General features: G+C 69.5%; 49 protein-coding genes (1 of these 49 running past the window's edge). 26 read left to right on the forward strand and 23 right to left on the reverse strand.

Annotated features, from left to right (window positions below):
* The first annotated feature begins 171 nt into the window (after nt 1-171).
* From ACWEBX_RS18505 to ACWEBX_RS18540, 8 genes are all read left to right on the forward strand, one after another.
* Nucleotides 172-6,603: an RHS repeat-associated core domain-containing protein gene (locus ACWEBX_RS18505; RefSeq protein ID WP_451885894.1), complete on the forward strand. Its 6,432-nt coding sequence runs from the start codon at nt 172-174 to the stop codon at nt 6,601-6,603.
* Nucleotides 6,600-7,007: a hypothetical protein gene (locus ACWEBX_RS18510; RefSeq protein WP_451885895.1), complete on the forward strand. Its 408-nt coding sequence runs from the start codon at nt 6,600-6,602 to the stop codon at nt 7,005-7,007. The genes ACWEBX_RS18505 and ACWEBX_RS18510 overlap by 4 nt, the downstream gene beginning before the upstream one ends.
* A gap of 321 nt (nt 7,008-7,328) precedes the next feature.
* Nucleotides 7,329-8,171, forward strand: a complete 843-nt coding sequence (locus ACWEBX_RS18515) for a M24 family metallopeptidase (protein ID WP_451885896.1) — start codon at nt 7,329-7,331, stop codon at nt 8,169-8,171.
* A complete protein-coding gene (locus ACWEBX_RS18520; RefSeq protein WP_451885897.1) occupies nt 8,168-9,937 on the forward strand; it encodes an SDR family oxidoreductase in 1,770 nt (589 codons plus the stop codon). Before ACWEBX_RS18515 ends, ACWEBX_RS18520 begins: the two co-directional genes overlap by 4 nt.
* Before the next feature lie 82 nt (nt 9,938-10,019).
* Nucleotides 10,020-10,964, forward strand: a complete 945-nt coding sequence (locus ACWEBX_RS18525) for a MerR family transcriptional regulator (protein WP_451885898.1) — start codon at nt 10,020-10,022, stop codon at nt 10,962-10,964.
* A 177-nt stretch (nt 10,965-11,141) separates the two neighbouring features.
* Nucleotides 11,142-11,690, forward strand: coding sequence for an RNA 2'-phosphotransferase (locus tag ACWEBX_RS18530; RefSeq protein ID WP_451885899.1), 549 nt, complete (start codon nt 11,142-11,144; stop codon nt 11,688-11,690).
* 161 nt (nt 11,691-11,851) lie between these two features.
* Complete coding sequence (locus ACWEBX_RS18535; RefSeq protein ID WP_451885900.1) at nt 11,852-12,754, forward strand: LLM class flavin-dependent oxidoreductase; 903 nt, start codon at nt 11,852-11,854, stop codon at nt 12,752-12,754.
* 144 nt (nt 12,755-12,898) lie between these two features.
* Nucleotides 12,899-13,786 carry a Cof-type HAD-IIB family hydrolase gene (locus tag ACWEBX_RS18540; protein WP_451885901.1) on the forward strand — a complete coding sequence of 296 codons (888 nt, stop codon included), beginning with the start codon at nt 12,899-12,901 and terminating at the stop codon, nt 13,784-13,786.
* Between the two features lie 150 nt (nt 13,787-13,936).
* Here ACWEBX_RS18540 and ACWEBX_RS18545 read toward each other — a convergent pair whose 3' ends face one another.
* From ACWEBX_RS18545 to hisC, 6 genes are all read right to left on the reverse strand, one after another.
* On the reverse strand, nt 13,937-14,980 hold the full coding sequence (locus ACWEBX_RS18545) for a peptidoglycan DD-metalloendopeptidase family protein (protein ID WP_451885902.1): 1,044 nt from the start codon (nt 14,978-14,980) through the stop codon (nt 13,937-13,939).
* 169 nt (nt 14,981-15,149) lie between these two features.
* Entirely contained in the window at nt 15,150-16,868 is a 1,719-nt protein-coding gene (locus ACWEBX_RS18550) for a GAF domain-containing sensor histidine kinase (protein ID WP_451885903.1), read from the reverse strand.
* Between the two features lie 135 nt (nt 16,869-17,003).
* On the reverse strand, nt 17,004-20,525 hold the full coding sequence (cydD, locus tag ACWEBX_RS18555) for a thiol reductant ABC exporter subunit CydD (RefSeq protein ID WP_451885904.1): 3,522 nt from the start codon (nt 20,523-20,525) through the stop codon (nt 17,004-17,006).
* A gap of 60 nt (nt 20,526-20,585) precedes the next feature.
* A complete protein-coding gene (gene cydB, locus ACWEBX_RS18560; protein ID WP_451885905.1) occupies nt 20,586-21,593 on the reverse strand; it encodes a cytochrome d ubiquinol oxidase subunit II in 1,008 nt (335 codons plus the stop codon).
* Nucleotides 21,594-21,613: 20 nt separating this feature from the next.
* Nucleotides 21,614-23,122: a cytochrome ubiquinol oxidase subunit I gene (locus tag ACWEBX_RS18565; RefSeq protein ID WP_451885906.1), complete on the reverse strand. Its 1,509-nt coding sequence runs from the start codon at nt 23,120-23,122 to the stop codon at nt 21,614-21,616.
* Between the two features lie 227 nt (nt 23,123-23,349).
* Nucleotides 23,350-24,429: a histidinol-phosphate transaminase gene (hisC, locus tag ACWEBX_RS18570; protein ID WP_451885907.1), complete on the reverse strand. Its 1,080-nt coding sequence runs from the start codon at nt 24,427-24,429 to the stop codon at nt 23,350-23,352.
* Nucleotides 24,430-24,906: 477 nt separating this feature from the next.
* On the opposite strand from hisC, the gene ACWEBX_RS18575 reads away from it, so the two are divergent.
* The 3 genes from ACWEBX_RS18575 to ACWEBX_RS18585 all read left to right on the forward strand — a co-directional run bounded on the left by ACWEBX_RS18575 (nt 24,907) and on the right by ACWEBX_RS18585 (nt 28,402).
* The gene (locus ACWEBX_RS18575; RefSeq protein ID WP_451885908.1) at nt 24,907-26,019 is read left to right on the forward strand and encodes a LacI family DNA-binding transcriptional regulator; all 1,113 of its coding nucleotides are present in this window, start codon (nt 24,907-24,909) and stop codon (nt 26,017-26,019) included.
* A 202-nt stretch (nt 26,020-26,221) separates the two neighbouring features.
* Complete coding sequence (locus tag ACWEBX_RS18580) at nt 26,222-27,358, forward strand: metallophosphoesterase (RefSeq protein ID WP_451885909.1); 1,137 nt, start codon at nt 26,222-26,224, stop codon at nt 27,356-27,358.
* Between the two features lie 180 nt (nt 27,359-27,538).
* The gene (locus ACWEBX_RS18585; RefSeq protein ID WP_451885910.1) at nt 27,539-28,402 is read left to right on the forward strand and encodes a hypothetical protein; all 864 of its coding nucleotides are present in this window, start codon (nt 27,539-27,541) and stop codon (nt 28,400-28,402) included.
* A gap of 174 nt (nt 28,403-28,576) precedes the next feature.
* Here ACWEBX_RS18585 and ACWEBX_RS18590 read toward each other — a convergent pair whose 3' ends face one another.
* Nucleotides 28,577-30,133: a VWA domain-containing protein gene (locus ACWEBX_RS18590; RefSeq protein ID WP_451885911.1), complete on the reverse strand. Its 1,557-nt coding sequence runs from the start codon at nt 30,131-30,133 to the stop codon at nt 28,577-28,579.
* Nucleotides 30,130-31,074 carry a LysR family transcriptional regulator gene (locus tag ACWEBX_RS18595; RefSeq protein ID WP_451885912.1) on the reverse strand — a complete coding sequence of 315 codons (945 nt, stop codon included), beginning with the start codon at nt 31,072-31,074 and terminating at the stop codon, nt 30,130-30,132. Before ACWEBX_RS18595 ends, ACWEBX_RS18590 begins: the two co-directional genes overlap by 4 nt.
* A 207-nt stretch (nt 31,075-31,281) precedes the next feature.
* On the opposite strand from ACWEBX_RS18595, the gene ACWEBX_RS18600 reads away from it, so the two are divergent.
* Nucleotides 31,282-31,644 carry a DUF1801 domain-containing protein gene (locus ACWEBX_RS18600; protein ID WP_451885913.1) on the forward strand — a complete coding sequence of 121 codons (363 nt, stop codon included), beginning with the start codon at nt 31,282-31,284 and terminating at the stop codon, nt 31,642-31,644.
* On the forward strand, nt 31,641-32,036 hold the full coding sequence (locus ACWEBX_RS18605; RefSeq protein WP_451885914.1) for a VOC family protein: 396 nt from the start codon (nt 31,641-31,643) through the stop codon (nt 32,034-32,036). The genes ACWEBX_RS18600 and ACWEBX_RS18605 overlap by 4 nt, the downstream gene beginning before the upstream one ends.
* Before the next feature lie 57 nt (nt 32,037-32,093).
* On the opposite strand, the gene thiC is transcribed toward ACWEBX_RS18605, so the two are convergent.
* Nucleotides 32,094-33,914, reverse strand: a complete 1,821-nt coding sequence (gene thiC, locus ACWEBX_RS18610) for a phosphomethylpyrimidine synthase ThiC (protein ID WP_451885915.1) — start codon at nt 33,912-33,914, stop codon at nt 32,094-32,096.
* A gap of 220 nt (nt 33,915-34,134) precedes the next feature.
* Here thiC and ACWEBX_RS18615 point away from each other — a divergent pair, with 220 nt between their 5' ends.
* Nucleotides 34,135-35,640, forward strand: coding sequence for a YibE/F family protein (locus ACWEBX_RS18615; RefSeq protein ID WP_451885916.1), 1,506 nt, complete (start codon nt 34,135-34,137; stop codon nt 35,638-35,640).
* 82 nt (nt 35,641-35,722) lie between these two features.
* On the opposite strand, the gene ACWEBX_RS18620 is transcribed toward ACWEBX_RS18615, so the two are convergent.
* From ACWEBX_RS18620 to ACWEBX_RS18635, 4 genes are all read right to left on the reverse strand, one after another.
* Nucleotides 35,723-36,160 (reverse strand): SsgA family sporulation/cell division regulator, encoded by a 438-nt coding sequence (locus tag ACWEBX_RS18620; protein WP_451885917.1) that lies wholly within the window; start codon nt 36,158-36,160, stop codon nt 35,723-35,725.
* 101 nt (nt 36,161-36,261) lie between these two features.
* Nucleotides 36,262-36,999 carry an IclR family transcriptional regulator gene (locus tag ACWEBX_RS18625; protein ID WP_451885918.1) on the reverse strand — a complete coding sequence of 246 codons (738 nt, stop codon included), beginning with the start codon at nt 36,997-36,999 and terminating at the stop codon, nt 36,262-36,264.
* A 454-nt stretch (nt 37,000-37,453) separates the two neighbouring features.
* The gene (locus ACWEBX_RS18630; RefSeq protein ID WP_382783201.1) at nt 37,454-37,666 is read right to left on the reverse strand and encodes a DUF5326 family protein; all 213 of its coding nucleotides are present in this window, start codon (nt 37,664-37,666) and stop codon (nt 37,454-37,456) included.
* A gap of 165 nt (nt 37,667-37,831) precedes the next feature.
* Entirely contained in the window at nt 37,832-38,149 is a 318-nt protein-coding gene (locus ACWEBX_RS18635; RefSeq protein ID WP_355760287.1) for a cupin domain-containing protein, read from the reverse strand.
* A gap of 81 nt (nt 38,150-38,230) precedes the next feature.
* Here ACWEBX_RS18635 and ACWEBX_RS18640 point away from each other — a divergent pair, with 81 nt between their 5' ends.
* From ACWEBX_RS18640 to ACWEBX_RS18660, 5 genes are all read left to right on the forward strand, one after another.
* On the forward strand, nt 38,231-38,608 hold the full coding sequence (locus ACWEBX_RS18640) for a phage holin family protein (RefSeq protein WP_451885919.1): 378 nt from the start codon (nt 38,231-38,233) through the stop codon (nt 38,606-38,608).
* An 18-nt stretch (nt 38,609-38,626) separates the two neighbouring features.
* The gene (locus ACWEBX_RS18645) at nt 38,627-39,118 is read left to right on the forward strand and encodes a low molecular weight protein-tyrosine-phosphatase (RefSeq protein ID WP_451885920.1); all 492 of its coding nucleotides are present in this window, start codon (nt 38,627-38,629) and stop codon (nt 39,116-39,118) included.
* A complete protein-coding gene (locus ACWEBX_RS18650) occupies nt 39,115-40,314 on the forward strand; it encodes a cystathionine gamma-lyase (RefSeq protein WP_451885921.1) in 1,200 nt (399 codons plus the stop codon). Before ACWEBX_RS18645 ends, ACWEBX_RS18650 begins: the two co-directional genes overlap by 4 nt.
* Nucleotides 40,315-40,529: 215 nt before the next feature.
* On the forward strand, nt 40,530-41,435 hold the full coding sequence (locus ACWEBX_RS18655; protein WP_451885922.1) for a LysR family transcriptional regulator: 906 nt from the start codon (nt 40,530-40,532) through the stop codon (nt 41,433-41,435).
* Between the two features lie 226 nt (nt 41,436-41,661).
* Nucleotides 41,662-42,144 (forward strand): NUDIX domain-containing protein, encoded by a 483-nt coding sequence (locus ACWEBX_RS18660; protein WP_451885923.1) that lies wholly within the window; start codon nt 41,662-41,664, stop codon nt 42,142-42,144.
* 37 nt (nt 42,145-42,181) lie between these two features.
* Here the strand turns inward: ACWEBX_RS18660 and ACWEBX_RS18665 are convergent, their stop codons facing one another.
* On the reverse strand, nt 42,182-42,814 hold the full coding sequence (locus tag ACWEBX_RS18665; RefSeq protein WP_451885924.1) for an HAD family hydrolase: 633 nt from the start codon (nt 42,812-42,814) through the stop codon (nt 42,182-42,184).
* A gap of 158 nt (nt 42,815-42,972) precedes the next feature.
* Here ACWEBX_RS18665 and ACWEBX_RS18670 point away from each other — a divergent pair, with 158 nt between their 5' ends.
* Nucleotides 42,973-43,839 carry a GNAT family N-acetyltransferase gene (locus ACWEBX_RS18670; protein WP_451885925.1) on the forward strand — a complete coding sequence of 289 codons (867 nt, stop codon included), beginning with the start codon at nt 42,973-42,975 and terminating at the stop codon, nt 43,837-43,839.
* Between the two features lie 134 nt (nt 43,840-43,973).
* Here ACWEBX_RS18670 and ACWEBX_RS18675 read toward each other — a convergent pair whose 3' ends face one another.
* Both ACWEBX_RS18675 and ACWEBX_RS18680 read right to left on the reverse strand, forming a co-directional pair.
* Nucleotides 43,974-44,396 (reverse strand): GlcG/HbpS family heme-binding protein, encoded by a 423-nt coding sequence (locus tag ACWEBX_RS18675; protein ID WP_451885926.1) that lies wholly within the window; start codon nt 44,394-44,396, stop codon nt 43,974-43,976.
* A 101-nt stretch (nt 44,397-44,497) separates the two neighbouring features.
* Complete coding sequence (locus ACWEBX_RS18680) at nt 44,498-45,706, reverse strand: MFS transporter (RefSeq protein WP_451885927.1); 1,209 nt, start codon at nt 45,704-45,706, stop codon at nt 44,498-44,500.
* Between the two features lie 139 nt (nt 45,707-45,845).
* Between ACWEBX_RS18680 and ACWEBX_RS18685 the strand changes: the two genes are divergently transcribed.
* Complete coding sequence (locus ACWEBX_RS18685) at nt 45,846-46,334, forward strand: MarR family winged helix-turn-helix transcriptional regulator (protein ID WP_451885928.1); 489 nt, start codon at nt 45,846-45,848, stop codon at nt 46,332-46,334.
* A 9-nt stretch (nt 46,335-46,343) separates the two neighbouring features.
* On the forward strand, nt 46,344-46,796 hold the full coding sequence (locus ACWEBX_RS18690) for an N-acetyltransferase family protein (protein ID WP_451885929.1): 453 nt from the start codon (nt 46,344-46,346) through the stop codon (nt 46,794-46,796).
* A 72-nt stretch (nt 46,797-46,868) separates the two neighbouring features.
* Here the strand turns inward: ACWEBX_RS18690 and ACWEBX_RS18695 are convergent, their stop codons facing one another.
* Both ACWEBX_RS18695 and dnaB read right to left on the reverse strand, forming a co-directional pair.
* Nucleotides 46,869-48,254, reverse strand: a complete 1,386-nt coding sequence (locus ACWEBX_RS18695) for a serine hydrolase domain-containing protein (protein ID WP_451885930.1) — start codon at nt 48,252-48,254, stop codon at nt 46,869-46,871.
* Nucleotides 48,255-48,325: 71 nt separating this feature from the next.
* Nucleotides 48,326-49,795 carry a replicative DNA helicase gene (gene dnaB, locus ACWEBX_RS18700; protein ID WP_361682930.1) on the reverse strand — a complete coding sequence of 490 codons (1,470 nt, stop codon included), beginning with the start codon at nt 49,793-49,795 and terminating at the stop codon, nt 48,326-48,328.
* A 459-nt stretch (nt 49,796-50,254) separates the two neighbouring features.
* On the opposite strand from dnaB, the gene ACWEBX_RS18705 reads away from it, so the two are divergent.
* A complete protein-coding gene (locus ACWEBX_RS18705) occupies nt 50,255-51,592 on the forward strand; it encodes an MATE family efflux transporter (protein ID WP_451885931.1) in 1,338 nt (445 codons plus the stop codon).
* Nucleotides 51,593-51,822: 230 nt separating this feature from the next.
* Here the strand turns inward: ACWEBX_RS18705 and rplI are convergent, their stop codons facing one another.
* The 4 genes from rplI to rpsF all read right to left on the reverse strand — a co-directional run bounded on the left by rplI (nt 51,823) and on the right by rpsF (nt 53,555).
* Nucleotides 51,823-52,269 carry a 50S ribosomal protein L9 gene (rplI, locus tag ACWEBX_RS18710; RefSeq protein WP_328450525.1) on the reverse strand — a complete coding sequence of 149 codons (447 nt, stop codon included), beginning with the start codon at nt 52,267-52,269 and terminating at the stop codon, nt 51,823-51,825.
* An 18-nt stretch (nt 52,270-52,287) separates the two neighbouring features.
* Nucleotides 52,288-52,524, reverse strand: coding sequence for a 30S ribosomal protein S18 (gene rpsR / locus ACWEBX_RS18715; RefSeq protein ID WP_003949403.1), 237 nt, complete (start codon nt 52,522-52,524; stop codon nt 52,288-52,290).
* Between the two features lie 57 nt (nt 52,525-52,581).
* Nucleotides 52,582-53,190: a single-stranded DNA-binding protein gene (locus tag ACWEBX_RS18720; RefSeq protein WP_451885932.1), complete on the reverse strand. Its 609-nt coding sequence runs from the start codon at nt 53,188-53,190 to the stop codon at nt 52,582-52,584.
* Between the two features lie 74 nt (nt 53,191-53,264).
* Nucleotides 53,265-53,555, reverse strand: a complete 291-nt coding sequence (gene rpsF / locus ACWEBX_RS18725) for a 30S ribosomal protein S6 (protein ID WP_037615007.1) — start codon at nt 53,553-53,555, stop codon at nt 53,265-53,267.
* Nucleotides 53,556-53,844: 289 nt separating this feature from the next.
* Between rpsF and ACWEBX_RS18730 the strand changes: the two genes are divergently transcribed.
* The 3 genes from ACWEBX_RS18730 to ACWEBX_RS18740 all read left to right on the forward strand — a co-directional run bounded on the left by ACWEBX_RS18730 (nt 53,845) and on the right by ACWEBX_RS18740 (nt 56,632).
* On the forward strand, nt 53,845-54,156 hold the full coding sequence (locus tag ACWEBX_RS18730) for a hypothetical protein (RefSeq protein WP_451885933.1): 312 nt from the start codon (nt 53,845-53,847) through the stop codon (nt 54,154-54,156).
* 163 nt (nt 54,157-54,319) lie between these two features.
* A complete protein-coding gene (locus tag ACWEBX_RS18735; RefSeq protein WP_451885934.1) occupies nt 54,320-55,441 on the forward strand; it encodes a lipid II:glycine glycyltransferase FemX in 1,122 nt (373 codons plus the stop codon).
* Between the two features lie 159 nt (nt 55,442-55,600).
* On the forward strand, nt 55,601-56,632 hold the full coding sequence (locus tag ACWEBX_RS18740; protein WP_355760338.1) for an alanine racemase: 1,032 nt from the start codon (nt 55,601-55,603) through the stop codon (nt 56,630-56,632).
* Nucleotides 56,633-56,720: 88 nt separating this feature from the next.
* On the opposite strand, the gene ACWEBX_RS18745 is transcribed toward ACWEBX_RS18740, so the two are convergent.
* A protein-coding gene (locus tag ACWEBX_RS18745) for a glycosyltransferase family 87 protein (protein WP_451885935.1) crosses the window boundary here: on the reverse strand, nt 56,721-57,671 show its 3' portion. Its footprint extends 555 nt past the window's final position; 951 of the gene's 1,506 nt are visible here — the last part of the coding sequence; its start codon lies off the right edge, out of view; the stop codon is at nt 56,721-56,723.

Consider the following 57,671-nt stretch of genomic DNA (forward strand, 5'->3'; position numbering starts at 1 on the left):
CTCCTGCTCGTCGACGCGGACGACTCGGTCACGAACGGCGGCACGGTCACGAACGGCGGCCTCGGGCCGGCCGCCGTACGCGGCCGGCCCGATCCGGTCCGACCACTGCACTCCGCCGTGAGCGGTCCCTCGCTGCCCGCACGGCACTCAACGGAAGGAAGACGGAGCAGAATGAAAACCAGAGCACGTCTGAGAACGGGCAGACCATGGCACCGGGTGGCCCTGGTCACGGCCGCCGCGCTGACCGCGACGCTGTTACAGACATCGGGAGTACCCGCCGTCGCCGGGGGCTGGCACAAGCCCGCGCTGCCGCGGGCGGAGTCACCGACCGCCGTTGTCCCGGCGGGCAAGATACGCCCTCGGAAGGTGACGAAGGGGCCTCGCACGCCCGCGAAGGCACCGGCCACCACGTGGCCGAAGGCGGCTGCGGCGGCGGTCACGCTGCGGCAGGAGACGACCCGGGTCAAAGGGCTGCCGCTCACCGTGGACACGCGGGTCAAGCGGTCCGCGGACGCGGCCGGCGGCACCTACACCGTCGGCATGCTGTCCCGCGGAGCGGCACGGAAGGCGGGGGTCGACGGGCCGCTCTTCACGCTGACTCCCCGCCAGGGCGTCGCGCCGCACGGCGGCAGGATACGCGCCGGCCTGGACTACTCCTCGTTCGCGGGCCTGTACGGCGGCGGTTACGCGTCCCGGCTGACCCTGGTCCGGCTACCTGCGTGTTCGCTGACGACACCGGAGAAGAAGCAGTGCCGTGCGACCCAGCCGGTGAAGACCGTCAACGACACCGAGAAGCAGACGCTGACCGCTTCGTCGGTAGCGATCAGCGCGAGCTCGGCGACCGTACTGGCGGCCACCACTTCGGCCGGCGGCGCGAATGGCGACTACAAGGCCACGTCCCTGGCCGCCTCCTCGACCTGGAGCACGGACCAGAGCAGCGGCTCGTTCGCCTGGTCGTACGACATGCCGGTGCCGCAGGTGCCTGGAGGGCTCGGCCCACAGGTCGGGCTGTCGTACTCCTCCGGTGGTGTCGACGGCCGGACGGGAAACACCAACAACCAGGCGTCGTGGGTCGGTGACGGCTTCGATCTGTCGCCCGGATTCATCGAGCGCAGCTACAAGCCGTGCTCGGACGACGGCGCCACCAACGCGGACGGGAACAAGCCCGGCGACCAGTGCTGGGCGTACGACAACGCCACCCTGTCGCTGAACGGTTCGGGCGGCGAGCTGGTGCCCAACGGCACCAACTCGTGGAAGCTGCAGAACGACGACGGCACGAAGATCGACCGGATCTACGGCTCCTCGTCCGACGTGCGCTCCAACGGCGCCCGCAACGACGAGTACTGGCGGGTGACGACCCCCGACGGCACGCAGTACTTCTTCGGCTACAACCGGCTGCCGAGCTGGGCGAGCGGCAACGAGACCACCGATTCGACGTGGACGGAGCCGGTCTTCGGCAACAACTCCGGTGAGCCCTGCAATGCCTCGACCTTCGCCGCGTCCTGGTGCCAGCAGGGCTGGCGCTGGAACCTGGACTACGTCGTGAACCCGCGAGGCAACGCGGTCGCGTACTACTACGACAAAGAGAACAACTCCTACGGCCGCAACCTCACCGCCGCCGACGACACCCCGTACGTGCGCGGCGGGACGCTGGACCGGATCGAGTACGGGCTGAAGTCCACGGCCATGTACTCGGCCAAGGCCCTGGCCAAGGTCAACTTCACCAACAGCGAACGGTGCATTCCCGACAGCCAGACCACCTGCTCGTCCATCTCCACGGACTCCCAGTACTGGTACGACACCCCCTGGGACCTGAACTGCGACGCGGGCACCGACTGCGACAAGGGCCGGAACTCCCCGGCGTTCTTCACCCGCAAGCGGCTGACCGGCGTCACCACCCAAGCACTGGTGTCCGGCTCCTACAGCAACGTCGACAGCTGGAAGCTCACCCACCGGTGGGGCATGGCCGACACCGACTATCAACTGCTGCTGGACTCCATCCAGCACACCGGCTACGACGCCACGACCTCGATCACCCTGCCGAAGGTCACCTTCGCCTACACCCAGCTCGCCAACCGGCTCGACAAGATCGGCGACGGCTACGCCCCGTACATCAAGTCCCGGCTGTCCAGCGTCGCCGACGAGTCAGGCGGCCAGATCGACGTCGGCTACTCGGCGCCGGTCTGTGACGCCGCCTCGCTGCCCACGCCGCAGAGCAACACCACACGCTGCTTCCCGCAGTACATCGGCGGCAGTACGACCGACGACCCGGATCTGCAGTGGTTCAACAAATACGTGGTCGACACGGTCACCTCGACCGACCGTACCGGCGGCTCGCCCGACCAGGTCACCTCGTACGACTACCTCGACGGTGCCGCCTGGCACTACGACGATGACGACGGGATGACCAAGGAGAAGTCCAAGACCTGGTCGCAGTGGCGCGGATACGGCCACGTGCGGGTGCGCACCGGAGGCCAGGGCGGCGCCACGGCCATGAAGACGCAGGCCGACACGTACTTCCTGCGCGGCATGGACGGCGACCGCAAAAGCTCCTCCGGCGACACCAAGAGCGTCTCGGTCACCCTCGATCCGGGTGAGGGCGATCCGATCACCGACCACGAATCGCAGGCCGGGTTCGCGTACAAGACCGTCACGTACTCCGGCCCCGGCGGCCAGGTGCTCTCCAAGTCGGTGAGTCGGCCCTGGTACCAGCAGACCGCGAAGAAGGTCCGCACCTGGGGTACCGTCACCGCCAACCTCACCGGCTCCGCCTCCACCAAGTCGTGGACCTCGCTGGACGACGGCGCAGGCGCCAAGTGGCGGACCACATCGGGGTCCGACACCCACGACACGACCACCGGTCTGGTCACCCAGAGCGAGGATCTGGGCGACACGACGACCGCCAAGGACGACCAGTGCGTCCGCACCACCTATGTTCCCGGCAGCGTTCCTCTGGACGCTCCCGTCCGGGTCGAGACGGTCGCCAAGGCGTGCGACGCCACCACCAGCCGCCCGGCCGACGTCATCTCCGACGTCCGCACCGCCTACGACGGCGGGGCCTACGGCGCCGCGGCGACGAAGGGCGACCCGACCAGGACCGCGAAACTCAAGGCGTACAGCGGTTCCACCGCGGCCTACCTGGAGTCCACCTCCACCTATGACGGCTACGGCCGGGCGCTGACCACCACGGACCTGACCGCCGATGTCACGGTCACCTCCGCGGGCACGCTCACCAGGACCGCCCGCAGCGACGGACGGACCACCACCACCGCGTACAACCCGACGACCGGGTTCCCGGCGGGCAGCACGGTGACCACGCCGCCCGCCACCCCCGGGGACAGCACGACCGCGCAGACGTCGACCACCGCCTACGAACCCCTGCGGGGGCTGCCGCTCACGCAGACCGACACCAACGGGAAGGTCATCACCTACGCGTACGACGCGCTGGGCCGCACCGCCAAGCTGTGGCAGGCGGACCGGACCACGAGCCAGACCCCCAGCTACGAGTACGACTACACCATCACCGACAACAAGCCGGTCGTGGTGGCCACCAAGACCATCGGCAACTCCGGTGCGCAGGACACCACCTACGCCCTCTACGACGGCTTCCTGCGCCCCCGGCAGACACAGGCCCCCGGCCCGAACGGCGGGACGCTGCTGGCGGACACCTTCTACGACGAACGCGGCCTGACCGCGAAGGAGTTCGCCCCCTACTACATCACGGCCGCGCCCTCGACCACGCTCCTGAAGCCCGTGGACGCGCTGAGCGTGGAGACCCAGAACCGCTACACCCATGACGGTCTGGGCCGGACCACCGAACTGCGGCAGATCGCCGGCAACGGCGACGGCGGAGCGGTCCTCGGTGTCACGAAGACCATCTACGGCGGCGACCGCACCACGGTCATCCCTCCGGTGGGCGGCACGGCACAGACCACCCTCACCGACGCACGCGGCAACACCACCGAACTGCGCCTGCTGCACGCCCGTGCCGCCGACGCCGCTTACGACACCACCTCCTACGACTACAGCTCACGCGGTGAACTGACCAAGGTCACCGACCCGGTCGGCAACGCCTGGACCTGGACGTACGACCTGATGGCCCGGCTCACCGACACCACGGACCCCGACAAGGGCGCCGGCCACCTGGACTACGACGACCGCTCCCAGCTGACCAGCAGCAAGGACGCCCGTGGCACGGTCCTCGCCTACGTCAACGACGGTCTGGGCCGCAAGACCGAGCTGCACGAGAATTCGACGTCCGGCACCCTGCGCGCCAAGTGGGTCTACGACACCGTCAGCGGCGCCAAGGGCCGGCTCGCGTCCAGCTCGCGCTACAGCGGCGGTCAGGAGTACAAGTCGAGCGTCGTCGCCTACGACCGGCTGTACCGGCCGTTGCGCACCTCGGTGACGATCCCGTCGGCCGAGGGCGCGCTGCAGGGCACCTACCTGTCGACGACCACATACAACGCGTCGGGCACGGTGCAGGGCGTCGGCTACCCCAAGGCCGGTGACCTGGCCGCCGACACCGTCACCTACACCTACGAGGACGGCACCCTGCGGCCCGTCAAGGTCAGCGGCCCGCTGAACCTGACCGCGACCACCGCCTACAGCTTCACGGGCAAGCCGCAGCAGTACCAGATGGCCGCGAACGGCGGCAAGGCGGTGCTGGAGACCAACACCTACGAATGGGGCACCCAGCGGCTGGCCACCTCACGGGTGGACCGCCAGGACGTCGCGGGTGTGGATCAGTACAACACCTACTCCTACGACGAGGCGGGCAACGTCCTGTCCGTCTCCGACACCTCCCGCTCCGGCACCGACGACCAGTGCTTCGGCTACGACTACCTGGGCCGGATGACCGAGGCCTGGGCCCAGTCGTCCGTCGGCTGTGCCGCCGCACCCAGCACCGACGTGCTGGGCGGCCCCGCCCCGTACTGGACCTCCTACACCTACGACAAGGTCGGCAACCGGCTCACCGAGAACCAGCACGGCACGACGGCCGGCGCCTCGGACACCAAGCGGGACTACCACTACCCCGACCCGGGCGCGGTCCGGCCGCACACGCTGGGCTCGGTGGACACCACCGCGGGGACGGTGAAGTCCACCGACACCTTCACCTATGACGTCGCGGGCAACACCCACACCCGCCTGCTGGGCAACGGCACCTCACAGACCCTTGACTGGGACGCCGAGGGCCATCTCGCCAAGGTCACCCAGCCGGTGGAGGGCGGCAGCGACAAGGTCACCGACTACCTGTACGACGCCGACGGCAGCCGCCTGATCGGCCGCACCCCGACCGAGACCACCCTCTACCTCGGCGCCACCGAGATCACCCTGGCGAAGAACGCCACCACCACCAAGGGCACCCGCTACTTCGACGTCGGCGGCGGCCACCAGGCCGTCCAGGCCAACGACGGAACCATCTCCTTCACCCTGGCCGACCACCACGGCACCGCCCAGCTGTCCGTCAACGCCACCACCCAGGCACAGACCCAGCGCCGCACCCTGCCGTTCGGCGGGCCGCGCGGCACCGTGCCGACCAGCTGGACCGGCACCAAGGGCTTCGTCGGCGGCACCACCGACACCGCGACCGGCCTCACCCATCTCGGGGCACGCGAATACGACTCCGCCACGGGCCGCTTCCTGTCGGTCGACCCGGTCTTCACGGCCACCGACCCGCAGCAGATGCACGGCTACGCCTACTCCGACAACAACCCGCTGACGTTCTCCGACCCGGCGGGCACGGAGATCGGTTCCAAGCCCAACTCCTGCCAGTACGACGTCAAGTACTGCAGCAAGCACCAGCAGCAGGAAGTCGGCTACGACGCGAAGACCGGCACGTCCGACTACCACCGGGGCAACATCTACAAGCGCTCCCAGGCGGCGAAGAGGACCTGGGTGGCGGTGAACACCCCGGTCACGAACGACCTCAACACTCTGGCGGACAACTTCTGGTCCCCCAGAAGTGTCGGCGAGGGCACCGAAGGCGATTTCTGGTTCAACCCGGCCCACGAGAACACCCATTTCAACGGCAGCGCCTGCTTCGGGCGCGAGGGATGCAATCAGGCCTACCTCTACGTGCTGCATGGCGGCAAGAGCGTCAAGAAGGCCAAGGAGATCGCGGCCACCTACTGCGTCTACAACGCCGACGAATGCAGCAGCAAGGCAAGGGCCGTCGCACGCGGCAACATGATCGAAGACGCCATCGGCACAGCCCTGCTGGGGTATCTGGGCGGTGCCGCCGGATCCGCGGAGGGCGAAGCCGCCGGATCCGCAGAAGGCCAAGCCGCTGAATCAGGCGCCGGCGGCGCGGTGCGCAAGGGTGCCATCCCCGATCAGGTCCCCCGTGATTACTATGACGAAATCGCCTTGCGCGATGCGAAGCATGGTGCGGGAGAGGTGATCATCCGAGATCTTGGCGACGCTCCCAGGCTCGAGGCAAACTACGGCCCGGGTGAGTGGGTGAAGATGGAGTCCACGTTGAATGACGCCAAGGGAAAGACCATCCGAAACGTTCACTGGTTCAGGAATCTCGACACCGGGATGAATGTCGAGTTCAAGTTCAAGCGCGACTTTCCTCAGATGGAGTCAAACGTAAGATGAAGGTACAGGCAATCAGCAATTCGGGAGGGCAACTACCCCTGCCCACGCTTGACTCCAGATGGGGATTGACCAGAGAAAAAATGTTCCCGCTTTCCATCGGAAAGGAGTACGCCGTCTATGCGATCACCGCAGTAAAGGACGTGTTCTGGTACTACCTTCTCGATGAGCGGGACCTCCCCCATCCCGTCTGGTACCCGAGTCCGCTGTTTCGAGTGTCGGATGGATCGCTGCCGGCCCACTGGGTCGTGAACTACACCGCCAACGCCACAACGCAGGATCGCGTCGGAAGTTCGCTGATCAGCTTCAAGGAATGGGCGAATGATCCATCTTTCTACGAGAGATTGGTCGAGGGCGAGGCGAGCGCTGTCGCCGCTTTCCGGAACGAACGGAATATTTCTGCCTGACGGTCGTCCATAGCGACGGACAGGAGCATTCCAGAATCATTTCACGGGCCCCGCCGGGCATTTACCGGCGGGGCCTGTGTGGGTCTTGGCGGCAACAGTTGACGGCAGCTTCGATGGATGGGCGGGGCTGGAGCCGGTGGAGGTCCCGGCCCGGAGGGGTCACCCTCAGGTGCGGCTACCGGGAGCCGGCCATCCACGTCCGACGGGTTGTCCACAGGTCGCCCGCAGCCCTATTGACGCAGCCTCTAACAACTGTCACATTCGCCAGTGTCACGTTACGGGCACGTATCGCAGTCGGTGCGGACAGGGTGGGGCGGTGGCATGACGACGGCAGTGGCAGGCGAAGTCTCCGCGGAGCTGCGGGGGTTCAGAGAGGTGCAGCGCCTCGCGTACGAGTGCGCGGAGGCGGTCGCGGCACAGCTGAGGCCCGGCGTCACCGAGCGGGAGGCGGCGCGCATGCAGCGGGTGTGGCTGCGTGAGCGCGGGGTGCGGGACTGGTTCCATCTGCCGTTCGCCTGGTTCGGTGACCGCACGGCCTTCGCCGGCTTCCGGATCCCGCTGCAGTTCTTCCCCACCGGCCGCCGGCTGGAGCCCGGGATGCCGTTCATCCTCGACATGGCGCCGGTGCACAAGGGCTTCACCGCGGACATCGGCTACTCGGGCTCGCTGGGTCCGAACCCCCTGCAGGACAGGCTGCTCGCCGACCTGGAGGCGCACCGCGAGCTGATCCTGCGCGAGGTGCGCGAGCGGCGGTCGCTGCGGGAGATCTACGAGGACGTGGACCGGCTGATGGTGCGGCAGGGCCACGCCAACCGGCATCGGGCGTATCCGTTCGGCGTGATCGCGCACAAGGTGGACCGGGTGCGGGAGCGGCCCTGGTCGCCGCGCCTGTTCGGGTTCGGGGTCCAGTCCCTGAAGGGGCTGGCGGGCGACGCGCTGCGCGGGCACCGGGAGGGCTGGTCCCCGCTGTGGTCGCCGTACACGTTTTCCGACCACCCGCCCCGCCCGGGGCTGTGGGCGGTCGAACCGCATCTCGGATTCCGGGGTACGGGCGCGAAGTTCGAGGAGCTCCTGGTCGTCACGGACTCCCGGGACCCCGAGCAGAGCGCGTTCTGGCTCGACGACGATCTGCCGCACGTGCGGCGCTGGGCGGAGGACAAGTGAGTCTCGTGGGCGCGCGCGAGCGCCGGGTACGGACGGGCGGGGTCGAGCTGTGTGTCGCCGAGCTGGGTGACACCGGACAGCCGACCGTGGTGCTCGTACACGGCTATCCGGACTCCAAGGAGGTGTGGTCCGAGGTCGCCGAGCGGCTCGCCGACCGCTTCCATGTCGTGCTGTACGACGTGCGGGGGCACGGCCGGTCGACAGCGCCGCGACCCCTGCGCGGCGGGTTCACGCTGGAGAAGCTGACCGATGACTTCCTGGCGGTGATCGACGCGGTCAGCCCCGGCGAGCCGGTGCATCTCGTGGGCCACGACTGGGGTTCGGTGCAGTCGTGGGAGTTCGTCACGGTCGCCCGCACGGAGGGCCGGATCGCGTCCTTCACCTCGATGTCCGGTCCGTCCCTGGACCACTTCGGCCACTGGATCAAGCGGCGGATGCGGCGGCCCACCCCGCGAAGGATCGGCCAGCTCCTCGGCCAGGGCGCCAAGTCCTGGTACGTGTACATGCTGCACACGCCGGTGCTGCCCGAGCTGGCCTGGCGCGGTCCCCTGGGCCGGCGGTGGCCGAAGATCCTCCAGCGGATGGAGAAGGTGCCCGCGGGCGACTACCCGACCGCGTCGCTGCCTTCCGATGCGGCGCACGGCGCGTGGCTCTACCGCGACAACGTACGGTCCCGGCTCGGCCGCCCCCGCGACGACGCGTACGCGCACGCGCCCGTGCAGCTCATCACGCCCCTGGGGGACGCCTTCCTCTCCGAGCGGCTCTACGACGAACTGGAGAAGTGGGCCCCCGACCCGGTGCGCCGCACGCTCCCGGCCAAGCACTGGGTCCCGCGGACCAGGCCCGACCAACTGGCCGCCTGGATATCCGAGTTCGTGACGGTCCACGAGGGTCGCGCGGCCGGGGTGCCCGCGCCCGGGCCGGTGGCCTCCGGCCGGTACGCGGACCGGTTCGGCGGGCAGCTCGTGCTGGTCACCGGCGCCGGCAGCGGTATCGGGCGGGCCACCGCGTTCGCGTTCGCCGAGGCGGGTGCCCGGGTGGTGGCCGTCGACCGGGACGCCGAGGCCGCGGCCCGCACGGCGGAGATGGCCCGGCTGATCGGCTCGCCGTCGGCCTGGCCGGAGACGGCCGACGTCAGCGACGAGCAGGCCATGGAGAAACTCGCCGACAAGGTCGCCGCCGAGTACGGCGTGGTGGACGTGCTGGTGAACAACGCCGGTATCGGACTCTCCGGTTCGTTCTTCGACACCACGGCGGAGGACTGGAGGAAGGTCCTCGACGTCAATCTGTGGGGGGTGATCCACGGCTGCCGGCTCTTCGGGAAACAGATGGCCGAGCGCGGGCAGGGCGGACACATCGTCAACATCGCGTCGGCGGCGGCGTACCAGCCCTCGAAGGCGCTGCCCGCCTACAGCACCTCCAAGGCGGCCGTGCTGATGCTCAGCGAGTGTCTGCGCGCGGAGCTGGCCGGGAAGGACATCGGGGTCTCGGCGGTCTGCCCCGGCTTCGTCAACACGAACATCACCGCGACCGCGCGTTTCGCCGGGGTCGACGCGGCCGAGGAGAAGCGGCGCCAGAAGAAGTCCGCGCGGCTCTACGGACTGCGCAACTACCCGCCGGAGAAGGTCGCCGACGCGATCCTGCGCGCGGTCGTCCGCGACGAGGCGGTGGTTCCGGTCACCCCGGAGGCGCGCGGCGCCCATCTCCTGCACCGCTTCGCTCCCCGGACGCTGCGCGCGATCGCCCGCATGGAGCCACCCTTGTGAGCGGGCGGCCCGCCGTCTACGGCAGCAACGATCGGGCGGGCGGCCGCTTCTCGGGGCCGGGAGGGCGGGGAGGGCGGGAGAGATGAGCGACGAGCCGGGCGGTGTCGCGTACCGCATCGAGGACCTGGCGCACCGCAGTGGCGCCACGGTCCGGACGATCCGCGCCTATCAGGACCGCGGACTGCTGCCCCGCCCGGAGCGGCGCGGGCGTGCCAACGTGTACGCGGACGCCCATCTGGCGCGGCTGCGGCAGATCGCCGACCTCCTGGACCGCGGCTACACACTCGCCTCGATCAAGGAGCTGCTGGAGGCCTGGGACGCGGGCCGGGGACTGGGCGGGATACTCGGCCTGGTCGCGGAGGTCCACGGACCGTGGACCGACGAGGAGGCCGCCCGGATCTCCCGGACCGAGCTGGTGGAGCGGTTCGGCGGCCGTCCCGACGACGCGGCGGTGGCGGAGGCCGTGGAGCTGGGCGTGCTGGAGCCCGTTCCGGGCGACGAGGACACCTTCCTCGTCCCGAGCCCTCAAGAACTGTCCGCGGCGGTCGAGTTGCATCGGGCGGGCGTTCCCTTGTCCGCGATCACTTGTCATCTGCGGGAGTTGAGGGGGCAGGTCGAGCACATCGCCTCCCGTTTCCTGGAGTTCACGACGGAGCACGTCTTCGCGCGCTATCTGGGAGAGCATCCGCCGAATGACGCGGAAGCGACCGAGGCGGCCTCGCTCGTACGACGGCTGCGGCCGCTCGCACAGCAGACCGTGGACGCCGAACTGGCCAGGGCCATGCGGCTGTTCGCGACGCGTCACCTGAGCCGGCACCTCGCGGCGGGACCGTTGCCGGTGGAGCCGGAACGCGCGCGTCGGGTGGAGGTGGCCGCCGGGACAATGCGGGCCGTGGAGCGTCTGGTTGGCGTCGAACAGGCGGCGGCGTTCGTGACGGCCGCCGCCGAACGTGAGCTGCAGGCACGGACCTTGGACCGGCTGACGGCAAACGGCCCTCTCTCCACAGTTGTTGGCGAAACGCCTTAAATCACACGCACGTTGTCCACAGATTCGTCAATTCACCTGTGGATAACGTCACTTGGTTGTGGATCAAACCTCCGAGCCCAAAATCAAATGCGTGATCCGCCTCTCTCCAGGCACGCTGGGAGGATGAAAGAACATGAGCAGGCGGATGATCGGACGGAAAGACAGGCCGATGAACCGATGGACGAGAAACGCACCGTGAAGGTGTCGAAGTACCTCTCGAAGCATCTGCGGCACCAGCCCGAGCGCATCGGGCTCACCCTCGGCGAGGGCGGCTGGGTCGAGATCGACACGCTGATCTCCGCGGCCACCACGCACGGCTTCCGGCTCACCCGCGACGAGCTCGATCATGTGGTGGCCACCAACGACAAGCGGCGCTTCGCCGTCGAGGGGACCCGGATCCGGGCCAGCCAGGGCCACTCCGTCGAGATCGACCTCGGGCTGCCCCCGGCGACCCCGCCGGCGTACCTCTTCCACGGGACCGTGGCCCGCAGCCTGGACGCGATCCGCGCCGAGGGCCTGCGACCCATGAACCGGCACGACGTGCACCTCTCGCCGGACCGGGAGACGGCCACCCGCGTCGGCGCCCGCCGCGGCCGACCGGTCGTCCTCTCCGTGGACGCCGGCGCCATGCACCGTGACGGCCATGTCTTCCGGGTCAGCGCCAACGGAGTCTGGCTCACCGAGGCCGTGCCTCCGCGCTATCTGCGGTTTCCCGGCCCGCACTGATCGCGGACGCCATCCGAACCGGTCCCGGTCCCGGTCCTACCCGATCTCGGGGTGCCGGCCCGCGCTGATCCCGGGCGCCGGTCCGTGCCGACCCCGGACGCCGGGCCACCCGTCGGACCGCCCTGCGGCGACCGTGCCCCGGATCCGTCTACGCTCGAGGCATGAGTCTGCGTCTGAGCACCGTGATCCTGCCGTACGTCCGCTGGCACGAGGGCGGGCGTTCCGCATGGCAGCGCGCGGAGCAGCTCGGCTTCCACACCGCGTTCACCTACGACCACCTCTCCTGGCGGACCTTCCGCGACGGCCCCTGGTTCGGGGCGGTGCCGACCCTGACCGCCGCGGCCGCCGTCACCGACCGGCTGCGCCTCGGCACGCTCGTGACCTCGCCGAACTTCCGCCACCCGGTGACCCTCGCCAAGGATCTGATCTCCCTCGACGACGTCTCCGACGGCCGGATCACGCTGGGCATCGGCGCCGGCGGCACCGGTTTCGACGCCACCGCGCTCGGACAGGACCCGTGGACCCCGCGGGAGCGCGCCGACCGCTTCGCCGAGTTCGTGCCCCTGCTCGACCGGCTCCTCACCGAGGACTCCGTCTCCTACGACGGCACCTTCTACTCGGCGGACGAGGCCCGCAACATCCCCGGCTGCGTCCAGCGCCCCCGGCTGCCGTTCGCCGTGGCCGCCACCGGCCCGCGCGGGCTGAAGCTCGCCGCCCGGCACGGGCAGGCGTGGGTGACGACCGGCGACCCGAAGCTGTACGAGACGGGCACCCCAGAACAGTCGGTTCAGGCCATTCGCGGACAGATCGGCAAGCTCGCCGACGCGTGCGCCGAGATCGGCAGGGACGTGGCGGAGCTCGACAAGATCCTGCTCACCGGCTTCACCCCCGACCGGGGCCGTCCCCTGGAGTCCCTCGACGCGTTCGTCGACTTCGCGGGCCGGCACGCCGAACTGGGCGTCACCGACATCGTGATCCACTGGCCGATCCCCGACTCCGACTTCGCCGCCGACCCGAAGGTCTTCGAGCGGATCGCCATGGAAGCGGTGGCCCAGCTCCGCTGAACCCGGCCGTCACACCCCGTGGTCCGGCCGGCTCCACAGCAGGGTGGGGCGCGGGCACGGGTGGGGCGGGGGTGAGACGAGGTGAGCCGGCGTGAGAACGGTAACCACTCAAGTGTGCGGACCGCCGCACGACCGTGCGCATATATGCGGGAGACTGAGCACGTGACCTCAGCGACTCGCCGGCCCGAGACCCCGGCCTCCACCGTCCCGCCCCGGCTGATCGCCACGGACCTCGACGGCACCTTGTTGCGCGACGACAAATCGGTGTCCGACCGCACGATCGCCGCCCTCGCCGCCGCCGAGCAGGCCGGCATCGAGGTCTTCTTCGTCACCGGCCGCCCGGCCCGCTGGATGGACGTCGTCAGCGACCACGTCCACGGGCACGGCCTGGCCATCGTCGGCAACGGCGCGGCCGTGGTCGACCTGCACGGCGGCCCCGGCACCCATCGCTTCGTCAAGATCCGCGAGCTGACGCCCGACATCGCGCTGGACGTCGTCCAGATCCTGCGGACCGCCGCACCAGGCACGGTGTGCGCCGTCGAGCGGACGTACGGCCTCCATCTCGAACCGGGCTACCCCCTGATGCACATGGAGCCCCCGGAGATCGTCCTGCCCGCCGAGAAGCTCCTCGCCGAGGACGCGCTGGACGCCGATCAGCCGGTGCTCAAGGTGCTCGCGTTCCACCCGGAGATGGACCCGGACGAGTTCCTCGCCGTCGCCCGCCCCGCCATCGGAGACCGGGCGAACGTGACCCGGTCGAGCCCCAGCGCCCTGCTGGAGATCAGCGGTCCCGGCATCTCCAAGGCCAGCACCCTCGCGCTGTGCTGCGCCGAACGGGGCATCGCGCCCGAGGAGGTCGTCGCCTTCGGCGACATGCCGAACGACGTCGAGATGCTCACCTGGGCCGGCCGGTCGTACGCCATGGGCAACGCCCACCCCGCCGTGATCGCCGCCGCCTCCGGGCGCACGGTCGCGAACAACGAGGACGGGGTGGCCGTCGTGATCGAGCGGATCCTGGCGGACGGCGCGTAACCCTTGGCGGCCGACGCCGAGGTCCTCCGGCATCCGTGTGTGCCCTCCACCGGTACGGCCGGGCCCCTCGGGCGGCCGCGCTCGGGCCTCCGCCGGTCCGGCGGAGGGCCTCCGGCATCCGTGCCGGAAGCCTCGACGGGGGCCGACGCCCTAGACGACGACCCCGTGTTCCGCCAGCCAAGGGACCGGGTCGATCGCCGATCCCATCTCCGGCGTCACCCGCACCTCGAAGTGCAGATGCGGACCGGTCGAGTTGCCGCTCGTGCCCGACTGGCCGATCCACTCCCCGGTCGAGACCCGCTGCCCCTGGTCGACGGCGACCGACGCGAGATGCGCGTACTGCGTGTAGTACCCCTCGGGGTGCTCGACCACGACCTCGATGCCGAACGCGCCGCCGCAGGACACCTTCACCACCCGGCCGGCCCCGACCGCCCGCACCGGGGTGCCGATGGGCACCGCGAAGTCCTGCCCGGTGTGCCGGTGCGCCCAGTGCTCTCCTCCGCTGCCGAATCCCGCGGAGAGTTCGTACGTCTCCACGGGCGCGACCCACGCGCTCGTGAACGCCGCCGGCGGCTGGTCGAGACGGACCGCCCCGCGGCAGGAGCCTGCCGCCACGGAGGCGTCCGCCCGGCTCTGCAACGCCGACCGCGCCTCGTCGAGCTTGGCATCGATGGTCCGCTTGACCGCGGCGAGTTCCCCGGTCCGTTTCTCCAGCGCCTGCCACTCGGAGCGGGCCTTCCCCTCGTCCGCCGCGAGCCGGACCTCGGCACGCCGGCTCTTCGCGACGGCGCCGGCGACGGCCAGATCGGCCCGCCGCACGGCGTGCTGACCACGCATCAGGCCGTCTGGGTCCTTCGCGAACAGGATCTGCGCCGTGTACGGCAGCCCGCCGCCCTGCCGGTACTGGGCACGCACGATACGGCCCAGGTCCTCGTGGAGTACCGCGATCTCCTGCCGCTCCTGGACGAGACGGCGCTCGGCCTGCTCCGCCCGGCCGCGCTGTGCCTCGGCATCCTGACGCCCCGCCTCGTACTGTCCCGTCGCGACCGAGGCGTCCTCGTACAGCCGCGCCACCTGGGCGCTGATGTCGAGGTCCACGCCGTCGCCGTCGGCCGTCGCCGGCCGGGCCGCGAGAATCACGAGAGCGGACAACAGGGCCGGGACGAGAAGGGGATGGCGGCGAGATGAGCGCATGACAGCGATCGTGGCCCGCGCCCGCGGGCCCGGCCCGTTCAAGGCGTACACCTGGGGGACAGGACGTCACGAATGGCCCAGCGGTCGGACCTGACGGCTCCTCAGTGGTCCGGCCGAGCGACTCCCGTCGGCGGTGCCGTTCGCGAACGGGTCACCCGCACAAGGGGCTTCAGTACGGCACCTGCCACACCACCGTCGTACCGCCAGCGCCCTCGCCGATCCCCGGCCCGTACCAACTCGCGCCGCCCAGCGACTCGGCACGCCGCTTGAGGTTCTTCAGGCCGCTTCGCCTGCCGCCCTCGGGAATGCCGACCCCGTCGTCCGCGACGGCGAGGCGGACACCGGGCCTCCCGTCCGGCAGCAGGACGTCCGCGTCGACGGAGACCTCGATCCGGGAGGCCCCCGCGTGCCGGAAGGCGTTGGAGAGGGCTTCGCGCAGCGCGGCGATGAGGTTCTTGGCGGTGAGTTCGCCGACCTGCGTGTCGACGGGCCCGGTGAAGTGGTGCCCGGGGTGGAATCCGAGAGGGACGGCGGCCATGTTGATCTCGCGCAGGACGCGGGTGCGCAGTCCGGAGGGCGTCTCGGCGGGACCCTGCCGGAGCGCGAAGATCGCGGTGCGGATCTCCTGGATGGTGACGTCGAGTTCGTCGACCGCCTTGCCGACACCCCGCCGTACCTCGGGCACGTTCGACAGGCGCTGCGCGCTCTCCAGCATCACCCCGGTGGCGAACAGCCGCTGGATGACCAGGTCGTGCAGGTCGCGGGCGATCCGGTCGCGGTCCTCGTACACCGCGAGCCGTTCCCGGTCACGCTGGCTCTCGGCCATGATCAGCGCCAGGGCCGCCTGGGAGGCGAACTGCGTGGCGACGGTCCGCTCTGTCTCGGTGAACTGGCGTCCGTCGCGCGGCCTCGGGGTCAGGAGGGCGCCGAGGACCCGGCCGTCGCACTGCAGGGGGAGCATCATGACGGGCCCGTAGGCGTGGGTGAGATCCGTTCGCAGGCGCGAGTCGGCGGACGCGTCCGCCAGGAACACGGTTTTCCCGTCGCGGAGTTCGGCGACCAGTTCGCTCTCCGGCGGAACGACCACACCGAGCGCCGTCGACGGGTGGTCCGCGGCCACCGCAACGACCTCCAGGCCGCCCTCTTCCGCGAGGAGCAGCACGATCCCGGCCGCGGAGCCGGAGAGCCGGCGGGCCTGTTCGGCGACGATCTGCAACGCGTCCTCGGCGTCGCCTCCCGCCAGCAGCGCGGTGGTAACGGCCACCGAGCCGTCGATCCAGCGCTCCCGCTGCTTCGCCGCTTCGTACAGGCGGGCGTTGCCGATGGCGATACCGGCCTCCGTGGCGAGCACCCGGACCATGTGGAGATCGTCGTCGTCGAAGGCGCCGCCACCACGCTTCTCGGTGAGGTACAGGTTTCCGAAGATCTCCCCCTGGACCCGGATCGGTACGCCGAGGAAGCTGCGCATCGGTGGATGGCCGGCCGGGAACCCGCAGGAGCGCGGGTCGTCGGTCAGGTTCGCGAGGCGCACCGGATCGGGGTCGCGGATGAGCGCGCCCAGCAGCCCCTTGTGGCCGTCGGGCCTCCGGCCGATCAGGTGGGTGGTCTCCTCGTCGACGCCGCGCTGGACGAAGTCCGAAAGGCCCTCACCGCTCTCGTCCACGACTCCGATGGCCGCGTACCGCGCGTCCGTGAGTTTGGCGGCCGTCTCGCAGATCCGGCCGAGTTTGGAGTGCAGCTCCAGTCCCGATCCGACCGACCGCACGGCCTCCAACAGCCGGGGGACCCGGGCGTCCGGCTCGCCGGTCAGCCCTCCCGCGGCACGAGCCGCCGGGGCCGCCGCGCCCGTGTCGCCGCCCGGGACGGGGGAGCCCCTCGCCGCTGACATGCCTTGAGCCTAATGAGTCCCTTTTGTCAGGGAAAGTCGGGTGAGTGTCGGGCGGGAGCGGAACTCCGGGCACTCCCCCGGACACCCCCGCTCCCGCCCGCAGCGGACACCGCCCACGATCCGCTCGTGCGGTGCTCAGCGCGCGACGGCGCTCACCAGCCGGTCCGCGGCGTTCTCCCGTTCCGCCATCTCCCGCAGCGGCCCCTCGACGGCCGACAGCTCGGCGAACGAACCGCGCTGGACCACGCGACCCCGCGCGAGCACGATCACCTCGTCCACGGCGTCGAGTCCGGCCAGCCGATGCGTGATCAGCAGGGTCGTGCGGCCCTCGGTCGCGGCCAGCAGGTCCGCGGTGAGCGCGTCGGCCGTCGGCAGGTCGAGGTGTTCCGCCGGTTCGTCGAGGACGAGCACGGGGAAGTCGGCGAGCAGAGCCCGTGCCAGGGCGAGCCGCTGGCGCTGGCCGCCGGACAGCCGTGCCCCGTGTTCTCCGATCGGGGTGTCGAGCCCGTCGGGCAGCCCGTCCACCCAGTCGAGGAGGCGAGCCCGCGCGAGCGCGTCGCGCAGCGCTGCCTCGGTCGCGTCCTTGCGGGCGAGCAGCAGGTTCTCGCGCACCGTGCTGTCGAAGAGGTGCGCGTCCTGGGCGCACAGCCCGATCAGCCGGCGCACGGTGTCCCCTTCCATGCCGAACGCGTCCGCCCCGGCGAGCGTGAAGGTCCCCGCTTCGGGGTCCAGGAACCGCAGCAGCACCTGCGCGAGCGTCGTCTTGCCGGCTCCGGAGGTGCCGACCACGGCGATCCTGCGCCCCTCTTCGAGGGTCAGGTCGAGCCCGGCCAGCGCGTCCCGGTCCTGGCCCGCGTACCGGGCCCGGAGTCCGGACACCCGGAGCGGGAACGGTGACGCGGGCGCCGGCCACGGCTGTCCGGGCTCGCGTACGGGATCGGGGGCGTCCAGCACCTCGTACACGCGCTCGGCGCTCTTGCGCACCCGCTGCCGGTACTGGACGGCGAGCGGCAGTCCCATGACGGCCTCGAAGGCGGCGAGCGGGGTGAGGACGACGACGGCCATGAGTACGCCGTGCAGACGCCCCGCGGCGACCGCCTGGACGCCGACGAGAGCGGTGGCCGCGACGGTGAGCCCGGAGACGAGTGCCGTGAGTCCGTCGCCGAGGGCCGTCGCGGTGGCGGCCCGGGAGGCGATCCTCGTGAGGACGCCGTCGGCCTGTCGTGCCTGGGTGGTACGGAGGGGCAGCGCGCCCGCGACGGTCAGTTCGGCGGTCCCCGTGAGCAGATCGGCCACCTGGGTGGCCAGCGCCCCGCGGGCGGGAGCCAGCCGTCGTTCGGCGCGGCGCGCGACGGCACCGGTCACCAGGGGGACTCCGGCACCCGCAGCCAGCAGACCGGCGGCGAGAACGGCTCCGGCTTCTGGGAGCAGCCAGGCGGCGAACCCGACCGAGGCGGTGGAGACCAGGACCGCGGCTCCGGCCGGCAGCAGCCAGCGCAGCCAGTAGTCCTGGAGGGCGTCGACGTCGGCGACGAGCCTCGACAGCAGGTCGCCGCGCCGGGTGGTCCGCAGCCCGGCGGGCGCGAGCCGTTCCAGACGCCGGTAGACGGCGACCCGTGTGTCGGCCAGCATCCGCAGCACGGCGTCGTGCGAGACGAGCCGTTCCGCGTACCGGAACACCGCCCGTCCGATGCCGAACGTCCGGGTGGCCGTCACGGCCACCATCAGATAGAAGACGGGCGGCTGCTGGGAGGCCCGTGAGATGAGCCAGCCGGAGGTCGCCATGAGGCCGACGGCGCTCCCGAGCGCGAGGCTGCCGAGGAGCAGCGCGAGCGAGAGCGGACCACGCCGGGGTGCCGCCATCGCCCGGACACGGGCGAGCAAGGCGTCGCGGCCCCGAGGCATCGCGACAGGTCCTTCTGCCAGGGACAGGCTCTCCGGCGCGGTCCCCTGGGGCTCCTGTGTGCGTGGCGGCTTCGAGGAGCCGGAGACGCCGGACTCGGGCGCCGGCCTCGGCGCGCCGACGAGGGGGGCTTCCAGACGGACCACCCGGTCCGCGACGTCCAGGAGGGCCGGCCGGTGCACGACCAGCAGTACGGTCCGCCCCACGGCCAGCCGCCGGACCGCCGCGACGACCTCGGCCTCGGTCGCCCCGTCGAGCGCGGCCGTCGGCTCGTCGAGCAGCAGCACGGGCCGGTCCGCGAGGAACGCCCGCGCGAGTGCCAGGCGTTGGCGCTGGCCGGCCGACAGTCCGGCGCCGTCCTCGCCGAGGACCGTGTCGGCCCCGGCGGGCAGGGCGTCCACGAACTCCGCCGCACCGGCGTCGGCGAGCGCCGTGCGCAGCGCCGCGTCGTCGGCGTCGGGCCGTGCCAGCCGTACGTTCTCGGCGATGGAACCGGCATACAGGTGCGGCCGTTGCGGCACCCACGCGATCCGCGAACGCCACTCGGCGAGGTCGGCGTCGGCGAGATCGGCTCCCCCGGCGCGGACGTGGCCGGCGGTGGGCTCCACGAACCCGAGCAGGACGTTCAACAGGGTCGACTTGCCCACCCCGCTGGAGCCGACGAGGGCGACCGTCTCACCGGGCCCGACGGTGAAGGAGACGTCCGAGACCGCGTCCGTGGAGCGTCCCGGGTAGCGCACGGTCACGCCGTCGAAGACGATCTCCCCCGCGGGCACGTGCCGCGAACCGGAGCTCGGCGCCGGGGTCTCCAGCACCTCGAAGATCGCCTCGGCGGCCGCGAGCCCCTCGGCGGCGGCGTGGTACTGGGCTCCCACCTGCCTGAGCGGCAGATAGGCCTCGGGCGCCAGCACGAGAATGACGAGCCCCACGTACAGATCCATCTCGCCACGGACGAGCCGCATTCCGATGGTCACCGCGACCAGGGCGACCGAGATGGTGGCGAGCAGTTCCAGGGCGAAGGACGACAGGAAGGCGATCCGGAGCGTCCTCATGGTCGCCTGCCGGTACTCGCCGGTGATCTTCCGGATCGACTCGGCCTGCGCCTTGGCCCGGCCGAACACCTTGAGCGTGGGCAGTCCGGCAACCACGTCCAGGAAGTGTCCGGACAGCCGGGACAGCATCCGCCATTGGCGGTCCATATGGCTGCGTGTGGCCCAGCCGATCAGCACCATGAACAGGGGGATGAGCGGCAGGGTGACGACGATGATCGCCGCGGACACCCAGTCCTCGGTGACGATCCGCGCCAGCACGGCGACCGGGACCACCACCGCGAGGCCCAACTGCGGCAGATAGCGCGAGAAGTAGTCGTCGAGCGCGTCGACACCGCGTGTCGCGAGAGCGACCAGGGAGCCCGTTCGCTGGCCGCTGAGCCACCCGGGCCCGAGCGACGCGGCCCGCTCCAGCAGCCGCCCCCTGAGCTCCGACTTGACCGCGGCGCTCGCTCGGTGCGCGGCGAGTTCGGTGAGCCAGGCCACCAACGCGCGCCCGAGCGCCACAGCCGTCAACAAGATCAGGGGGGTGCGCAGTTCGGAGGCGGAGAATCCGTGCTGGAAGGCACCGACCACCACCTCGGCGACAAGCATCGCCTGAGCGATGACCAGAGCCGCTCCGGCGACGCCCAGCCCCACGACCGCGACAAGAAAGCGGCGGGTGGCCCGGGCGTACCGGAGGAGACGCGGATCGATAGGTTTCACGTGAAACACACCTTTGGCCCATCAGGCACGTTTCACGTGAAACATGCCGATCCATCGGATTCAGTGCGATACGTCCACGGCGATGTGGTGCGTGCCGATGCGCTTGCGGAACACCCAGTAGGTCCAGCTCTGGTAGAGCAGGACGATCGGCGTGGCGATCACGGCACACCAGGTCATGATCGTCAGGGTGTAGTGGCTCGACGAGGCGTTGGTGACCGTGAGGCTCCAGTCCTCGTTGAGCGAGGACGGCATGACGTCCGGGAAGAGCGACAGGAAGAGCATGGCGACGGCGGCCACGATAGTGAGCCCCGAGAGGATGAACGCCCACCCCTCACGACCGACGTTGACCATCGCCAGCGCCGCGACCAGGGCGACCACGGCCACGATCAGCGCGGCCAGCGACGCGCCGTCACCGTTGTCGATCTGCGTCCAGATGAGGAAGGCCAGCGCCAGCACGGCTGCCGCCAGGCCGACCCGCAGTGCGAGCTTCCGGGACCGCTCCCGGATGTCTCCGACCGTCTTGAGTCCGACGAACACCGTTCCGTGGAAGGTGAACAAAGTGAGTGTCACCAGACCACCGAGGATCGAGTACACGTTGAGCAGGTCCCAGAAGTTGCCCACGTACTCGAAGTTCCGGTCGATCTTCACTCCGCGCACGATGTTGCCGAAGGCCACACCCCACAGGAATGCCGGGATCAGCGAGGTCCAGAAGATCGCTGTCTCCCAGTTGCGCTGCCAGTGCTCCTCGGGTCGCTTCGCCCGGTACTCGAAGGCGACGCCCCGCACGATCAGACAGACCAGGATGATCAGCAGGGGCAGATAGAAGCCCGAGAAGAGGGTGGCGTACCACTCGGGGAAGGCCGCGAAGGTCGCGCCACCGGCCGTGAGCAGCCACACCTCGTTGCCGTCCCACACCGGGCCGATCGTGTTGATCAGCACCCGCTTCTCGATGCGGTCGCGGGCCAGCAGCTTGGTGAGGATGCCGACTCCGAAGTCGAAGCCCTCCAGGAAGAAGTAACCGATCCAGAGGATCGCGATGAGGACGAACCAGACGTCGTGAAGTTCCATGACTCAGCAGCTCCCTGAGCCTAGTAGGAGAAGGCCATCGGCTTGTCGGCGTCCCTGGAGTCGCCGCCGATCCTGGTGGGCGGGTTGAGGTCGGACTCGGTGAGCTCGGGCGGCCCTGCCTTGACGTACTTCGCGAGCAGCTTGACCTCGATGACGGCGAGGATCGCGTAGATCAGCGAGTAGACGGTCAGGGAGGTGATGACCTCGCCCTGCGAGACGGTGGGGGAGACCCCGTAACGCGTCTGCAGAACGCCGTACACAACCCACGGCTGGCGGCCCATCTCGGTGAAGATCCAGCCCCAGGAGTTGGCGATCAGCGGGAAGGCCAGGGTCCAGATGGCGATGCGCCAGCCCCACTTGGTGAGCTTCGGGCCGAGTGCCTTGTTCTTGAACAGGACCAGATGCGGTGCCTCGTCCTCGCCGGCCCTCAGGTGCTGCGGCAGCATGAACTTCTTGCGGGTCAGCCAGAGTCCGACGATGCCGATCGCGAAGGAGGTCATGCCGAAGCCGATCATCCAGCGGAACGCCCAGAAGGTGACCGGGATGATGGGGCGGTAGTCGCCGGGACCGTACTTCTCCTGCTCGGCCTTGTTCGTGTCGTTGATGCCGGGAACGTATGAGTTGAAGTCGTCGTCGGCGAGGAACGACAGTATCCCGGGGATCGACAGCTCGACGGTGTTGTGACCCTTGCTGACATCTCCGTACGCGAAGATCGAGAAGGGCGCGGAGTCCTGACCGTCCCACAGCGCCTCGGCGGCGGCCATCTTCATCGGCTGCTGCTTGAACATGATCTTGCCGAGGGTGTCGCCGCTGATCGCCGTGAGGAGACCGGCGATGACGACGGTGACGAGGCCGAGGCGCAGCGAGGTCTTCATGACGGCGACGTGCCGCTTGCGGACCAGGTGGATCGCGGCGATGCCCACCATGAACGCGCCGCCGGTCAGAAACGCCGCGGTGAGGGTGTGGAACGCCTGGGCGAGCGCGGTGTTCTGGGTCAGCACATGCCAGAAGTCGGTGAGTTCCGCCCGCCCGCGCGCCTTGTTGATCCGGTAGCCGACCGGGTGCTGCATCCACGAGTTGGCCGCGAGGATGAAGTACGCCGACAGGACGGTACCGATGGAGACCATCCAGATACAGGCGAGGTGGAGCTTCTTCGGGAGTTTGTCCCAGCCGAAGATCCACAGCCCGATGAAGGTGGACTCGAAGAAGAAGGCGATCAGGGCCTCGAAGGCGAGCGGGGCACCGAAGATGTCGCCGACGAAGCGTGAGTAGGCGGACCAGTTCATGCCGAACTGGAACTCCTGGACGATGCCGGTGACGACGCCCATCGCGATGTTGATCAGGAACAGCTTGCCCCAGAACTTGGTGGCGCCCAGGTACTTCGGCTTCTCCGTGCGCACCCAGGCGGTCTGCAGGCCGGCGACGAGCGCGGCGAGCGAGATCGTCAGGGGTACGAAGAAGAAGTGGTAGACGGTGATGATTCCGAACTGCCATCGCGCCATGGTCTCTGGCGCCAAAGCCAATTCCACGTCGTCAGTCTCCTTACGTCGCCGTTGTCACAGCGGCAGTGTGCCCGGTTTGTCGCAGACATCATGGGAGCAACAGGACACGCTTGTGAACGCGTTCACATTCACAAGCAATTATGACGCATGCCCGTTCGACTACGGAGGGGTGGGGGGTCCTTAAGCCGGACCGAAGGGCCCGAACGCGGAGGGGCCCGTACGCGATGATCACGTACGGGCCCCTCCGCGGGTGGCTACAGCCCCTTGTGGAAGCTCTCGGTCGCCTTCAGGAAGATGTCGTTCGCCTCGGTCTCACCGATCGTGACGCGGACGCCCTCGCCCGCGAAGGGACGCACGACGACCCCGGCCTGCTCGCAGTGCGCGGCGAAGTCGAGGGTGCGCTCCCCCAGCCGCAGCCACACGAAGTTGGCCTGCGTCTCGGGCACCGTCCAGCCCTGGCCGCGCAGGGCGTCGACCACCCGGTTGCGCTCGGAGACCAGCGAGCCGACCCGGCCGATCAGTTCGTCCTCGGCCCGCAGGCTCGCCACCGCGGCGTCCTGGGCGAGCTGGCTCACACCGAACGGCACCGCCGTCTTGCGCAGCGCGGCCGCCACCGGATCGTGAGCGATCGCGAAGCCGACCCGGAGTCCGGCCAGCCCGTACGCCTTGGAGAACGTGCGCAGCACACAGACATTGGGCCGGTCACGGTAGATCTCCACGCCGTCCGGCACCTCGCGGTCACGGATGAACTCGCGGTACGCCTCGTCCAGAACGACCAGCACATCACTCGGCACCCGGTCCAGGAACCGCTCCAGCTCGGCCCGGCGGACCACCGTGCCGGTCGGGTTGTTCGGGTTGCAGACGAAAATCAGCCGCGTCCGGTCGGTGATCGCGTCGGCCATCGCGTCCAGGTCGTGCACCTCGCCCGGCGTCAGCGGCACCCGCACCGAGGTCGCCCCGCTGATCTGCGTGATGATCGGGTACGCCTCGAAGGACCGCCAGGCGTAGATGACCTCGTCACCGGGACCGCTCGTGGACTGCAGCAGCGACTGCGCGACACCGACCGAGCCGGTACCGGTCGCCAGGTGCGAGACGGGGACGCCGAAACGGTCCGCCAGCTCGTTCATCAGACCCGTGCACGCCATGTCCGGGTAGCGGTTGAACGAACCGGCCGCCGCGGTCAGGCTCTCGACCACGCCCGGCAGCGGCGGATACGGGTTCTCGTTGGAGGACAGCTTGTACGCCACGGCGCCGCCGGCGGCGGCGGGTTTGCCGGGCTTGTACGTGGGGATACCCGCCAGCTCCGCACGCAGCTTGGGGTTCGTGTCGCTCACCGCAGTCCTCCTCGTGACCACCAGCGGCTCATGACCACCACCGGCTACCAATACTTCTCACCTTATGAGGATTCCGCGCCGCTGCGAATGGCCTGTGGACAACCCGACACCGCCGCGTACCCCGCCGGGTGATCATCCGCGGACGCCGGTGACGTCCGGTCCGGGCGTCACCGTCGCACACTCGGCGGTCCTCCTCGTACGAAGTCGTACGAAAAGGGGGCGCGTCGACGGCCAGCACATGCGCCGGTGGCTCGCGCCGTGGCGCGCATCCCTCGTACAGGTGAGTTGAGACCTCTTCGAAACATGGCCCGCTTGGCAGGCTCGCGCGCGCCGACAAGTCACGTATCGGGATGGGATTGCTCAACTACCTTCGCTTCAAAGGGAGTTAGCGCATTTCGATCATGCAGAAACGTGCCTGTCAACGCGTGCATATGCGTCCGCGCTACCCCACCGTATGAGCCCTAATATCGGCTCGCCATGACAGCAGCAGGGAAGCACCAGGTGAGCCGGGCGGAGACCTCCCGCCGAGGCGGTCGGCCGGGCCGGGCGGGCATCAGAGACGTGGCCGCGGCAGCAGGGGTCTCCATCACAACCGTGTCCGACGCCCTCAACGGCAAGGGACGGCTCCCGGACGCCACCCGACGCCATGTCCGCGAAGTCGCCGACCGGCTGGGGTATCGCCCCTCGGCCGCGGCCCGAACCCTCCGTACCGGCAAGTCGGGCCTGATCGGCCTGACCGTCACCACGTACGGGGATGAACCTTTCACCTTCACCGAGTTCGCGTATTTCGCCGAGATGGCCAGAGCCGCCACCTCGGCCGCGCTCGCCCGGGGATACGCCCTGGTCATCCTCCCGGCGACCTCCCGCCACGACGTGTGGTCGAACGTCGCCCTGGACGGAACCGTGGTCATCGACCCGTCCGACCAGGATCCGGTCGTCAGCGAGCTGGTCCGCCAGGGGCTGCCCGTCGTCTCCGACGGGCGGCCCGTGGGATCGCTCCCGGTCACCGCCTGGGTGGACAACGACCACGAGGCCGCGGTCCTCGGCATCCTCGACCACCTGGCCGACGCCGGCGCCCGCCGTATCGGCCTCCTCACCGGCACCACCACGGACACGTACACCCGCCTCTCCACCACCGCGTACCTGCGTTGGTGCGAGCGTGTGGGCCAGGATCCGGTGTACGAGGCCTATCCGGCGCACGATCCGTGCGCCGGAGCGGTGGCCGCCGACCGGCTCCTCGCCCGGCCCGACCGGCCGGACGCCGTCTACGGCCTCTTCGACCCGAACGGCACCGACCTGCTGGCGGCCGCCCGCCGCTACGGTCTGCGCGTACCCGACGACCTGCTTCTGGTGTGCTGCAGCGAGTCGACGGTCTACGCCAGTACCGAGCCGCCCGTCACGACGCTGTCCCTCAAACCGCGCAGAATCGGCACGGCGGTCGTCCAGTTACTGATCGACGCCATCGAAGGGGTCGAATCGGACCAACCGGTCGAGCAGGTGATACCCACGGAGCTGATCGTGCGGACCTCGTCGCAGCGGCGGCCGCCCCGGACGACCGTCAGTCCGCCCCGATCACCCGAGCAGGGCTGAGGCACGATCCGAATTGGGCGGGGCGAGCCCCGCCCAATTCGGGCGAAAACCGCGGTGAACTGGGCTCCTGTTCCGATTCACCACCCCTGGGTCATCACATGGCGCGATCCGCATTCCTATGATGGGCGGACGACACCGCGGGCCGCTGCGACCAGGCAGTCCGAACCGGTGCAGATGCGGCGCGATGGTGGTGGAGGGGTCGATGACTCAGGGGGCCGGTCAGGGACCCGAGGTGGTGCGGACGGCGACGTTGCGCGACTTCCGGGTACCCGGGTACGTCCACGAGACCGGTCCGTATGCGCAGAACACGCCTCACGGCGAGGGCGCCGGACCCATGACTGCGCGGTACGCGTCGGGAGAGTCCTCCCCGTACGCGTCCGGGGAGGCTCCGCCGGAGTTCCCGGGAGAGTTCTCCGAGGGGTACACGCCCACGCAGCGCGATCTGCCGGTCATCAACCGCGGCGACACCCAGCAGGTCGTCGTCGACCCCTCCGGCGCGCCCGCCCCGGCACCCGGAGCCGGACCCGGCCCGCTGTACGTCGTCGGGGACGTGCACGGCTACCTCGACCAGCTCGTCGCCGCGCTCCAGGCCAAGGGCCTCGTCGACGCCGCCGGCAACTGGTCGGCCGGCACCTCGCGCCTGTGGTTCCTCGGCGACTTCACCGACCGCGGCCCCGACGGCATCGGCGTGATCGACCTCGTGATGCGGCTGTCCGCCGAGGCGGCCGCGGCCGGCGGCTACTGCAAGGCGCTCATGGGCAACCACGAGCTGCTGCTGCTCGGCGCCAAGCGGTTCGGCGACACCCCGGTGAGCTCCGGCGCCGGCACCGCCACCTTCCAGGCCGCCTGGCTCCTCAACGGCGGCCAGAAGACGGACATGGACCGCCTCCAGGACCACCACCTGCAGTGGATGGCCCGCCTCGACGCCATGGAACTGGTCGACGGACACCTTCTGGTGCACTCCGACACCACCGCCTACCTCGACTACGGCGACTCCATCGAAGCGGTCAACGACACCGTCCGCGAAACCCTCACCCGCAACGACGCCGAGGACTGCTGGGACCTCTTCCGCAAGTTCACCCGGCGCTTCGCCTTCCGCGACGAGGGCGCCGAGGCGGTCCGTGAACTGCTCGGCGCATACGGCGGCACCCGCATCGTCCACGGCCACAGCCCCATTCCCTACCTCCTGGGCGAGGTGGGACCGGAGGACGGCGAGGCCGGAGCGGGTCCCGTCATCGAAGGACCGCACGTCTACGCCGACGGGCTGGCCATCGCGATGGACGGTGGAGTGACCATGGCCGGAAAGCTGCTGGTCCAACAACTTCCGCTGGATATCTGAGCGTTCACCGGGCAGGCGTCCGGCCGACGGACCACTCCGGACAGGGGCCAATTTCTGGAAACCCCCTGTCACGGCCTGCCGTCGCCGCTCTACCATCGGCTTATCCGTAGCAGGCTCCCCTCCGTTTCTGCCCAACGGCTCGTCAGCGTGCGAGCCACCAGCCCTACGGAGCATCGGGGGATGCAGATGAACAGCGTTCCGCAGCACCTGCTGAGCGAGGACCGCCAGGAATACGAGCGGATCCTCGATGAGGCGCTGCGCTCCGCACCACACCGCCCGGAACTCGCCGCTGCCGGCCAGCGGCTCAACCTCGAACAACTGCGCACCATGGCACTCAACGCCACGGCCCTCATCACGACGGCCGCGTCGGACGAGTACGCGCACTACGTGAAGGTCCGCAGCGAACTGCGCCGCCCGGTGCGGTCCGCCCCGGCCGTGAGCGAGGAAGCCGGCTCCACGGAGCCGGGCACGACCGCGATGGGGCTCGCCGCCACGGTGGGGGAGGTCACCGAGACCGCCGGGGCCGGTGCCGTCGCCGTCGTCGCGGTGCTCGCCCCCGTCCTCGCCGGGACAGCCGCGGCCATATTCCTGCTCGTGGGCTACGTCCTGAGGATGCTCGATCCCGAGCCGACCATCGCCAGGACCCTTCTGACCACCGGATGGGTCTTCGGCGCGGTCACGGCGGCCGCCATTCTGGTCGCCGCGGCCGGACTGCTGCTGACCGCCCTGCGCAACAGTTCGTCCTCCCTCCATGCGGGAGCGGGTGACGAGCTGACCGGACAGGTCGCCCGGGCCAAGGAGGCCTGGCGTGACGCCCTGCTGGAGCGCGGCATCATGCCGTTCCTCCGGGAAGCCCTGGCGGACCCGGGCTCGGCGGCACTGGGCCGCCCCGCACCGGCCCCCAGCCGCATACCCCACCTCGGGTACGGCCGGCCGGGGTTCAGCAGTCCCGACGGCGGACCCGCGGCGGGCCCGCGCCCGAGCTTCTCCAGCCCGGACTTCACCAGCCCGGACTTCGGAGGACCGGAACACCAGCCCGAGTGACCCGGCCGGCCGACGGCCGGGTCCGAGGCAGGAGAGGGCTCGCGCGAGTGCGCGGGCCCTCACACCCTTGTCGGTGCGGCTCTTTCCGGCCACCGGTACGGGCGGGGCTCCTACGGCTGCCCCGGGACGTGTCGACGGCGTCCCGCGGGCTCCTCCGCCGTCCTTCGGGCTGTCTCAGACGATGCCCAGCCGACGCGCCTCCTTCATCCACGACGGGAACTCGGACAGCAGCCGGTCGTAGAGCTCCGGATCCGGTACGTCGCTGATGTCGTCGACCGCGAAGAAGCCCACGTTGTCGACGCGCCGGCCCGGCAGGGTGTCGAACCTCTCCAGAACGCCGTAGTTGGAGCGCCCCAGTCCGACGAACTGCCAGAAGACCGGCTCTTCCACAGCCTCCCGCAGCTCCGTCTCGATCTCCTTGTTGCGGTAGACGCCGCCGTCGGAGAAGAAGAGCACCAGCGTGGGATCGGCGGCGGGGTGCTCGCGGACGAACGCCCGGACTTCGGCGATCACCTTCTGCTCCTCGTTCTGGATGCCCACCGCCCGCATGTCCACCTGGCCCGGCAGCAGGCCCTTCTTCGGCTTCTTCCGCCGGAACAGGGTCAGTTCACCGACCCGGACATGCTGCTCAAGCCACTCCGGCAGATCGCCCAGGGCGAGGTCCGGCAGCCGGGCCGGGTTCGACGCGAAGGTCCACGCCTGCATCTCCCCGTCGTCGTCCAACTGGGCCGCCACCGCAGCCATCCGCTCCACGACGTCGGCCACGACGCCCTTGGAGTACAGGAACGACATCGAGCCGGAGGCATCCAGGACCAGGATGACGCGGGCTCTGACGCCCACGGCCCCGTGCTTGCGCAGACTGACCGCCACCTGCTCCTTGCGCAGGGAGAGCCGCTTGCGCATGTCCACGGGCAACCGCTCCTCTCCCTTGACGAGACGAGGAGCCGAGCCGGAACCCGGGGCCGGGGGCGCCTGGGGCACCGGGGGCGCCGACGGGACGGGCGCGGCCGGGGGCACGGGGGCCGGCGGGGCCGCGGGGGCCTGTGCGGGTGCCGGTGCCGACGGAGGCGGCGGGGGGACGGGCGCGGTCGTGGGCGCCGGGACCGGCGGCAGGGTCGTTGCCGACGGGAGCCCCGGTGCCGGTGAGGCGGTTCCTGGGGCCGCGCTCCTCGGGTCCGTGCTCCCGGAAGCGCCCGGCTCCTCGTCCACACTGATCCCGAAGTCCGTGGCCAGGCCCGCGAGTCCGGAGGCATACCCCTGGCCCACCGCGCGGAACTTCCACAGCCCGCCCCGCAGATACAGCTCGCCTCCGATGAAGGCGGTCTCCGTCGTCGCCTCCATCTCGAAGAAGGCCAGCTCCTCGCCGGTTCCGGCGTCGAGCAGCCTCAGCTTCAGACCCGACAGCTCGCCGAAGGTGCCCCCGTCGGCCGAGGCGCCCAGGACCACCCGCTGGATCTCCGGCTCCAGGGCGCGCAGATCCACCTCGACGGTGTCCGTCGTCCCGTCGCCCTCCCGCCGCTTGCCCGAGTGGCGCACGGCGCCCGAGGCATGCCGGGGCTGGTTGTAGAAGACGAAGTCACCGTCGTCGCGCACCCGCCCGTCCGCCCGCAGCAGCAGGGCCGAGGCATCGGCGTCGGGGGCGCCGGGGCCTCCCGACCAGCCGAGTACGACCCGCACCTCCTGCGCGGCAACGGGAAGGTTGGCACCCTTGCTCATCGATGTCGGTGTCATGCGCCCAGTCTCCCTGGAGAAGCCGTCGGTGGATCCGGCCGAGACGCCCGCGCGCGAGAAGAGCCGGCCGCGTCCGACGCGGCCCGGACGAACTCACGCAAGCGCTCGGTGGTGTTGCTCTCCCTCCACACCAGTCCCCGTTCGATCGGCCGGGCGTCGTGAAGAGGTACGTAGGCGATGTCGGGCCGGGGGTAGTACTGCCGCGAGTGCTCCCCGACCGGGAGGACGCCCCGGCCCATCGCGACCAGGGTCAGCATCTCGGAGAACGAACCGCCGACCGGGCCCTTCGGAACGGGTCTGCCCGAAGGGGTGTGGTCCGGTGTGCGGTCCCGCTTGAACGCCGCCGAGGTCACCGCGGGGTACTGCACCACGGGGTGTTCCGCGAGCGCCTCCAGAGACAGCCGTTCCTCGCCGGCCAGCGGATGACCGGCCGCGACCGCCAGGACCCTCTCTTCCCTCAGCAGGGCGGGTCCGCAGGCCATTCCGTCGAAGGGGAACGAGGCGAGCAGCACGTCGATCGAACCGTCCAGCAGACTCGCACGGGAGTTGGAGAGCTGGACCTCCCGCACGTCGACCCGGCAGTCCGGGTGACGCTCACCGAACAGGGCGACCGCTCTGAGGAGAGCGGGCGCCGTCCACTCACCGAGGAAGGCGACCCGTAGCTCTCCGGTGATCCCCCTGCTTGCGTCGGCCGCCCTTCGCAGCGCGGATTCGATCCCGGCGACCAGGGGCGTCAGGTCGTCCGCGAGCTGCCGGCCGATCGGGGTGAGCCGGACCGAACGGCTGGTGCGTTCGAACAGCAGGCCGCCGACTCTGCGCTCCAGCGTCTTGATCACCTGACTGACCCGCCCGGTGGTGATCAGCAGCCGCTCGGCGGTCCGGCCGAAGTGCAGTTCCTCGGCCAGCGTCAGAAAGGTCTCGCTCTCCAGTCGCTCCAGCATGAACCCCCCAGCGTTAAATCTGGCTCAACGGTCGTGCAGCGATCATGCCTTGATGGCGTCCGTCCCGCAGCGGATCGTAGAAGGCGTCCACCCGGCCGCGAGCGGGAGCCGGACAGTCCCGTGCCGGCCGGACACACGGCGTCTCCGTGCCCGGCTCCGCCCACCACGTCCACCCCACCCATCACACCGTTTCCGAATGGGGACCCCATGACCTCCGCGGACGTCACCGCCTATCTGAACGGGCTCGACGGCCCACTGCGCCACATCGGCGAGAGGGCCGGGCAGGTGATCGACTCCGTCCTCCCCGACGACTCCGGCGCGATGTGGCACGGCCATCCCACCTGGAGCCTCGGGGACAAGCCGGGCCGGACCCCGGTCTGCCTGCTCAAGGCCCACACGTCCTACGTCACCTTCGGCCTGTGGCGCGGCCAGGACGTGACCGACCCATCGGGCCGGCTCGTCGCCGGAGCCCGCCGGATGGCCTCGGTGAAGCTCGGCCGTGCCGACGAGATCGACCCCGACCTGTTCAGCGCGTGGCTTCGCCACGCCGTCGCCCTGGAGACGACATGACCTCCCTGCGTGTGAAGGCCTTCGACCACCTGGTCCTCAAGGTGGAGGACGTCGAACGGTCCCTGGACTTCTACACCGGCCTTCTCGGCCTGGAACCCGTACGCGTCGCCGAATGGCGTCTCGGGCAGGCCCCGTTCCCGTCGGTGAGGGTCACCGCGGAAACCATCATCGACCTGATCGCCCATGCCCCCGAGGGGTCCAACGTCGACCACATCTGTCTCACCGTGGAACCGCTGGACTGGGACCAGGTCATCGCGTCGGGATCCTTCACCGTGCTCGAAGGGCCTGTGGAACGCTTCGGCGCGCGCGGCACCGCGACCTCGGTCTATGTCCGGGACCCGGACGGCAACACCGTCGAACTGCGCTGGTACCCGCAGGACGTCACACCGTGACCGGGCCGGGGACCGCGGTCCGGGGGTGCTCCCCGGACCGCGGTCCCGTGGGGTGACTCAGTCGGCCAGCGGCAGATACACGCGGTTTCCTGCTTCCGCGAACTCCCGGGACTTCTGAAGCATGCCCTCGGAGATCTCCGCGGCGGAGGCACCGTCGGCCGCTTCACCGCCGAACCGCTCGTTGATGTCCTGGCTGATCTTCATCGAGCAGAACTTCGGCCCGCACATGGAGCAGAAGTGGGCCGTCTTGGCGGGCTCGGCCGGCAGTGTCTGGTCGTGGAACTCCCGTGCCGTGTCAGGATCGAGAGCCAGGTTGAACTGGTCCTCCCACCGGAACTCGAAGCGGGCGTCGGACAGCGCGTCATCCCATTCCTGCGCACCTGGGTGCCCCTTGGCGAGGTCGGCTGCGTGGGCGGCGATCTTGTAGGTGATGACGCCGGTCTTGACGTCGTCACGATCGGGCAGGCCCAAGTGCTCCTTGGGCGTGACATAGCAGAGCATGGCCGTGCCCCACCAGGCGATCATCGCGGCACCGATGCCGGAAGTGATGTGGTCGTACGCCGGCGCGACGTCCGTCGTCAGCGGGCCGAGGGTATAGAACGGAGCTTCATCACAGATCTCCTGCTGAAGGTCGATGTTCTCCTTGATCTTGTGCATCGGGACATGCCCCGGGCCTTCGATCATCGTCTGTACCTGAAAACGCTTCGCGACCGTGTTGAGTTCCCCGAGTGTCCTCAACTCGGCGAACTGAGCGGCGTCGTTGGCGTCCGCGATGGAACCGGGCCGCAGCCCGTCGCCGAGCGAGTAGGTGACGTCGTACGCGGCGAGGATCTCGCAGAGTTCCTCGAAGTTCTCGTACAGGAACGACTCCTTGTGGTGCGCGAGACACCAGGCGGCCATGATCGAGCCACCGCGCGAGACGATGCCGGTCTTGCGGTTCGCGGTGAGCGGTACGTACGCCAGGCGCACGCCCGCGTGGACCGTCATGTAGTCCACGCCCTGCTCGGCCTGCTCGATGACGGTGTCCTTGTAGATCTCCCAGGTCAGCTCCTCGGCACGACCGTCGACCTTCTCCAGCGCCTGGTAGAGCGGCACGGTGCCGATGGGTACGGGGGAGTTGCGGAGCACCCATTCACGGGTGGTGTGGATGTTGCGACCGGTGGACAGGTCCATGACCGTGTCGGCGCCCCAGCGGGTCGCCCAGGTCATCTTCTCCACTTCCTCCTCGATGGAGGAAGTCACCGCGGAATTGCCGATGTTGGCGTTGACCTTCACCAGGAACCGTTTGCCGATGATCATCGGCTCGATCTCCGGATGGTTGACGTTCACGGGCAGCACCGCTCGGCCCGCGGCGATCTCCTCCCGTACGACCTCGGGGTCGACCTTCTCGCGGAGCGCCACGAACTCCATCTCGGGCGTGATCTCCCCGCGTCGCGCGTAGGCGAGTTGGGTGACCGCCTGGCCGGGCCGCCCGCGGCGTGGCTGTCGCGGCCGTCCGGGGAAGACGGCGTCGAGGTTGCGCAGCCCTCCGCGCGGAGACGTGTGCTTGATCCCGTCGTCCTCGGGGCGGACGGGACGGCCCGCGTACTCCTCGGTGTCTCCGCGCGCGATGATCCAGCTCTCACGCAGCGGCGCCAGCCCCCTGCGCACATCGGTGTCGACGGTCGGATCGGTGTACGGGCCGGACGTGTCGTACAGCGTCACGGACTGCCCGTTGGTGAGGTGCACCTGGCGGACCGGCACCCGCAGATCGGGGCGTGTGCCCCCGACGTACGCCTTGTGCCAGCCGATGGACTGCCTGTCCTGGCCGTCCGGAGACGGCGGGGAAGCCCCGTCCGTCCGTCCGGAGGCAGGCGTGCGTACATCCTTGTCGGTCATCTGACCTACTCCCTACGCCGGCATTACCCGGTAACAGGTTCAGCGGTCGACGCAGCGGCTTCCGATCGCCGATGTTTCATGTGAAACATCGCGAAGACGGAGGTCAGCGTCCTCTCAGCCCGGTGCTCCGAGCTCCCGCGTGTGCAAAGGTGCCTCCACGCTAGCGCCATATTTGGCGCGGTGAACAGAGGGCCCTTGACGTTCTTGCGATGATCGGGCGGTGACGACGACCCGGCAACCCTCGTTCCCCCCGTCCGAGCCACCGCGCCGTCCCGGCTCCGACGGCGGCCGCGGACATGGCTCCGGCGCCGGCCCCGAGCACCCGAATGAGCACGGGCACGGACCGGACAGTGATCATCACGGTTCGGGCGACGGGCACGAGCCGGGTTCCCGCCGCGGGCACAACGAGCCCGCAGGCGCCGGGCACGGGCATTCCCACAACCACGGTCCCGCGGCGCCCGTCTCCAAGCATCTGCGCAAGGTCATCGCCGCGGTACTCATCCCCTTCGCGGCGGCGGTCGTGGCGGGCCTCGTACTCCTGTGGCCCGGAGGCGCGCCGGGCCACGAGCGCACCGGTGTCGGCTTCGACCGGCAGACCCAGCAGGCGACGGTCACGAAGATCGACCAGGTGGACTGCAAGTCCGTGAACGCCTCCTCGGGGACCGCGGCGGGCGACACCTCCGCCACCAGGGGTTCCTCGGATCAGAGCCGGGCCTCGGGAGAATGCAAGAAGGCGACCGTCCGGATCGACACCGGGAAGGACAAGGGCCGCACGTTCACCGAGATCGTCCAGCCGGACCAGTCACGGCAGTTGCACCAGAGCGAGAAGGTCGTCGTCGCGTACGAGCCGTCCGCCCCCAGGGACCTCCAGTACTCGGTCACGGACGCCAACCGGAAGCTGCCGCTGACGCTGCTCGCCGTGATCTTCGCGGTGGTCGTCGTGGTGATCGGCAGGATGCGCGGCATCATGGCGCTGGTCGCCCTGGCCATCAGCTTCGTGATCCTGAACTTCTTCATCCTGCCCGCGATCCTGCAGGGCTCGAACCCGCTGCTCGTGGCCGTGGTCGGATCCAGCGCGATCATGCTGATCGCGCTCTACATGTGTCACGGCCTGTCGGCCCGGACGTCCGTGGCGGTGGTCGGAACCTTGCTCTCCCTGGTGCTGATCGGCTTCCTCGGCTCGTTCTTCATCGACTGGGCCGTGCTGACCGGTAACACCGACGACAGCACCGGCCTGATCCACGGCCTGTACCCGTCCATCGACATGAGCGGTCTGCTGCTGGCCGGTGTCATCATCGGTTCGCTCGGTGTCCTGGACGACGTGACGGTGACGCAGACGTCCGCGGTCTGGGAACTGCACGAGGCGAACCCCACGATGGGCCGGCGCGGTCTCTACCGGGCGGGTATCCGTATCGGCCGCGACCACATCGCGTCGGTCGTCAACACGCTCGTCCTGGCCTACGCGGGCGCCGCGCTGCCGCTGCTCCTGCTCTTCTCGATCGCGCAGAGCAGCGTGGGCACCGTCGCCAACAGCGAGCTGGTCGCCGAGGAGATCGTGCGGACGCTCGTCGGATCGATCGGTCTGGTCGCCGCGGTGCCGGTGACGACCGCGCTGGCCGCCCTGGTGGTCGCCGCGGACCGCGAGGGCGGCGCACCCGTCCCCGCCCAGCCCGCGGCCGACAGGACCCCGGCACGGAGCGGCAAGGGACGCCGCCGCAAGCACTGACCCGTCCCAGGAAGCGCTGAAACCATCCTGCACCGGCGGCTCTTGTGAGGAAGCGTTCCTCCGCTCCGGACCGGCCGGGGCGTCAGCCCGCGCTCTGCTCCTCCGAGAGGATGCGGTCGAGCACCGCGTCGAGGGATGTGTCGAAACCCTCGAGGGAGCGTTCCTGCCCGAGCGGCACGAGCCGGTCCGTCCGGTCGAGGAACGCGACGAGTGGTGCGGTCCCGGACCGGAACAGCGCGTGATCACCGCCGACCTGAAGCCGGATCAGCACCTCTCCGAGAGCCTCCGGGTCGGCCGGAGCGATGTGCACATCGCCGTCGCCACAGGGCCTGCCCACCCCGTCGATGAGCAGTTCCCGTCCGAACACCCAGGTCACCGGCGCATCGCCGGGCAAGTGGAAGGTCAACCGCACCGCGTACGGATCACCGGTCTCGTATCGCAGTTCGACAGGAATGCGGAAGGACAGCTCCTCGGACACGAGGAAGCTCATCATGACCTCTGCCTGCACCGACTCGCGCATCGCCTACCCCGTCGTTTGCTGTCGACTGGCCAGCAGTCGTCCCACCTGACACTGCTGGAAATCTTGCTCAACGTGCATGCCTAATTACAAGGAGTGAGTTTTCAGATACTGATAGAGATGGCGAGTGTTCCTAGCAGGCGGCCCACCTCGCTCTGGAGCTTCCGTGCCGTGGGGATCAGCCGGTCGCCCTGGTGGGACGGGAGGGAGAAGGCCACGGTGGCGGCCGAACTGCCCGCCGTGACCGGGATCGCGGCGCAGACCGTGCCCAGCGCGTACTCCTGCCGCTCGATCACCGGTTCCATCCGGCCCGTCCGTTCCAGCCGGCGCAGCAGACGGTCCTCGTCACGCACCGTGTACGGAGTGAGCGCCCGCACCGGGTAGCGGTCGAGGTGGTCACGCCGGGACTTGTCGTCCAACTGGGCCAGCAGGCACTGGCCGACCGCGTGGGCGTGCCCGGTCTCGCGGAAGTCGGCCCACTCCTCGACGGCGGGGTTCGCCGGGGTGTCGGCGACACACATGACCTCGATCTCACCCTCGCGGTAGACCGCGTAGTACACAGGCGCGCCGATCGCGTCGCGCCAGTTCTCGAGGGTGTCCCGCACCGTGCTGCGACGTTTCTGCCCGGCTCCGCTGCTGCCGAGCCGCTCCGCGGCCTCGCCGAGGAAGAACAGCCCCCTGTCACGCCGCAGATAGCCCTCGTGGACCAGGGTGCGCAGCAGGTGGTAGGCGGTCGGCAACGCCAGTCCGGCCTCCCGGGCGAGTTGTTTGGCGGGGGCGCCCTGCTCACGGGAGGCGACGGCCTCCAGGAGACGCATCGCGCGCTGGACCGAGCCGATCAACGTGGTGGTGTGCGAGTCCAGGGGAGCGGCTGCCGGCTGCGCCGCAGAGGTGCGGGCCCGCCGCGCGGGTTCCCCGGTCGCCGGAGTCCGGGGCTCTGCCCGCTTCCTGGGCGGGATGCGCGAGGGCGGCTCCCCCGGCGAGGTACGCGGCTGGACCGGCGGAACGCGTGCCGCCGCGGGCGTACCCGGTCGCCGGAAGGGTGGAGCGACGGATGGTGCGGGTGCGATGTCGACCGTGGCCAAGGGGCACTCCGAAGAGCGAGGAGGACCGCCCGTGCGGGGAGTCACGGGAGGGGGCTGTGCGCTGCCCGCGGGGTCGGCCCCGCGTCGAGTTCCGGACTCTAACGGCCCGTCACTGCTCAAACAGGGCCTCACCGGAAAACTTCCCCCGGCCGAGGGAACCTTGGGTTCCCTTTCCCGTTTCTCCGTTACCTGTCGCTCGCCCCCGCGCGCCTCACCAGTCGCTGCGCGAGGAGGAACCCGACATGAACTTCCGCACCACGAAGATCAGCCCGCCGACGAGCGCGACGAAGACGAGCAGCTTGAAGAGCAGGCCGATGACGAACCCGACGACGCTCGCTATCAGACCGCCGAACACCACGAGGGCGATGACCGGCACCGCGACCCACTTCACCCACCACGGCATACCGCTGAAGATCTCCTGCATCGCCCTGTCCTTACCTCTCCTCGCCCGTGGCCCCGACTCCGGGACACTGATTCCGGGTTCTCTGGTTGTCTCGCATCCGATGCTAGGCGGGAGGAGGGCCGTACGGTGGCCTCGCATCCCTTGTCCTCCCCTGACCGTTCCCCTAGGGAACCCTGAGACGCGGGGTCAGCTCTCGGGCGGAGAGAACACCACCAGGACCCGCAGGTCCTCGGTGATGTGGTGGAACTTGTGGGCGACCCCGGCGGGCACGTAAACGACGCTGCCCCGGGCCACCTGAGTGGTCTCCAGACCGACCGTGACCGATGCCCGTCCGCTGACGACGAAATACACCTCGTCCTGGGCATGCGGCTTCTGTGGATCGAAGGCGCCCGCGTCGAGCGCGTACAGCCCGACCGACATGTTCCGCTCACGCAGAAACTGCAGGTAGGCACCGTCGTTGGCGGCGCGTTCCGCCTCCAGTTCATCCAGCCGGAATGCCTTCATCGCCCTCGTCCGCTCTTGTGCACCGCAGGCTGTTTCCACAGCCTCTTCTGGCCAGTCGATCTCTCTGCCACGATCAGACACATGAAGAATTTCGTAGTCAAGACGCTCGCCAACGCGGGGGCCCTGGCCGTCGCCGTCTGGCTGCTCGACAAGATCACCCTCACGGGCGACAGCACGGGCAAGAAGATAGGCACGCTCATCCTCGTCGCACTGGTCTTCGGACTGGTGAACTTCCTGGTCAAGCCGGTCGTGAAGGTGCTGACCTTCCCGCTCTTCATTCTCACCCTCGGCCTGATCACCCTTCTGGTGAACGCCTTGATGCTGCTGCTCACCTCGTGGCTCGCCGACAGACTCGACCTGAGTTTCCACGTGGAGGGCTTCTGGACCGCCGTCCTGGGCGGCCTGATCATCTCCGTCGTCTCCTGGGCGCTCAATGTCGTGCTGCCCGACGGCGACTGAATCGACCGAGAGAGTCCGATGACCTACCGCGTCTGCTTCGTCTGCACCGGCAACATCTGCCGCTCGCCGATGGCCGAGTCCGTCTTCCGTGCCCATGTGGCGCGAGCCGGACTCGGCGGACTCGTCGAGGTCGACAGCGCGGGCACGGGCGGCTGGCACGAGGGCGACGGAGCCGACGAGCGCACCGTCGCCGTGCTGGAGGCGGGCGGCTACGAGAGCGACCACACGGCCCGGCGGTTCCATGCCTCGTGGTTCTCCCGTCTCGATCTCGTCATCGCCCTCGACACCGGCCACCTCAAGGCCCTGCGCCGCCTCGCGAACAGCGCGGAGGACGCCGGCAAGGTCCGGCTGCTGCGCTCGTACGACCCCGCCGCCGGCGACGACCTGGACGTCCCTGATCCGTACTACGGACAGATGGACGGCTTCGAGGAATGTCTTGAGATGGTGGAGGCGGCGAGCCCCGGGCTGCTCGCCGCGGTACGAGAGCAAATGGAGGGACGAGCAGGATGACGTCAGGGGATTTCGTCACGGCGGACCACGAGGGCACCGGCCCCACGGGCGAGCGCGCGGACACATGGGCGTCGGCCCCGGGCGACGGCACACGGGCGGTACGTGCCGGGCTGCCCGAACCCGTCAAGTACGAGCCGACCCTTCCCGGCCCGGTCTTCGCCGCGCACTTCCATCTGCCCGGTGATCCCACCGGCCCCTACACCTACGGCCGCGACGAGAACCCGACCTGGACGCTTCTGGAGCGCGCCATCGGCGAGCTGGAGGCTCCCGGGCAGGAGTCCGTCGAGACGCTCTCCTTCCCTTCCGGCATGGCCGCCATCTCCGCGGTGCTCTTCTCTCATCTGCGCTCCGGCGACGTCGTCGTCCTGCCCGGCGACGGCTATCAGGTGCTGCCGCTGGTGCGCGAGCAACTGACCGCGTTCGGCGTCGAGGTGCGCACCGCTCCCACCGCCGGCGACGCCCAGCTCGAGGTGCTGGACGGCGCGAAGCTGCTGTGGATCGAGACACCGTCCAACCCGGGACTCGACGTCTGCGATCTGCGCCGCCTCGTGGCCGCCGCGCACGCGCAGGGCACGCTCGTCGCCGTGGACAACACTTTGGCCACGCCGCTCGGACAGCGCCCGCTGGAGCTGGGCGCCGACTTCTCCGTGGCCAGCGGAACCAAGATGCTCACCGGACACGGTGACATCCTCCTCGGGTACGTCACCGGCAAGGACGCCGATCTGATGGCCCCCGTACGGCGCTGGCGCAAGATCGTCGGAGCCATCCCGGGGCCCATGGAGGCCTGGCTCGCCCACCGATCGCTCGCGACGCTCCAGCTCAGGGCCGACCGGCAGACCGCGACCGCGAAGACGATCGCCGAAGTCCTGCGGGACCGCCCCGAGGTGACGGGGCTGCGGTACCCGGGGCTGCCCGACGACCCCTCGTACAAGATCGCCTCGCAGCAGATGCGCCGCTTCGGATGCGTGGTCTCCTTCACGCTGCCCTCGCGCGAGCGCGCGGAGCGCTTCCTCGGCGCGCTGCGTCTGGTGGACGACGCCACCAGCTTCGGCGGGGTGCGGTCCACGGCCGAGCGGCGCGGCCGGTGGGGCGGCGACGCCGTCCCGGAAGGCTTCATCCGCCTGTCCGCCGGCGCCGAGGATCCCGAGGACCTGGTGACGGACATCCTGAGGGCCCTCGACGCCTCCGCGGAGTAGGGCGCCCGTCACGACGGGATCAGTACCCCCGCTACGCACAACGGACGGTCCGAGCCTCCCCCCTCGTGGCTCGGACCGTCCCGGTTCTGCGCGCGAAGAACCGCGCGAACAAGGCTAGTTGACTCTGTGTCAGTGTCCAATCACAGTAGCGACAGAGACCTATCGACTTATTTATAGTTGGGGCTCGCGCGGGGTGCTGAAAGGAGAGAGGCACCATGGACCTGGCCTTGCTGCGCACGTTCGTGACCGTGCACCGGGCCGGTTCCTTCACTCGTGCCGCCGCCCTGCTCGGCCTGTCCCAGCCGGCCGTCACCTCGCAGATCCGCACGCTGGAGCGCCAGTTGGGGCGGCCTCTGTTCCTGCGCCAGGCGCGGGGCGTGACGCCCACGACCATCGGCGACGAACTCGCCCACAAGGCGGCGCCGCATCTCGACGCCCTCGTGGAGATCACCGAGACCGGTCTCGACGAGGACTCGTCCCTCCGCACGCTGCATCTCGCCGGACCACCCGAGTTCACCGCGGAACGCGCGCTGCCCGCCCTTATGGAAGTGACCGGCGACGACGGCCAGGGCTTCGCGCTGCGCGCCTCCTTCGGCAACGCGGAGGAGACGATGGAGGGGCTCGCCGCCGGACATCACGATCTGGCCATGACGACGGCCCAGCCACGGGGTGCGCTTCTCACCGCGACTCCGCTCTGCGACGAGGAGCACGTCCTGGTCGCCGCTCCGCGCTGGGCCGCCGAGCTCGGTCCGGGCAAACTCCGCCGCAAGGGCGCCCACGCTCTCGAGAACTTCCCCATCGTCGAGGTCCACGAGTCGCTGCCGCTCGTCGCCCGCTACTGGGCCTCGGTCTTCGACTGCCGCCCCGCCGCCTCCGGCACGGTGATCGTCCCGGATCTCCGGGCGGTCCTCGCCTGCGCCTCCGCGGGCGCGGGCCTGGCCGTCCTGCCCAAGTACCTCTGCTCCGACGCCATCGAGCGCGGAGACGTCGTGGCGCTCCTCGACCCCGCGGTGCCCCCGCTGCGTACGTACTTCCTGGTCGTGCGGACCGGAACGCTGGCGATGCCGCACATCGCCCGAGCGCACGCATGGCTGCTGCGGGCGGCCGTCGACTGGAGCTGAGGCATGCACGGGCGGGAAGCCGCAGCCCCGGACCCCGGCACCCCAGAGCTCGGAGACTCCGGGACTCCGGGACTCCGGGACTCCGGGACTCCGGGACTCCGGGACTCCGGGACTCCGGGACTCCGGGACTCCGGGACTCCGGGACTCCGGAGATTCTTCGGGGCTTTCACGCGGAATCGCGGCCCCACGATGTTTCACGTGGAACCAGCCGGGCCACATTTCTCCCATGACCGTCCGACCCGTGGTCAAGCGCACCGCACGTGCCGTCCTGCTCGACGGCAACGACCTGATCTTGATCAAGCGCACCAAGCCCGGCGTCGATCCCTACTGGCTCACGCCGGGTGGCGGGGTCGAGCCGGAGGACACGACTGTCGTCGCCGCACTCCATCGCGAGGTGCACGAGGAACTCGGCGCCAAGATCGTCGATGTGGTTCCCTGCTTCGTCGACACGGTCGAGCACATCGGCGACGACGGCGGCGCGACCGGTGTGAAGGTCCAGCACTTCTTCGTCTGCCGGCTGGAGTCCATGGATCCGTCCCTGCGGCACGGTCCCGAGATGGACGAGCCCACCGGCGAATACGAGATCGTCCGCGTCCCGTTCACCCGGGTCGGGATCGCCTCCGTCCACCTCGTGCCCCTGTCGCTGAGGCACTATCTCGACGGGAACATCGAGGGCGTACGCGCCATGCACGCACCCGACCTGGGCTGACCCGGAGAGAACCCAACGCCGTTCCGACGGCCCAGGGTCACCCGGCGCGGTGTACCAGTCGATAGGCGGCGCCCAGGTCCCGTCCCGTGTAGGAATGCGTGGCGAGGCCGCTCAGATGCCGGTCCGCGTTGACCGCGACGGACACCGGTACGACGCCGAAAAGCTCCTTGTCCGAGCCCGAGTCGCCATAGGCGACGCAGTCGGCCCGGCTCACCCCGAACTCCGCACAGAGCAGATCCGCGATCTGCACCTTTGCCGCGGCGCTGAGAACACCCGCCGGGTCCAACGGCTCCGCGAACGGCACCGCGGGAAAGCGCGAGCCGTGAGCCGCGTGGGCTCCCCACGTCAGCAGGCGCTCCACGAAAAAGGAGGGCGACAGCGAGACGACGGCGCAGTAGTCGCCGTTTCGCCGGATCTCCCTCCAGACGTCCTCGATCCCCGACATCCAGGGGGCACCGTCGAAGGCCGCCGTCACATGCGCCTCGGTGAGATCCGTCCACAGAGCGTGCACCTGGGCCGCATACTCCGGCGGGCCTATGCGCCCCTCGGAGATGGCCTTTTCGAGCGCGGTGGTTTCGGCTTCCAGGCCGAGTTGCCGGGAGATCTCCAAGGGCGCGGTGCTTCCGTGGAGCAGCGTCCCGTCGAGGTCGAAGAGGTGAAGTCGCGCCATGTCCATGGAGGCTACTGGCCCAATCGGCTTTCAGGGAGCGGCGTTTCACGTGGAACCCCCGCCGCTCACCGCCGGCGGCGCGGAGCGTGGCCTAAAGCCGGTGGGAGTGCCAGGAAAGCGGTGGACGACAGGGGTCGATCTCGGACAGCCTGACCTGCGTGTCGATTCCTTCCCTCACCGCTCTGCCCATTCGCCGCCTGACGCCCCGCGACCTCGTCGCCTGTGCCGACTTGTCCGAGGACCGGGGCTGGCCCCGTGAGGAGCACAAGTGGGGTCTCCTGCTCGCCGGGGGAACCGGATACGGCATCGACGACCCCGCCGGCGGTCTCGTCACCGCGTGCGTGGTGACGGAATACGGACCACGTGAGCGTCCCGAACTGGCCGCGATCGGCATGGTCCTCGTCGCCGGGCGCCACGCGCGCCAAGGTGTCGGACGCCGTCTGATGCGGCATGTCGTCGAGGAGACGGGCACGACCCCGCTGACCCTGCACGCCACCGCGTACGGGCGCCCGCTCTACGAGGAGCTGGGATTCAAGGTCACCGGCCAGGCGGAGATGGTCCGTGGTGTCTTCACCTCCGACGACTCCGCTTCCGGTGTCTTCACCCGCCCGGCGACGGCGGAGGATCTCGCCTCCGTCCTACGGCTGGACGAAGAGGTCTTCGGCACCGACCGCACCCACATGATCACGCGGCTGCCCGCCTTCGCGGACCAACTGCGCGTGGCCGAGGAGAACGGCCGGATCATCGGCTACGCGGCCGTCTGGCCCAACATGGCCACGCAGGTCGTGGGCCCCCTGATCGCCCGGGACACGAGGACGGCGAAGGCCCTCGTATCCTCGCTCGCCGCCCACACCGACCGTCCGCTGCGCACCGATATCGACACGCGCCACGAGGACCTGCTGGGCTGGCTGAAGGAACGCGGGCTGGCCTCCGTCGGCTTCAACGCGGTGATGACGCACCGGATCCCGGAACTGCCCGGCGACTGGACCCGCCGCTTCGCACCACTGACCGTGGCCGCCGGCTAGGAATCCGGCGGTCCTCCGGACACACGGCTGTGCCGGTCCCCCGGGCACGAGGGGACCGGCACAGCCGGACCGTCGTCAATCGTCCGTCGTCCGTCATCAGGCGTCCGCCGGACGGGCGTCCTGTCCGACGGAGGTCAGGCGAGCGATTCGGTCGCGGCGGCGGCGAAGCCGTGGTCCTGCTCGGGCATACCGCCGCCGACGCCGATCGCGCCGATCAGCCGGCCGTCGCGGCGGACCGGTACGCCGCCCGCGATGAACAGCAGGGGCCGGTCGAGCGCGGTGGGCAGGGTGTGGAAGAGCCCCCCGGGCTGCACCGCGTCGACGAGATCGGCGGTGGCCGAGTCGAGCTGGAGCGCCGTGTAGGCCTTGCGCGTGCTGGTCTCTCCCGAGATCAGCACGGCCCGGTCCTCGCGCCGGAAGGCGAGCAGGTGGCCGCCCGCGTCGAGGACGGTGACGCTGACCCGGACACCTGCGGCCTCGGCGGCGCGTCGGGCGGCGGTCACGAGGACCTCCGCGTCCTCGATGGTCAGAGGGGTGACGGCGGTGGTGGTGCTCATCAGACTGTTCTCCTTGTGGGGGTGTTCTGTGTCGGGTCGGAAACGTGCCGGATCGAAGCGCCGCGGAAGCGGCCCTGGTCCCGCGGCGGGCCCGATTCCGGTCAGTGGTGGACGGCGGCCCGCGGTTCGGCGGGGACGCCTCCGGCGACCACGACGCCGGGCCGGGACGTGCGGCGCTCCAGAGCGGCCGAGACGACGGCCAGGACGAGCGCGCCGGCGGCGAGAGCCGCGCCGACCCAGTTGGGGGCGGTGTAACCGAGGCCCGCGGCGATGACGACGCCGCCGAGCCAGGCCGAGAGGGCGTTGCCGAGGTTGAAGGCGCCGATGTTCACGGCCGAGGCCAGGGTGGGGGCGCCGTGCGCCTGGTCGAGAACGCGCTTCTGCAGGGGCGGCACGGTCGCGAAGCCCAGAGCGCCGATGAGGGCGATCGTGACGGCCGCCAGGATCTTGTTGTGCGCGGTGCCGGTGAAGAGGGCGAGCACGACGGCGAGGCCGCCCAGCGACGTGTACAGCATGGGCATCAGCGCGCGGTCGGCGAACCTGCCGCCGATCAGGTTCCCGCCGACCATGCCGAGGCCGAAGAGGACCAGCAGCCAGGTGACCGATCCGTCGGCGAAGCCGGCGACGTGCGTCATCATCGGCGCGATGTAGGTGACGGCCGCGAAGACTCCGCCGAATCCGAGCACGGTCATCGCCATCGCGAGCAGGACCTGGACGTTCTTGAAGGCGGCCAGCTCATGGCGCAGACGCACTCCCTCGGGCTTCGGCATCTCGGGGACCAGCCTGGCGATGCCCAGCAGTCCGACGACGCCGAGCGCCGCGACTCCGGCGAACGTGACGCGCCAGCCCGCGGACTGCCCGATCAGCGTTCCCAGGGGGACGCCGACGACATTGGCGATCGTGAGCCCGCTGAACATCATCGCGATGGCGCCGGCCTTCTTCTCGGGCGCGACCAGTTCGGCGGCGGCCACGGACCCGATGCCGAAGAAGGCACCGTGCGCGAGGGAGGCGACCACCCGGCCCGCGAACATCAGCCAGAACGTCGGAGCCGCCGCGGAGATCAGATTGCCGAGGACGAACAGCCCCATCAGCACCATGAGCATCCGCTTGCGGGACACCTTCGTGCCGAGCGCGGTCATGATCGGCGCACCGATGACGACGCCCAGGGCATAGCCGGTGACCAGCAGTCCGGCCGTGGGGATGGAGACCCCGAAGTCTCCCGCGACCTCGGGCAGAACACCCATGATCACGAACTCGGTCGTTCCGATTCCGAAAGCCCCGATCGCGAGGGCCAGAAGCGCGAGAGGCATGGTGGGTACACCTTCCAGAAGATTGCAAGAGCGCTTTGCCTGCGTTCACAATAGTTGCATACGCGGGCTATATGCAAGCGCGGGCTATTGCGTATGTGCTCTATCCTGGATTCAGCCACTCCTGGACGGAGGAAACGCCATGACAGCCACGGACCCCGCGCTCACCGCCCTCGCCCAGGGATGGTGCGCACTCTCCCTGCTGCACGGGAGGATCGAGGCCCACATCGAGCGGGCCCTGCAGGCCGAGCACGGGCTCAGCGCGCGCGAGTACTCCCTGCTCGACGTACTCAGCCGTCAGCACGACGGCGAAGGCGGTCATCTCCAGATGAAGCAGGTCGCGGACGCGGTCGTGCTCAGCCAGAGCGCCACCACACGACTGGTCACCCGTCTCGAGGACCGCGGACTGCTCGCCCGCTATCTCTGCCCGACCGACCGGCGCGGCATCTACACGAACGTCAGCGACGCAGGACTGAAGCTTCTCGCCGAGGCGCGGCCCACCAATGACGCCGCCCTGCGCGAGGCACTCGACGACGCGGCCGAGAACCCTGACCTGGCACCCCTGGTCCGGGTCGTGGAGTCGGCGAGCACGCCCGTCCAACCCGTGCCTTCCGTGGGCGTGCCCTCTTAGGGTGCGCTCATGGCAGATCTTGAGATACGAGCCGCGGTCGCCGATGACGTGCCCGCCATCGTCGCGATGCTGGCCGACGACCCCCTGGGTGCCCAACGTGAATCGCCCGACGACCTGGGCCCCTACCTGGCCGCCCTGGAACGTCTGAGCCGCGACCCCAACCAACACCTGGTCGTCGCCGTCCGCGACGGCCGTATCGTCGGCACTCTGCAGCTCACGGTGATTCCCGGACTGGCCCGCAGAGGAGCCACGCGCTCCGTCATCGAGGCCGTGCGTATCCATTCCGCCGAGCGGGGCAGCGGTCTCGGGACGGAGCTCATCGAGTGGGCGGTCGAGGAATCCCGCCGCCAGGACTGCCAACTGGTCCAGCTCACCTCCGACGCCTCCCGCACCGAGGCCCACCGCTTCTACGAGCGGCTCGGCTTCGAGGCCTCACACGTCGGCTTCAAGCTGCCGCTCTGAGAGAAGCCGGCGGCCAACCCATGCGAGGCGGCCCGTTTCACGTGAAACGGGCCGCCTCGCATCTGGCGGCGCCTACCGAACTCCTCGCCAGCCTTCGGGGTCCACTCCACCGGGCACCGGGGCACCCTCGTCGTACGGCTGTCGCGTGAACACGAACGACCCGAGGTCCAGATGGCTCACGGTGCCGTCAGGCCGCCGTACGGGCCGCAGAAGCTCGCCCGCGTAGTAGCCGTCGAGCCCCGTCCACGTCCCGTCGCCGTTCGCCCGGAAGCGGGCTCCCCGGCCGATACCGGAGAGCGGGCCCAGCACCAGACCTCCACCGGCCGGGAGCCGCAGTCCGAATGCCTGAGTCCCCCAGTACCACTGGCCCGCCAACTCCAAGGCGCTCTGGTCCACTTCGGTCAGCGGCTGCCAGGGCTCGGGGATCCGCGGTTCCGCCTCGGCGACGATCCGCACCAGGTCGGCGGCGACGGCGAACACGGGCGGCCCCGAGGTGCAGTTGGAGAGCACCACCGCCGCCACGTCATCCTCCACGCTGATCACCAGTCCGGCGAGGAATCCCGGCAAGGACCCGGAATGCCCGACGAGGGTCCGGCCGCCACGGTGCACGATCTGCAGGGCGAGTCCGTACGAGGCCCCTGCCGCCAGTTCCGCGGTCTCGGGCGGAGCGGCGGGCGCGTGCATCTCCCTGACGGACTCCGCGCTCAGCACCCGGTCGTCACCGTGTGCGAGAAAGACGGCGAAGCGGGCCAAGTCCCCGGTGGTGGACCACAATTGTCCGGCCGGAGCCATCCGCCCGAGGTCCTCCGCGGGTTCGGGCATCATCGCGTCCGCCCAGGGGTGGACCGCCCATCCCCCCGCGTGCGGCGCCTGCGGGCGAGCGCTCGTACGGTGCAGGCCGAGCGGTTCGAGAATCTCGCGGCGCAGCACCTCCTCCCAGGGTGCGCCGCGCAACTCCTCGACCAGTGCCCCGAGCAGCGTGTAGCCGGGGTTCGAGTAGTGGTGCCGGCGTCCGACCGGGTGGCGGAAGGGCTGCTCGCCCAGTACGTCGGCCAGTTCGGGACGCAGGGAGCCGGATGTCCGCTCCCACCACGGCGACGGCGACTCGGCGGCCAGTCCTCCGGTGTGGGCGAGCAGTTGGGAGATGGTGACCTCCCCCGCGCCGGTGCCCGGCACATGCTTCTCCAGCGGGTCACCGAGGTCCAGGACACCCTCGTCGCGCAGCCGAAGCACCAGAACGGCGGTGAAGGTCTTGGTGATGGACCCGATCCGGTACTGCACGTTCTCGTCCGGGCCGTGACCGGCCACCGACGTCCGTGCTCCGTTCCACACCGCCTTCCCGCCCCGCACCACCGAGGCGACGAGTGACGGCGCCCGTCCTTCGCTCTGCGCTACGGCAATGCGGTGCAGCAGGGCCCGGCGCGTGCCGGGAAGCAGATCATCGTGGGATGTCGTCATGACACCAGTCCACCCGCCCGGGCCCCGGACGTCGAGCGGATTGAACGGAAGCCGCCCCGTGGGGCGGCGGATCAGGTCTGGGCCATGTCCACGAAGCGCGAGTAGTGACCCTGGAAGGCCACCGTGATCGTCGCCGTCGGGCCGTTACGGTGCTTGCCGACGATGATGTCCGCCTCACCGGCGCGCGGGGACTCCTTCTCGTACGCGTCCTCGCGGTGGAGCAGGATGACCATGTCCGCGTCCTGCTCGATCGATCCGGACTCACGCAGGTCGGAGACCATGGGCTTCTTGTCCGTACGCTGCTCGGGACCACGGTTGAGCTGGGACAGCGCGATCACCGGCAGTTCCAGCTCCTTGGCCAGCAGCTTCAGGTTTCGCGACATGTCGGAGACCTCCTGCTGGCGGCTCTCGGAACGCTTGCCGCCGGACTGCATGAGCTGGAGGTAGTCGATGACCACGAGCTTGAGATCGGCGCGCTGCTTGAGGCGGCGGCACTTGGCGCGGATCTCCATCATCGACAGGTTCGGGGAGTCGTCGATGTAGAGGGGAGCGGCCGAGACGTCCGGCATACGCCGGGCGAGCCTGGTCCAGTCCTCGTCGGTCATGGTGCCGGACCGCATGTGATGCAGTGCCACGCGCGCCTCGGCGGACAGCAGGCGCATCGCGATCTCGTTGCGGCCCATTTCGAGCGAGAAGATCACGCTGGGCATGTTGTGCTTGATCGAGCAGGCGCGGGCGAAGTCCAGGGCCAGCGTCGACTTACCCATGGCGGGACGGGCCGCGATGATGATCATCTGGCCGGGGTGCAGACCGTTGGTGAGCGAGTCGAGGTCGGTGAAGCCGGTCGGCACACCGGTCATCTCCCCCGAACGCGATCCGATCGCCTCGATCTCGTCGAGCGCGCCCTCCATGATGTCGCCGAGCGGCAGATAGTCCTCGGTGGTGCGCTGCTCGGTGACCGCGTAGATCTCGGCCTGGGCGCTGTTGACGATCTCGTCGACGTCGCCGTCGGCCGCGTACCCCATCTGTGTGATGCGCGTGCCGGCCTCGACCAGGCGGCGCAGGACCGCGCGCTCGTGCACGATCTCCGCGTAGTACTCGGCGTTGGCTGCGGTCGGGACCGTCTGCACCAGCGTGTGCAGGTACGGTGCTCCGCCGACCTTGGTGATCTCGCCGCGCTTGGTGAGCTCGGCCGCGACCGTGATGGGGTCGGCCGGCTCGCCCTTGGCGTACAGGTCGAGGATCGCTCCGTAGATGGTCTCGTGCGCCGGACGGTAGAAGTCGTGGCCCTTGAGCACTTCGACGACGTCGGCGATGGCGTCCTTCGACAGGAGCATGCCACCGAGGACGGACTGTTCGGCGTCGAGGTCCTGCGGCGGCACCCGCTCGAAGGACGAACCACCGCTCTCCCAGGACCCGTTGTCCCGGTCGTGCTGCTCGTCGCGGCCTCGGCCGCCGCTCCCGCGGCGACGGGACGAGGGCAGACGATCACTGGGTCCGCTGTCCGCCCAGGGGTCGTCCAAGGGCTCGGAAATAGTCACCGAGCCACCTCCTCCCGTCCGCAGAGCGGACCTAGCAGTGCCTTCAATTTCTACGGCACGGCACTGACAAGTGAGCGGCCCGACTCCGGATCTCGCGCGTCGGTTTTGCGTGCTTTCCGAGGACGGAGAGGAGAACGGGCGCCGCACCACGTTAGGCCCGCGGGCACCGTCAGCCAATCTGGTTATCCACAGGCCATGTGGACGACGGCCCCGATGCTGTGGAGAACTCCGCGAAACCTGTGCACGACCCGGTGGACAGCCCTGTGAACAAGCCCTCAGGGTTTCGAAAGAACGCCCTCTGACCTGGTGTTTTCCCGTCCACCGGCTGTGCAGAAGAAAAACTTCCCCAGCAGGATCAAGATCCCTTCGAACAGTGCGCCACACCACACCCCGCACGCCGCCGAGTAAGGGTCTTTCGGCTTTTGCATCTCTTACCTGTGGAAGATTAGATTGATGCCCATGACACAGGCTTCAACGGCACCCAGGACCGCCCGGCGCCGGCACGACCGCGAGATCGTCGCACTGGCCGTTCCGGCGTTCGGCGCACTCGTGGCCGAGCCTCTCTTCGTGCTGGCCGACAGTGCCATCGTCGGCCATCTCGGCACCGCGCAACTGGCCGGACTCGGCGTCGCCTCGGCCCTTCTCATGACAGCCGTCGGAGTCTTCGTCTTCCTCGCCTACGCCACGACCGCCGCGGTCGCCCGCCGGGTCGGGGCCGGTGATCTGCGGGCCGCGATCCGCCAGGGCATGGACGGCATCTGGCTCGCCCTGCTCATCGGCGTGGCGGTGATCGCCGTCGCCCTGCCCACGGCACCCTCCCTCATGGAATGGTTCGGTGCATCCGGCTCCGCCGCCCCGTACGCGACGACCTATCTGCGGATCTCGGTGCTCGGCATTCCCGCCATGCTGGTCGTGCTGGCAGCCACCGGCATCCTGCGTGGACTCCAGGACACGAGGACCCCGCTGTATGTCGCCGTCGGAGGGTTCGTGGCCAACGCCGCCCTCAACATCGTCCTCGTCTACGGAGTCGGCCTGGGCATCGCCGGGTCCGCCTGGGGAACGGTCATCGCCCAGTGCGGCATGGCCGCCGTCTATCTCCACGTCGTCCTCCGCGGAGCACGGAAGCACGGCGCGTCCCTGCGTCCGGACGCGGCCGGCATTCGAGCCTGCGCCCAGGCAGGCACCCCGCTGCTCGTCCGAACACTGTCGCTCCGGGCGATCCTCCTGATCGCCACGGCGGTCGCCGCCCGGCTCGGGGACGCCGATATGGCGGCCCATCAGATCATCCTGTCGCTATGGAGTCTGCTCGCCTTCGCGCTCGATGCCATCGCCATCGCGGGACAGGCCATCATCGGGCGTCATCTCGGTGCGGACGACGTTCACGGCGCCCGTGAGGCATGCCGCCGCATGCTGCGGTGGGGGCTCGTCACCGGGGTCGTCCTCGGTCTGCTGGTCATCGCCGCTCGCCCACTCCTCCTTCCGCTGTTCAGCGGCGACCCGGGCGTACAGGACGCGGCGCTGCCGGCCCTGGTGATGGTGGCCGTCTCCCAGCCGATCTGCGGGATCGTCTTCGTGCTGGACGGCGTGCTGATGGGCGCGGGGGACGGACCGCACCTGGCCTGGGCCATGCTGCTCACCCTTGCGGTGTTCGCCCCAGCCGCCCTGCTCGTGCCCGTCCTCGGCGGCGGACTGACCGCGCTCTGGGGGGCGATGACGCTGATGATGGCGGTGCGGATGCTGACCCTGTGGCGGCGCTCCCGCTCGGGCCGCTGGATCGTCACGGGCGCGACCCGCTGACGTACGCCGGACGTTCCAGGACCGCACACCCGCTGACGTACGCGGGTCGTTTCACGGGAAACACCTCGATGCACGCCGGACGTTTCACGGGAAACAAGGCGCCGGTTTCACGTGAAACGGCGGTCCCGGCATCCAGGGAGCGCCCACGCCCACCTCCACGCCTCCAGGACAAGCAGAAGGGCCGCACCCGAGGGTGCGGCCCTTCCTCTCAGCTATGCCGAGTGCTGCACTCAGGCAGCGACAACCTCGATGCTGACCTTCGCGGCAACCTCGGGGTGCAGACGCACGGACGTCTCGTGGGCGCCCAGGGTCTTGATGGGCGAGCCCAGCTCGATGCGGCGCTTGTCGACCTCGGGGCCACCGGAAGCCTTGATCGCCGAAGCGACGTCGGCCGGGGTGACGGAACCGAAGAGACGACCGGCGTCGCCGGAGCGGACGGCCAGACGGACCTTGACACCCTCGAGGCGGGCCTTGATCTCGTTGGCCTGCTCGATGGTCGCGATCTCGTGGATCTTGCGAGCACGACGGATCTGCTCGACGTCCTTCTCGCCACCCTTGGTCCAGCGGATCGCGAAGTTCCGCGGGATCAGGTAGTTGCGAGCGTAGCCGTCCTTGACGTCGACGACTTCGCCGGCGGCACCGAGGCCGGAGACCTCGTGGGTAAGGATGATCTTCATGTGTCGGTCACCCTTCCTTTATCGCGCGGTGGACGTGTAGGGCAGCAGCGCCATCTCACGGCTGTTCTTCACAGCCGTGGCGACGTCACGCTGGTGCTGCGTGCAGTTGCCGGTCACGCGGCGGGCACGGATCTTGCCGCGGTCGGAAATGAACTTCCGCAGCATGTTCGTGTCCTTGTAGTCCACGTACGTGACCTTGTCCTTGCAGAACGCGCAGACCTTCTTCTTCGGCTTGCGCACAGGCGGCTTCGCCATGGTGTATCTCCTGTGTGATCAAGAAGTGGGAGTACGGCCCACCCCAGGCCCTGAGGCCTAGAAGGGGGGCTCGTCCGAGTAGCCGCCGCCGGAACCGCCGGAACCGCCGGAGGAGCTTCCGCCCCAGCCGCCGCCTCCGCCACCGCCGCCGCCCTGGTTGCCACCGGCGGGAGCGCCGGTCGCCCAGGGGTCGTCGGCCGGAGCGCCGCCGCCCTGCGGAGCGCCGCCGGAGCTTCCGCCCCAGCCGCCGCCCTGCTGGCCGCCGCCACTGCCGCCGCCGTAACCGCCCTGACCGCCGCGACCCGTGGTCTTGGTGACCTTGGCCGTGGCGCTCTTCAGGCTGGCGCCGACTTCCTCTACGTCCAGTTCGTAGACCGTGCGCTTGACGCCCTCACGGTCCTCGTAGGACCGCTGCTTCAGCCGGCCCTGCACGATGACGCGCATGCCTCGCTGGAGCGACTCGGCGACGTTCTCCGCCGCCTGACGCCAGACCGAGCAGGTCAGGAACAGGCTCTCGCCGTCCTTCCACTCATTGGTCTGACGGTCGAAGGTGCGGGGGGTGGACGCGACACGGAACTTCGCGACCGCCGCACCGGAAGGGGTGAAGCGCAGCTCGGGGTCGTCGACAAGATTGCCGACGACCGTGATGACGGTCTCGCCTGCCATGGGGGAACCTCTCGGCGGGTTTGCTGCTGGCTGCTGGTGCTACTCGATGCCCGAGATCAGCTGAGCTGGAGAGCTCAGTGGGTCTCGGGACGGAGGACCTTGGTCCGGAGGACCGACTCGTTCAGGTTCATCTGGCGGTCGAGCTCCTTGACGACCGCAGGCTCTGCCTGCAGGTCGATGACCGAGTAGATGCCCTCGGGCTTCTTCTTGATCTCGTACGAGAGACGACGACGGCCCCAGGTGTCGACCTTTTCGACCTTTCCGGCGCCCTCACGGACGACGGAGAGGAAGTTCTCGATCAGGGGGGCGACAGCGCGCTCCTCCAGATCGGGGTCGAGGATGACCATCACTTCGTAGTGACGCATGTGGAACCCACCTCCTTTGGACTCAGCGGCCACGGTCGTTCCGTGGCAGGAGGGTTGTGATGCGTACGCAACGGTATCGGCCGCCACTGACAATCGGGTCTCCGATCGGCGAACCGAGCGGTGATCCCTGCCGTGTGACCTGGCTTTGAGCCTGGGCAGACACCGGTGCAGAGGGTACAGACTACCTGCACACCTGCTTCCGGTTGAAATCCGACCGGGTTGGCCGTCAATCTGTACACATCGGGTGTGTATGGCGCTACGATGCGCCGCCTTCCGCAGGAGGTGCCTTATGGCACAGACAATGCGTCCCAGTACCACCGGCTCACTCTTCGCCACGGACAGCAAGCCTCATCCGCTCCAGGACACCCTGCTCGTGGTGACCCTGGCGCTCGGAGTCCTGGCCTTCGTCACGTCGATGTTCCACAGCCTCCATCTGCTCAGCTCGTGGGCCGGTCTGATCGGGATCCTTGCCGGCGCCTACGGCCAGTTCATCTCCGAGACGACCCGGGAACGGTTCGGACTGATCGTCGGACTCGGCCTCTCGGGGGTCGGCTTCTACCTCGGTCTGGCCCACGGCGGCCTCTTCGGCGGCGTGATCTGAGCCGAACGTCCGTTTTTCCCTGACCTCGGGGCGCTTCGCATCGCGCCCCCGGGGTTCAGGTCCCATACGGCCATTCGGGGCGCTCGCAGGGCGCAGTAGGCTTCGGCGCGAGAGCCGGAGCCCTTGTACCCATGGGGACACACCAGCCCGAGGAGCCCCCCGAATGAGCCTGACCCTGAGGACCATCAGCCGAGAGCAGCATCTGGCATACATCCAGAGCCTGCCCGCGGCCAGCCACATGCAGGTCCCCGCATGGGCGGACGTCAAGGCCGAGTGGCGCTCCGAGAGCCTCGGATGGTTCGACGAGAAGAGCGGCCAGATGGTCGGCGCGGGTCTGGTGCTGTACCGCCAGCTTCCCAAGATCAAGCGCTATCTCGCCTACCTGCCTGAGGGTCCGGTCATCAACTGGTTCGCGCCGAACCTCGACGGCTGGCTGCAGCCGATGCTCGCGCACCTCAAGCAGCAGGGCGCCTTCTCCGTGAAGATGGGCCCTCCGGTGATCATCCGGCGTTGGGAGGCCACGTCCATCAAGGGCGGCATCCAGAACCCGGACGTGAAGCGCCTGCGCGACATCGAGGCCGACTTCATCGAGCCGCGCGCCTTCGAGGTCGCCGACAAGCTGCGCCGCATGGGCTGGCAGCAGGGCGAGGACGGCGGTGCCGGCTTCGGCGACGTCCAGCCCCGCTACGTCTTCCAGGTGCCGCTGGCCAACCGTTCCCTCGAAGAGGTCCACAGGAACTTCAACCAGCTCTGGCGCCGCAACATCAAGAAGGCCGAGAAGGCCGGCGTCGAGGTCGTCCAGGGCGGTTACCAGGACCTGGAGGAGTGGCAGCGGCTCTACGAGATCACCGCGACCCGTGACCACTTCCGGCCGCGCCCGCTCTCGTACTTCCAGCGCATGTGGACGGCCCTCAACACCGAGGACCCCAACCGCATGCGGCTCTACTTCGCCCGGCACAACGGAGTGAACCTTTCGGCGGCGACGATGCTGGTCGTCGGCGGACACGTCTGGTACTCCTACGGGGCCTCGGACAACATCGGGCGCGAGGTGCGGCCCTCGAACGCGATGCAGTGGCGCATGCTGCGCGACTCGTACGCCCTGGGCGCCACGGTCTACGACCTGCGCGGCATCTCCGACTCGCTGGACGAGACCGATCACCTCTTCGGTCTGATCCAGTTCAAGGTGGGTACGGGCGGCGAGGCGGCCGAGTACCTCGGCGAGTGGGACTTCCCGCTCAACAAGCTGCTCCACAAGGCTCTCGACATGTACATGTCTCGCCGCTGAGCCGTCCGGAAAGCCGCCTCCGGGCCGCCGATCCGCCCCGAATCTCGTCCCGGGCCGCCCAACCGGCCCGGGACAGCCCCATCGGCCCGGCGAATCAGCGACAATTCGTTTTCATACCTCTGATACACCGCAGCCACGAGAAAGGTTCCGGGACCGGCCATGGCGCTCACGCTCTACGTCGACACCGCGCGCTGGCGGGCACACCACAAGCAGGTGTCCGAGCAGTTCCCGGGGCTCGTCCCCGTCTGCAAGGGCAACGGCTACGGCTTCGGCCACGAACGGCTCGCGGACGAGGCCACCCGCCTGGGCTCGGACATCCTCGCCGTCGGCACCACGTACGAGGCCGCCCGGATCAAGGACTGGTTCGGCGGCGATCTGCTGGTTCTGACGCCGTTCAGGCGCGGCGAGGAGCCCGTGCCGCTGCCCGACCGCGTCATCCGCTCCGTGTCGTCCATCGACGGCGTGTACGGCCTCGTGGGCGCCCGTGTCGTCATCGAGGTGATGTCCTCGATGAAGCGGCACGGTGTGAGCGAGGACGATCTGCCGCATCTGCACTCCGCCATCGAGAACGTCCGGCTGGAGGGCTTCGCGATCCACCTGCCGCTGGACCGCACCGACGGCTCGGACGCCGTCGAGGAGGTCATCGGCTGGATGGACCGCCTCCGCGCGGCCCGGCTGCCCCTGCACACGATGTTCGTCAGCCACCTCAAGGCCGAGGAACTCGCACGGCTCCAGCGGCAGTTCCCGCAGACCCACTTCCGCGCCCGCATCGGGACGCGGCTGTGGCTGGGGGACCACGAGGCCACGGAGTACCGCGGAGCCGTCCTGGACGTCACCCGCGTCTCCAAGGGCGACCGTTTCGGCTACCGGCAGCAGAAGGCCGCTTCGGACGGCTGGCTCGTGGTCGTGGCGGGCGGTACGTCGCACGGCGTGGGCCTGGAGGCCCCCAAGGCCCTGCACGGCGTCATGCCGCGCGCCAAGGGCGTCGCGCGCGCCGGCCTCGCGACGGTCAACCGGAACCTTTCTCCGTTCGTCTGGGCGGGCAAGCAGCGCTGGTTCGCCGAGCCGCCGCACATGCAGGTCTCGATCCTCTTCGTGCCGCACGACGCCACGGAGCCGAAGGTCGGCGACGAGCTGGTGGCCCATCTGCGGCACACCACCACGCAGTTCGACCGCGTCGTCGAGCGCTGACCCGGATCCGGCGCACTCCGGACCGACGAAAGGCCGTACACGGACACCGTGTACGGCCTTTCGCGTGACCCTGCCGCGGCGTGTTCGCTCAGAGCGAACGGTCTCCGGGTGCCGGGTCCTCGGGCCAGTCACCGTGGGGGACCGCGTCGAAGTGCGCCGCGTGCCGCGGCGGATGTGCGGCCGGGCCGAGGACGAAGACGTCCTCCGCACCGTCGAGGATCCCGCCGGACGGGTCGTCGTCGCCGGCACGGCGCACCACGTCGTGCTCCGGCATGAAGATGTCCCGTACGACCACGGCGCACAGGTACAGCGTCCCCAGCAGATGGACGGCGATGGCGACCTGGTAGCCGTCCGTCGGCAGACCCTTGTGGGCTTCGCCGCTGGTCGTGTACGCGAGGTACATCCAGATACCGAGGAAGTACCCGACCTCGCACGCCTGCCAGACCAGGAAGTCCCGCCAGCGCGGCCGGGCCAGCACCGCGAGCGGGACCAGCCAGAGCACGTACTGGGGCGAATAGACCTTGTTCGTGAGGATGAAGGCCGCGACGATCAGGAACGCGAGCTGGGCGAAGCGGGGGCGGCGGGGAGCGGCGAGCGTGAGGGCGCTCAGCGCCCCACAGATGATCACCATCAGGACCAGCGCCCAGGCGTTGGCCGTGTCGGGCGTGATCGCGATCTTCAGCCACTGCGAGACGAACAGGAAGACCGAACCGAAGTCGACGCCGCGGTCGTGGCTGAAGCTGTAGAACTTCGCCCATCCCTCGGGCGCGAGGTACATGACGGGCAGGTTCACCGCCAGCCAGGCGCCCACGGCGCCGAGCAGCGCCGTACCGAACTCACGCCATCTGCCGGTGCGCCAGCACAGCAGGAAGAGCGGCCCGAGGAGCAGGAACGGGTAGAACTTGGCGGCCGTGGCGAGCCCGATCAGGACTCCGAAGGCCAGGACGCGTCCGCGGGACCACATGAGCATCGCGGCGGCCAGCAGGGCCACGGCGAGGAGATCCCAGTTGATCGTGGCCGTGAGCGCGAAGGCGGGCGC

It is taken from the genome of Streptomyces sp. NPDC005070 (assembly GCF_053600395.1).

Coding starts and splice junctions, on each gene's coding strand:
- ACWEBX_RS18505 (WP_451885894.1), top strand. CDS start 172: ATGAAAACCAGAGCACGTCTGAGAACGGGCAGACCATGGCACCGGGTG.
- ACWEBX_RS18510 (WP_451885895.1), top strand. CDS start 6,600: ATGAAGGTACAGGCAATCAGCAATTCGGGAGGGCAACTACCCCTGCCC.
- ACWEBX_RS18515 (WP_451885896.1), top strand. CDS start 7,329: ATGACGACGGCAGTGGCAGGCGAAGTCTCCGCGGAGCTGCGGGGGTTC.
- ACWEBX_RS18525 (WP_451885898.1), top strand. CDS start 10,020: ATGAGCGACGAGCCGGGCGGTGTCGCGTACCGCATCGAGGACCTGGCG.
- ACWEBX_RS18530 (WP_451885899.1), top strand. CDS start 11,142: ATGGACGAGAAACGCACCGTGAAGGTGTCGAAGTACCTCTCGAAGCAT.
- ACWEBX_RS18535 (WP_451885900.1), top strand. CDS start 11,852: ATGAGTCTGCGTCTGAGCACCGTGATCCTGCCGTACGTCCGCTGGCAC.
- ACWEBX_RS18540 (WP_451885901.1), top strand. CDS start 12,899: ATGCGGGAGACTGAGCACGTGACCTCAGCGACTCGCCGGCCCGAGACC.
- ACWEBX_RS18545 (WP_451885902.1), bottom strand. CDS start 14,980: ATGCGCTCATCTCGCCGCCATCCCCTTCTCGTCCCGGCCCTGTTGTCC.
- ACWEBX_RS18550 (WP_451885903.1), bottom strand. CDS start 16,868: ATGTCAGCGGCGAGGGGCTCCCCCGTCCCGGGCGGCGACACGGGCGCG.
- cydB (WP_451885905.1), bottom strand. CDS start 21,593: ATGGAACTTCACGACGTCTGGTTCGTCCTCATCGCGATCCTCTGGATC.
- ACWEBX_RS18575 (WP_451885908.1), top strand. CDS start 24,907: ATGACAGCAGCAGGGAAGCACCAGGTGAGCCGGGCGGAGACCTCCCGC.
- ACWEBX_RS18580 (WP_451885909.1), top strand. CDS start 26,222: ATGACTCAGGGGGCCGGTCAGGGACCCGAGGTGGTGCGGACGGCGACG.
- ACWEBX_RS18585 (WP_451885910.1), top strand. CDS start 27,539: ATGCAGATGAACAGCGTTCCGCAGCACCTGCTGAGCGAGGACCGCCAG.
- ACWEBX_RS18590 (WP_451885911.1), bottom strand. CDS start 30,133: ATGACACCGACATCGATGAGCAAGGGTGCCAACCTTCCCGTTGCCGCG.
- ACWEBX_RS18595 (WP_451885912.1), bottom strand. CDS start 31,074: ATGCTGGAGCGACTGGAGAGCGAGACCTTTCTGACGCTGGCCGAGGAA.
- ACWEBX_RS18600 (WP_451885913.1), top strand. CDS start 31,282: ATGACCTCCGCGGACGTCACCGCCTATCTGAACGGGCTCGACGGCCCA.
- ACWEBX_RS18605 (WP_451885914.1), top strand. CDS start 31,641: ATGACCTCCCTGCGTGTGAAGGCCTTCGACCACCTGGTCCTCAAGGTG.
- thiC (WP_451885915.1), bottom strand. CDS start 33,914: ATGACCGACAAGGATGTACGCACGCCTGCCTCCGGACGGACGGACGGG.
- ACWEBX_RS18620 (WP_451885917.1), bottom strand. CDS start 36,160: ATGCGCGAGTCGGTGCAGGCAGAGGTCATGATGAGCTTCCTCGTGTCC.
- ACWEBX_RS18630 (WP_382783201.1), bottom strand. CDS start 37,666: ATGCAGGAGATCTTCAGCGGTATGCCGTGGTGGGTGAAGTGGGTCGCG.
- ACWEBX_RS18635 (WP_355760287.1), bottom strand. CDS start 38,149: ATGAAGGCATTCCGGCTGGATGAACTGGAGGCGGAACGCGCCGCCAAC.
- ACWEBX_RS18640 (WP_451885919.1), top strand. CDS start 38,231: ATGAAGAATTTCGTAGTCAAGACGCTCGCCAACGCGGGGGCCCTGGCC.
- ACWEBX_RS18645 (WP_451885920.1), top strand. CDS start 38,627: ATGACCTACCGCGTCTGCTTCGTCTGCACCGGCAACATCTGCCGCTCG.
- ACWEBX_RS18650 (WP_451885921.1), top strand. CDS start 39,115: ATGACGTCAGGGGATTTCGTCACGGCGGACCACGAGGGCACCGGCCCC.
- ACWEBX_RS18655 (WP_451885922.1), top strand. CDS start 40,530: ATGGACCTGGCCTTGCTGCGCACGTTCGTGACCGTGCACCGGGCCGGT.
- ACWEBX_RS18660 (WP_451885923.1), top strand. CDS start 41,662: ATGACCGTCCGACCCGTGGTCAAGCGCACCGCACGTGCCGTCCTGCTC.
- ACWEBX_RS18665 (WP_451885924.1), bottom strand. CDS start 42,814: ATGGCGCGACTTCACCTCTTCGACCTCGACGGGACGCTGCTCCACGGA.
- ACWEBX_RS18675 (WP_451885926.1), bottom strand. CDS start 44,396: ATGAGCACCACCACCGCCGTCACCCCTCTGACCATCGAGGACGCGGAG.
- ACWEBX_RS18680 (WP_451885927.1), bottom strand. CDS start 45,706: ATGCCTCTCGCGCTTCTGGCCCTCGCGATCGGGGCTTTCGGAATCGGA.
- ACWEBX_RS18685 (WP_451885928.1), top strand. CDS start 45,846: ATGACAGCCACGGACCCCGCGCTCACCGCCCTCGCCCAGGGATGGTGC.
- ACWEBX_RS18690 (WP_451885929.1), top strand. CDS start 46,344: ATGGCAGATCTTGAGATACGAGCCGCGGTCGCCGATGACGTGCCCGCC.
- ACWEBX_RS18695 (WP_451885930.1), bottom strand. CDS start 48,254: ATGACGACATCCCACGATGATCTGCTTCCCGGCACGCGCCGGGCCCTG.
- ACWEBX_RS18705 (WP_451885931.1), top strand. CDS start 50,255: ATGACACAGGCTTCAACGGCACCCAGGACCGCCCGGCGCCGGCACGAC.
- rplI (WP_328450525.1), bottom strand. CDS start 52,269: ATGAAGATCATCCTTACCCACGAGGTCTCCGGCCTCGGTGCCGCCGGC.
- rpsR (WP_003949403.1), bottom strand. CDS start 52,524: ATGGCGAAGCCGCCTGTGCGCAAGCCGAAGAAGAAGGTCTGCGCGTTC.
- ACWEBX_RS18720 (WP_451885932.1), bottom strand. CDS start 53,190: ATGGCAGGCGAGACCGTCATCACGGTCGTCGGCAATCTTGTCGACGAC.
- rpsF (WP_037615007.1), bottom strand. CDS start 53,555: ATGCGTCACTACGAAGTGATGGTCATCCTCGACCCCGATCTGGAGGAG.
- ACWEBX_RS18730 (WP_451885933.1), top strand. CDS start 53,845: ATGGCACAGACAATGCGTCCCAGTACCACCGGCTCACTCTTCGCCACG.
- ACWEBX_RS18735 (WP_451885934.1), top strand. CDS start 54,320: ATGAGCCTGACCCTGAGGACCATCAGCCGAGAGCAGCATCTGGCATAC.
- ACWEBX_RS18740 (WP_355760338.1), top strand. CDS start 55,601: ATGGCGCTCACGCTCTACGTCGACACCGCGCGCTGGCGGGCACACCAC.